This window comes from Agromyces sp. NBRC 114283, from assembly GCF_030268405.1.
In the GTDB taxonomy this organism is placed as follows: domain Bacteria; phylum Actinomycetota; class Actinomycetes; order Actinomycetales; family Microbacteriaceae; genus Agromyces; species Agromyces mediolanus.
Window position 1 is genome coordinate 3,575,944 of the sequence record NZ_BSQP01000001.1, and the last position, 54,883, is coordinate 3,630,826.

Here is a 54,883-nt window from a genome sequence, read left to right on the forward strand (position 1 = left end):
GGGCGAGCTCGGCGATCACCTGCAGCACCTCGCCGACGAGCTCGGGGTCGAGGGCGCTCGTCGGCTCGTCGAAGAGCAGCAGATCGGGCTTCAGCGCGAGCGCCCGCACGATGCCGACCCGCTGCTGCTGCCCGCCGGACAGCTCGAAGGGGTACGCGTCGCGCTTCTCGGCGAGGCCGACCCGTTCGAGCAGCGCCGTCGCCTCGGCGACCGCCCGGGCCTTCGGCACGCGCTGCACCTGCACCGGGCCCTCGATGACGTTCTCGAGCACCGTGAGGTGCGGGAACAGATTGTGGTGCTGGAACACCATCGCCGAACGGTCGCGCAGGGCGAGCCGCTGCTGCTTCGCCGCCTTCGCGGGGCGGAGCGCCTGCGCCGCGAAGTCGATCACGGGCCCGCCGTCGAAGTCGAGCACGCCCGCGTCGGGGGTTTCGAGCCCGTTCAGCGAGCGCAGCACGGTCGTCTTGCCGGAGCCGCTCGGGCCGATCAGCACGACGACCTCGCCGCGGCGCACCTCGAAGTCGATGCCGCGCAGCACCGCGTTCTCGCCGAAGGCCTTCCGGAGGCCCGTCGCCGTCAGCAGCGGGCGATCAGCGGGCGACGGCTCAGCGGGCACGGGGTCAGTGGGCGACATAGCGATCGAGCCTCCGCTCCAGGGCGCTCTGCCCGCTCGACAGCGCGAGGCAGATGAGCCAGTAGACGAGTGCGGCCTCGAGGTAGAGGAGCATGAACTCCTGGCTGAAGGCCGCGATCTGCTGCGACACCTTGAACAGCTCGGTCACGAGGATGAGCGAGGCGAGCGAGGTGTCCTTCACGAGCGAGATGAACGAGTTCGACAGCGGGGGGACCGAGACCCGGGCCGCCTGCGGCAGGATGATCCGCCGCAGGGTCTTCGCGTGCGACATGCCGATCGTGTAGCCGGCCTCCCACTGCCCCTTCGGCACCGAGAGGATGGCCGCCCGGATGATCTCCGCCGCGTAGCCGCCGACGTTCAGCGAGAACGCCGCGATCGCGCTCGGCCACGGGTCGATGACGACCCCGATCGCCGGCAGACCGTAGAAGATCACGAAGAGCTGCACGAGCAGCGGCGTGCCGCGGATGATCGAGATGTACACCCGGGCGATGCCCGAGACCACCCGGTTCCGCGAGAGCCGCATGAGCGCGACGCCCAGGGCGAGCACGAGTCCGATCGCGAAGGAGGCGAGGGCGAGCGGGATGGTCCCGCTCACCGCGCCCCAGACGATCGGCCAGAAGGAGTCGAGGAAGAGCTGCCAGCCGTCGGCCATAGTCAGGACGGTACTACTGGGAGACGTCCTGGCCGAAGTACTTCTCGCCGATCTTCGCGAGCGTGCCGTCGGCCTGCAGCTTGGCGAGGGCCTCGTCGACGGCCTTCACGAGCGCGGTCTTCTGCTTCGTGAACGCGAAGGCGCTCTCGGCGGGGTCGGTCTCGGCCGCGACCGCGAGCTTCGCGTCGGGGTGCTCCTTGACGTAGTCGAGGTAGGTCAGCTCGTCGTTGACGGTCGCGTCGACGCGGCCCTGCTCGAGCAGCGCGACGGCCTGCGCCCAGCCCTCGACGGACTGCACGTTCGCGCCCGCCTCCTGGGCGAGGGTGTAGAAGTTGCTCGTGAGCGACTGGGCGGTGGTCTTGCCCGCCAGATCGGCGAAGCTCGTGATCGAGGTGTCGCCGTCCTTCACGACCACGACGCTCGGCGAGACGGTGTAGGGGGTCGAGAGCAGGTACTTCTCCTCGCGCTCCGGGTTGATCGAGACCTGGTTCGCGATGACGTCGAAGCGTCCCGCCTCGAGGCCCGCGAAGATCGCGTCCCACTGGGTCTCCTGGAACTCGACCTTCAGGCCGAGCTCCTCGGCGACCGCCTCTGCGACCTCGACGTCGTAGCCGACGAGCTCGCCCGAGCCCTCCTCGTGGAACGTGAACGGCCGGTAGGTGCCCTCGGTCGCGACGGTCAGCGTGCCCGGCTTCAACAGCCCGTACTCGTCGTCCGCGGAGCCGGTCTGGGACGCCGATCCGGCACCGCCGCTCGAGCAGGCGGCGAGGGCGATCACGGCGACGACGGACGCGGCGGCGCCGATGGCGGCGCGGAGACGGCGGGGACTGGGCATCGGTGGTGCTCCGTTTCGGAAGGCCGCGGGTGTGCGGCGCTGGTGGGACGCCCCGTAGTCCAGCACAGGGCGCCGCCTTCCAAAAACCGCGTGACGCCCCGTTGCATTCCCGTCGCGGTCGGGCTAGACCTCGAGCACCCCGTCCACCCGGCGTGGCACGCCCGCCGGGTTGCCGTCGCGGAGTTCGACCGGCAGCACCTGCTGCGGCGCGTCCTGGTACGCGACGGGCGTGAGGAAGCGCCGGATCGCGCTCGCGCCGACCGAGGTGTGCACGGACGCGGTCGAGGCGGGCCATCCGCCGCCGTGGTGCTGCGCCCAGGCGATCGCGACGCCCGTCGGCCAGCCGTTGTAGAGCACGCGGCCGGCGATGCGGGCGAGCGCGGCGCTCGCCCGCGCGACGAGCTCGTCGTCGTCGGATGCCGCGTGCCGCACGGTGCCGGTGAGGCTGCCCTCGAGCGTGGCGAGCGCCCGGTCGAGCTCGCCGCCGGGCGCGGCGTCGTCGTAGCGCACGAGCAGGGTGAGCGGACCGAAGTGCTCCTCCTGGAACGCGGCCGGCTCGGCGAGGAACGCCGCGATGTCGGTGGCGACGACGGTCGGCCGGGACACGCCGGGCTCCGGCGAGGCGCCGCCGTCGACGAGCAGCTCGACGTCGTCGCGCGCGGCGATCCCGCTCGCCCCCTCGGCGAACGCGCTCGTCATGCCCTCGGTGAGGAGGCGCTGGCCCGGGGCCTCGGCGGCGGCCGTCGCGAGGGCGGCCTCGAAGCCGGTGCCGCGGGGCACGAACACGAGGCCCGGCTTCGTGCAGTACTGGCCGCCGTCGCGGGTGAACGAGCCCGCGAGGCCGGCGCCGAGCCCGGCCGCGTCCTCGGCGGCGGCCGCCGGGGTCACGACGACCGGGTTGATCGAGCCGAGCTCTCCGTAGAACGGGATCGGCTCCGCTCGGGAAGCGGCGAGGTCGAACAGGGCCCGCCCGCCGCGGGTCGAGCCGGTGAAGCCGACGGCCCGGACGAGTGGATGGCGCACGAGCTCGATGCCGGCATCCATCCCCTCGACGAGCACGAGCGCGTCGGCCGGGCCGCCGGCTGCGGCGAGCGCCTCGCGCGCGATCGCCGCGGTGCGGCGCGAGAGCTCGGGATGCCCCGGGTGCGCCTTCACGACGACGGGGTCGCCGGCGGCGAGCGCCGAGGCGGTGTCGTTGCCGAGCACCGAGAAGGCGAAGGGGAAGTTCGACGCCGCGAACACGGCGACGACCCCGAGCGGCCGCAGCATGCGCCGCAGATCGGGCCGCGGCGGCAGCAGGGAGGCGTCCGGCCGGTCGAGGGTGGCCTCGAGGTAGGAGCCCTCCTCGACGACGCCGGCGAAGAAGCGCAGCTGCGTCGCGGTGCGGGTGACCTCGCCGTCGAGGCGGGCCTCGGAGAGGTGGGTCTCCCGGTTCGCGATCCCGACGAGCTCGGCGCGGTGCGCCTCGAGCGCCTCGGCGATCGCGCGGAGCCAGCCGGCCCGCTCGCCGTGGTCGCTGCGCTCGAGCCCGCTGGCCGCCGCGGCGCGGACGGCCGAGTCGACTGTCGTCATCCCGTCGCCTCCGCTCAGAACGCGTTCAGGCCGGTGAGCGCCCGGCCGAGGATGAGCTGGTGGATCTCGTCGGTGCCCTCGTAGGTGCGCACCGACTCGAGGTTCGCCGCGTGCCGCATGACGGGGAACGCGTTGGTGATGCCGTCGCCGCCGAGGATGGTGCGCGCCTCGTGGGCGATGGCGAGCGCCTCGCGCACGCTGTTCAGCTTGCCGACCGAGATCTGCGCCGGGGTGAGCCGGCCGGCCTCCTTGCGACGGCCGAGGTGCAGGGCGAGCAGCATGCCCTTCTCCACCTCGAGCAGCATGTCGGCGAGCTTCGCCTGGGTGAGCTGGTTGGCGCCGATGGGCTTGCCGAAGACCTCGCGGGTGATCGAGCGGTCGAGGGCGACCTCGAGGCAGGAGCGGGCGGCGCCCATCGCGCCCCACACGATGCCGTAGCGCGCCTCGTTCAGGCAGCCGAAGGGGCCGGACAGTCCCTCGGCGCCCGGGAGGATCGCGTCGGCGGGCAGCCGCACGCCGTCGAGCTCGATGTCGCACTGCACGCTCGCCCGCATCGAGAGCTTGCCGTCGATCGGGGTCGCGGTGAAGCCCGGGGTCGTCGTCGGCACGAGGAAGCCGCGCACCGCCTTGCCGCCCTGGTTTCCCGAGCCCGTCGAGGGGAGCGAGTCGTCCTCCACCCGCGCCCAGACGACGGCGACGTCGGCGAGCGAGGCGAGCCCGATCCAGCGCTTCGCGCCGTCGAGCACCCAGCCGTCCCCGTCGCGGCGGGCGACGGTCGTCATCGCCGCGGGGTCACTGCCGCCCTGCGGCTCGGTGAGCGCGAAGCAGCCGATGAGCTCGCCCTTCGCCATGCCGGGCAGCCACTGCTGCTTCTGCTCCTCGGAGCCGTACTTGTGGATGGCGCTCATCGCGAGCGAGCCCTGCACGGAGACGAAGGTGCGCCAGCCCGAGTCGGCGGCCTCGAGCTCGAGGCAGACGAGGCCGTAGCTCACCGCGCCGGCGCCCGCGCAGCCGTAGCCGCTCAGGTGCATGCCGAGGAAGCCCGCCGCGCCGAGCTCGGGGATGAGCTCCTTGCGGAAGTGCTTCTGCTCGAAGTCGTCCTCGATGATCGGCAGGATGCGGTCCTGCGCGAATGCGCGGGCCCGCTGCTGCCACCCGCGCTCCTCCTCGCTCAGCAGCTCGTCGAAGTCGAAGACCTGGTCGATGCGGGGTGCGGTGGTCATCGGGATTCCTTTCCTTGGCCGGTCGAGGCGTCGTTCCAGTCGGCGCCCGCGTGCTGGTCGAGTGCGGGCGGCGGGGTGCGGTAGGCGGGGGCGGACTCGGAGAGCCCGATGGGGTTCGCGACGGTGCGGCTCTGCGCGATCTCGGCGACGGGCTCGAGCCCGAGGGACTCGGCGAAGGCGATGGCCTCGGCGACGTCGTTCACGAGGCCGGCCGGAACGCCGCGCGCGGCGAAGCGGGCGACCCACGCGGCCGCGGGCGCGGCGGCGAGGGCGGCCTCGAGTTCGGCGCGCAGGTGCTCGCGGTGGGCGACGCGCGCCTCGTTCGTCGCGTAGCGCTCGTCGTCGGCGAGGGCCGGGATGCCGAGCTCGGCCGTGAGCGCACGGAACTGCTTGTCGTTGCCGACGGCGATGACGAGGTCGCGGTCGGCGGCGGGGAACACGGCGTAGGGCGCGATCGAGGGGTGCTGGTTGCCGAGGCGCCGCGGAGCGCGACCCGTCACGAGCGTCGACGCGGCCTGGTTGGTGAGTGCGGCGAGCAGGCTCTGCAGCAGGTTCACCTCGACGAGCTGGCCGCGGCCGGTGCGCTCGCGCTCGCGGAGGGCGAGCAGGATGCCGGCGACCGCGTTCTGGCCGCAGAGCACGTCGACGAGCGCGACGCCCGCCTTCGCGGGCTCGCCCTCGGGCTCCCCCGTGATCGACATCAGACCGCCGACGGCCTGCACGAGGAGGTCGTAGCCGGCGAGCGCGGCGCCCTCGCCGGTGCCGAAGCCCGTGATGGAGCAGTAGACCGCGCGCGGGTTCAGCGCCCGGACCGCGTCGTAGTCGAGACCGAAGCGGGCCATCACGCCGGGGCGGAAGTTCTCGATCACGACGTCGGCGCTCGCGGCGAGGCGCCTGGCCTCGGCGAGGCCGGGCTCGCTCGTGAGGTCGAGCGCGACGGAGCGCTTGTTGCGGTTCACGCTGCCGAAGTAGGTGGCGTTGCCTGCGGCATCGACGGGCGGCTTCCAGTGCCGGGTGTCGTCGCCGGCGGGCGACTCGATCTTGATGACGTCGGCGCCGAAGTCGGCGAGCGTCATGGTCGCGTAGGGGCCGGCGAGCACGCGGGAGAAGTCGGCGACGCGGAGCCCCGCGAGCACGCCCGGCCGCTCGGTCTCACTCGTCATCGCTCGCCTCCATCACCGTCGATCTTCATTCATCCTATAGTGAATCTTTAACTCCTGTGAAAAGCTGTGCGCTATGGGATCGAGGGTGGGCCCGGGAGCGCGCGAGGCCGTGTTCGCGCAGCTGTCGGACGCCGGCCGCGCCGAGCAGGTGGCGCAGCGGCTCACCGACGGCATCGTGCTCGGGGTGCTGCACCCCGGGGAGCGGCTGCCGAGCGAGCCCGAACTCGCCCGCCGCTTCGGCGTCGCGCTCATCACCGTGCGCGAGGGCCTCGGCATCCTCCGCGACGCCGGCCTCGTCGAGACCCGCCGCGGCCGCGAGGGCGGGAGCTTCGTCGTGCACGACGACGCCGAGCACCGTGCGCTGCTCACCGCCCGGCTGCGGGCCCTCGCGCAGGTCGAGCTCAGCGACATGGCCGTCTACTTCGGCGCGATCCTCGCGGGCATCGCCGAGCGCGCCGCCGAGCGCGCCGCCGACGCGGAGGCCGTCCGCCTCGCCGAGTGGCTCGACGCCGCCGACTTCGGCACCGCGGCATCCGCCCGCACGAACCAGGGCGGCTTCTTCCTCGAGCTCGCCGTGCTCAGCCAGTCGGCGCGCCTCGTGCGCGAGCAGATCCGGCTGCAGGCCGACGCCGGGCCGCTGCTCCTGCTCGGCCTCGACGAGGCCGACGAGCGCGCGAACGCCGCCGAGATCGACCGTCGCATCGTCGCAGCCGTCGCCGCGCACCGGCCCGCCGAGGCGCGCGCAGCGGTCGGCGCGCTCGTCGCGAGCCTCGCCGAACGGCTGCTCGCCGCGAAGGCCCGGGTCGAACGAGGGGGTGGCATCGATGACTGAGCACGCGCTGCCCGCCGGCGCCGAGGCGGCCGCCGCGGCCGTGTCCCGACTGTTCACCGGCGTGTTCGAGCAGCTCGCCGCGTGGCGCGCGCCCATCGAGCAGGCGATCGCGCCCGGCGTGAAGCCGCTCGCCCTCGACCAGCTCGTCTCCGAGCTCGTGATCCCCCGGCTCGTCGAGCCCGACGCCCTGCTCGTCGGAGCCGGCTTCATCGCCGACGGCGAGATCGTGCACGGCCGCGACGTGCACTTCGCCTGGTGGCTCGGCCCGCTCGACGACAACCCCGTGCTCGGCTCGACCGACGGCCCGACCCGGCTCGACCTCTCCACCCGGGGGTATACGGAGTACCTCCGCGACTTCCGCGCCCTCGAGTGGTACCGCATCCCCGCGACGACGCGGCACGCGCACGTCACCGGGCCCTTCGTCGACCACCTCTGCACCTGCGACTACATCCTCACGCTGACGATGCCCGCGCACGCCGCCGACGGCGAGCGGATGGTCGGGGTCGTCGGCGCCGACGTCGCCGTGCGCCGGCTCGAGCGGGAGCTGCTCGCCGGCTTCCTCGCGGTCGACGCGCCGCTCGCCCTCGTCAACGCCGACGGTCGCGTCGTGCTCTCGACCGAGCCCTCGCTCCAGGTCGGGCAGCTCGCGAGCTCCTCCGCCGCCGCGCTCGACTGCGCCTCGACGCCGTTCCGCGTGCTCGTCGCCCCGGCCTGAGCGTGCGTGGCTCGGCGCCGCCGGATCAGCGCGGCACGAGCAGGGTGGACTCCGGCAGCGCCGCGTGCAGCGCCTCGTCGAGGGTCGCCAGCCGCCCCCGGTGGTGCCGAGCGAGCGCCGCGAGATAGGCGTCGGTCACCTGGCGATGCCCGATCACGTGCCCGAGCTCGACCTCGGTGTACGACAGCGACTCGGACCAGAGCTCGATGCGGGGATCTTCGTGCAGCGCCAGCAGCATGGCGCGGACAGAGCTCGGCGGCACCCCGAGCCGCACGAGGAACCGCAGCAGCGCGCCCTCGACGATCGGGCAGACCGCGGCCTGCTGGACTCCGGCGAACCAGGCGCTCGCGCGCTCGTGGTGCGCGTGCTCGGCGACGGTGAGCGCGATGAGCACGTTCGCGTCGAGCAGGAAGCGGGTCGTCATTCGTCGTCGAGCGCGTCGGCCACTTCGGCGTCGTCGACGGCTCGGCCGAGGCTCAGCACCGGCAGGCCGGACTGCGGATCGCGGCTGTACTCGACCTCGACCTGCAGGCCGGCGAGCCCCGTCATGGTCAGGTCGGCGATCACCCGGGACATCGACTGGTGCCGTGAGGCGGCGAGCTCGCGCACGCGGTGGTGCACGGCCGGCGGGAGATCGACGGTGGTACGCATGCGACCAGGGTACCGCATCACGAGTGATGCAAAGCTGATGCAGGCTGAATCGCGCCACTTCCAGCTGTGCATCCGCAGAGACCTGCCCAGATCAATCATCCGCTGCTATATCTTTGAAGGACGAGCGTATGCACCGCGGCAGACGGACTCTGGCGTGCGTGCACCCGAGAAGGAGAACCCCATGCCCTATGCCGTGACCAACCCCGCCACCGGCGAGGTCGTCAAGAGCTACGACACGATCACCGACGAGGCGCTGCAGGCCGCGATCGCGAAGGCCACCGAGGCGCACCGCAGCTGGTCGAAGAACTCCACCGTCGCCGAGCGCGCCGCCCTCGTCCGCCGCGTCGCCGAGCTGCACACCGAGCGCATCGACGAGCTCGCCGACATCATCGTCCGCGAGATGGGCAAGCCCCGCGAGCAGGCCGTCGGCGAGGTCGAGTTCTCGGCCGCGATCTACGAGTACTACGCCGACAACGCGGAGTCACTCCTCGCCGATGAGGAGATCGAGCTGCTCGCGGGCGAGGGCTCGGCGCTCATCCGCCGCTCCTCGCTCGGGCCGCTGCTCGGCATCATGCCGTGGAACTTCCCGTACTACCAGGTCGCCCGCTTCGCCGGCCCGAACCTCATCATCGGCAACACCATCCTGCTCAAGCACGCCGAGCAGTGCCCCGAGTCGGCCGCCGCGATCGAGCGCATCTTCCTCGACGCCGGCTTCCCCGAGGGCGCCTACGTCAACATCTACGCCTCGCACGAGCAGATCGAGCAGGTCATCGCCGACCCGCGCGTGCAGGGCGTCTCGCTCACCGGCTCGGAGCGCGCCGGCGCGAAGGTCGCCGAGATCGCCGGCCGCTACCTGAAGAAGGTCGTGCTCGAGCTCGGCGGCTCCGACCCCTTCATCCTGCTCTCGACCGACGACCTCGACGCGACCGTCGAGGCGGCCGTCATGGCCCGCGTCGACAACAACGGCCAGGCCTGCAACGCGGCCAAGCGCTTCATCGTTGCCGACGAGCTCTACGAGCCGTTCCTCGAGAAGTTCACCGCCGCGATGAACGCCGTCGAGGAGGGCGATCCCGCCAAGGACGGCACCGCCCTCGGCCCGCTGTCCTCCGCGAAGGCCGCCGACACGCTCCAGGAGCAGGTCGACCGCGCCGTCGCCCAGGGCGCCACCCTGCACTCGGGCGGCACCCGCAACGACAACTACTACTCGGCCACGATCCTCACCGACGTGAAGCCCGGCTCCGACGCCTTCCACGAGGAGTTCTTCGGCCCGGTCGCGCAGGTGTTCAAGGTCGCCGATGAGGACGCCGCCGTCGAGCTCGCGAACGACACCCCGTTCGGCCTCGGCTCCTACGTCTTCACCACCGACCGCGAGCAGGCCCTCCGCGTCGCCGACAAGATCGAGGCCGGCATGGTCTTCGTGAACGTCGTGGGCGCCGACGGCGCCGAGCTGCCCTTCGGCGGCATCAAGCGCTCGGGCTCGGGCCGCGAGCTCGGCCGCTTCGGCGCCGACGAGTTCGTCAACAAGAAGATGATCCGCATCGGCTGATCCAGCCGCTCGGACGCACGGATGCCGCAGGCGAACGCCTGCGGCTTCCGTCGTCTCCGCGTCTGGACCCGGCTCAGCTCCGGTCGAGCCGTGCGTCGATTTCGGCGATGCGGGCCCGCAGGATGCGGCGCAGCAGCTCGTCGGGCAGCTGGTGCTCGGCGCTGAACTGCACGGTGCCCTTCGACCAGCTGAAGCCCTCGAGCTCGTCGGCGAAGCCGGCGAGCACCGTGCCGCTGAACGGGTAGAAGCCGAGGTGCTGCTTCGCCTGCATCGCCGAGACGAAGCCCTTCCCGCGGTGGAGCAGGGCGGGCATCCCGTAGCTCTCCCCCTCGCTCGCGTCGGGCACGAGCTCGCGGGCGATGCGGATGACCCGTTCGAGCGCGGCCCGCTCGGATCCGCTGCGCTCGTCGAGGTAGTCGGTGACGGTTCCCATGGCGGCATCCTGCCAGCCCGGACCGGCGTTGTCAGCCCCGCCGCAGCAGCTCGGCGAGCCGGGGCAGCTGCGTCTCGTCCTCGAGCGCCGAGCCGACCGCCACCGAGCGCACCCCGGCGGCGAGGAAGTCCCCGGCGTTGCCGGCGTCGAGGCCGCCCGTCGCGACGAAGCGCACCTCGGGGAACGGGCCGCGCATCGCCCGGAACCAGCCCGGCCCGAGCGAGGCGGCGGGGAAAGCCTTGAGCCAGCTGAGCCCGAGCGCCGCGGCCCGCTGCACCTCGGTGGCCGTCGCGACGCCGGGCAGGGGCGGCAGCCCGGCCGCCGCCGAGGCCCGCACCACGGCCTCGTCGAGGCCGGGGCTCACGGTGAACGCGGCGCCCGCACGGGCGGCGACCCCGACCTGCTCGACCGTCACGACGGTGCCGGCGCCGACCACGCGGCCGCGCTCCCGGGCCGCCGCCGCGACGACGCTGAGCGCCTCCACGTCGTCGTCCGACTGGATCGGCAGCTCGACCGCGTCGATCCCGAGGCCCCAGGCCCGCTCAGCGAGCTCCAGGCTGCGTCGAGCGCCGAGCCCCCGGAAGATCGCCATGACCGGCGCACCTCCGAGCAGCTCGGCGAACTCGGCGTTCTCGATCCGGGTCATCCCTCATTCCCTTCCTCGCGGGGCACGTCGCTCGTGCCCGCGATGGTCAGCACGGCGCGCGCGTGGCCGGCGGAGAGCCGCGCCTCGGCGTCCGCGCCGTCGAGCCAGGCGGCGATCCAGCCCGCGGCGAACGCGTCGCCCGCGCCCACCACCTCGACGGCCGTCGTCGGCGTCGCCGGCACGTGGGCGGCGGGCGCGCCGTGGGAGAACTCCGTCGCGCCGACCGCGCCGTCCTTGACGATCAGCTGCGCCGGCTCCGGCAGCAGCTCGCGCACCGATTCGGCGGTGCTCGTGCCCCAGAGCCCCTCCGCCTCGTCGAGGCCGACGAAGACGACACGGGCGCGGCGGGCGAGTCCGAGCAGCCGTTCGGCCGCGGCCGCCCGCGACGGCCACAGCGCCGGCCGGTGGTTCACGTCGAAGCTCACCGGCACCGCCGCCGCAGCCGCGGCGTCGAAGAGCGCGTCGACGAGCTCCTCGCAGCTCGCCGAGAGGGCGGGGGTGATGCCGCTCAGGTGCAGGAGGCGCGCGCCGGCCACGGGCAGCCCGGCCACGGTGTCCGCGCCGAGCCTGGACGCCGCGGAGCCGGCGCGGTAGTAGTGCACCCCGTCGCCGGGGTTCTTGAAGTAGACGCCCGTCGGCGACCCGGGGTCGCGGCCGGCCCAGCTCGTGTCCACGCCGAGCGCGTCGAGCTGGGCGAGCAGTCGGCGGCCGAGGGGGTCGTCGCCGACCGCGCCGGCCCAGGCCGCGCGGCGCCCGAGCGCGGCGAGATGCGCCGCGACGTTGGACTCCGCCCCGCCCGGTTCGACGCGGAAGTCGACGGCGGACTCGAGTGGCTCGGCGCGGGCGGGCACGACGAGCGCCATCGTCTCGCCGACGGTCAGGACTTCAGGGAAGGGCGGCACGGCCCCTATGCTGACTTCTGTGCAGTTGCCGCGCAAGCGCGTTGCAGTATTTGCACACCGCCGCACGACCGATCACGCCGCACTGCGAGGAGACGCATGACGCTCGCGCTCGACCGACTGCACGACGAGCTGCTGACGCCCGCCGACACCGGGCTGCCGGCCCGCGCGGTCGGGCTCACCGCCCGGGCGTTCCTCGCCACCGAGCCGACGCTCGACGAGTTCTGGACCCCCCTCACGGTGCTCGATCGGGCGGCCCTCGAGCACAACGCCACCACCGTGCAGCGCTGGGCGAGCGAGGCCGGGCTCGAGCTCATGCCGCACGGCAAGACCACGATGGCCCCGCAGCTCTGGGCGCTGCAGCTCGACCGCGGCGCGAGCGGGCTCACCCTGGCGACCCCCGGCCAACTGCGCACCGCGCGCGCCTTCGGCGCCGACCGGCTCATGCTCGCGAACGCGCTCGTCGCCCCGGCGGCCCTCGCCTGGCTCGCGGGCGAGCTCGCCGACCCCGGCTTCCGCTTCCACTGCTGGGTCGACTCCATCGAGACCGTCGAGGCGATGGAACGCGGGCTGGCCCCGCTGCCGCCGCTCCCCCGCCCGATCGAGGTGCTCGTCGAGCTCGGCGGCGCCGGGGGCCGCACGGGCGCCCGATCCGTCGTCGACGCCCTCGCGCTCGCGCGCCGCGTGGCCGCCTCCCCCGTGCTGCGCCTCGCCGGGGTCGCCGGCTACGAGGGCGCGCTCGCCCACGACCGCAGCGCTGCCGGGCTCGACGCCGTGCGCGGCTACCTCGAGGCGATGCTCGAACTGCGCGACGGGCTCGCCGAACTCGTCGACGATGCGGCACCGCTCATCGTCACGGCGGGCGGCAGCGCCTACCCCGACCTCGTCGCCGAGGTCTTCGCCCCCGCGATCGCCGCGGCGACGGCGTCGGCCCGGCCCGGGCGCTGGGTCCTCCGCTCGGGCGCCTCCCTCGTGCACGACGACGGCTTCTACCACGGCATCTCCCCGCTCGACGCGGAGCTGCGGCCCGCGATGCGCGGCTACGCTCGCGTCGTCTCGCACCCCGAGCCCGGGCTCGCCCTGCTCGACGGCGGCCGGCGCGACTTCCCCTTCGACGAGGGCCTGCCGCGCCCGCTCGCCGTCTCCGCCGAGCTCGGCGACGCAGCGACCCGCCCGCTGCCCGGCGCCGAGATCACGGCGGTGAACGACCAGCACGCCTTCCTCAGCGGCGAGGCGCTGCCCGTGGGCGTCGGCGAGGTCGTCGCGCTCGGCCTCTCGCACCCCTGCACGGCGTTCGACAAGCGCCGCTGGCTGCCCGTCGTCGAGCACGCGGGCAGCACCCGCGTGGTCGAGCTCGTCCGGACCTTCTTCTGAGCGGAGCGCGAGCATGACCGACCCCCGAGCCGCCCAAGCGCGCACCGTCCTGCAGGACGTCCGGCTCGACCCCGCGGCCGAGCCCGTCGACCTCGTCGTCGACGGCGAGCACATCGCCGCGGTCCGACCCTGCAGCGACCGCGACGCATCCGGGGCGCGATCGGCCGAGCACTCCATCGCGGGCGAGGGCCGGCTCGTGCTCCCCGGCTTCGTCGACGTCCACTCGCACGCCGACGCCCGCGTCTTCGACCCCGAGGTGCAGCTCGCCCTGCTCCGCCAGGGCGTCACGAGCGTCATCGGCGGGCAGGACGGCGTCGGGTTCGCGCCGGGCGACGGGCGGTACGGCAGCGAGTACTTCGCCGCCATCAACGGTCGGCACCCGGGCGAGGCGGGCGGCGGCGTCGCGGGGCTCCTCGCGGGCTACGACGACAGCACCCCGCTCAACGTCGGCGTGCTCGTGCCGGCCGGCACCGTGCGCCACGAGGTGCTCGGCCGGTCCAGCGCGCCGGCGACCCCCGAGGCGCTCGCCGCGATGCGCGCGCTCGTCGACGCCGGCCTCGACGAGGGCGCGCTCGGGCTCTCCAGCGGCCTCGATTACGTGCCCGGGATCTTCGCCGACGTCGACGAGCTCGCCGGGCTCGCGGCGGCCCTCGGCGAGCGCGGCGGCGTCTACGTCTCGCACCTCCGCGGCGGCTACGAGGCGAACTCCGCGGCCGGGATCGCCGAACTCGCCGAGATCGGCCGCCGCGCCGGGGCGCCGGTGCACGTCTCGCACTTCCACGCCGAGCCGGCGATCGTGCACGGGCTCATGGCCGAGCTCGCCGAGGCCGGGCTCGAGGCGAGCTTCGACGCGTACCCCTACGGCCGCGGCTGCTCCCTGCTCGCGATGCCGCTGCTGCCGCCGGAGCTCGGCGTGCGGCCCGCCGACGAACTCGTGGCCGAGCTCCGCGACGAGCGGGTGCGCGCGGAGCTGCTGCGCGACTGGTTCCCCGGCATCGCCGACTACCCGAGCCTCGGCCCGGCCTGGCCCGAGATGCTGGTCTTCGGCCACCTCGCGGCACCCGAACTCGACTGGGCGCACGGGCTCACGCTCGCCGAGGCATCCGCGCGCGCCGGGCGGACGCCGGCCGAGTTCGCCCTCGACGCCCTCGCCGCCTGCCGGCTCGAGGTCAACGTCGTGATGGCCGTGCAGCGCGAGCGGACCGCGGCGGAGCTCGCCGGCATCCTCGCCCACCCGCGGGCCATGGGCGGCTCCGACGGCATCTTCGTGGGCCGGCATCCGCACCCGCGAGCGCGCGGCAGCTTCGCCCGCTACCCCCGCGAGCTCGTGCTCGAGCACGGCGTGCTCGACTGGTCCGACCTCGCGGCCTTCGCCTCGACGCGGGCGGTGGAGCGCTTCGGCCTGGGCCGGCGCGGCCGCGTCGAGGCCGGTGCGATCGCCGATCTCGTGCTGCTCGACCCCGCCACGGTGCGCGACACCGCCACCTACGCCGCGCCGCTCAGGCTCGCCGAGGGGATCGAGGACGTGCTCGTCGCGGGCGTCCCGGTGCTCGCGGGCGGCCGGCTCAGCGGCGCGACGCCCGGCCAGGGCCTGCGCCGCGCCGGCTCGCCCGCCGCCGCAGAGAGGAGCCGCTGATGTCGCAGAGCGTGGAGCGGGCCGCCCGCATCATCGACGCCGTCGCCGCATCGCCGCGCACCGTCGCCGAGCTCGCCGAGGCCTTCGAGCTGCACCGCTCGACCATGTTCCGCGAGCTGCAGTCGCTCGAGCAGGTCGGCTGGGTGCGCCGCCGCAGCTCCGGGCGCTACGCGCTCGGGCCGCGGCTCGCCGCGCTCTCCCGCGAGGCGCTGGAGTCCCTCGACCTGCGCGAGGCGGGTGCCGAGCACGTGCGCCGACTGCACCGGCGCACGGGCAACACGGTGCACCTCGCGGCGCTCCTCGACGGCTCGATCGTCTACGTCGACAAGGTCGAGGATGCCTCGGGCGTGCGCATGTACTCCCGGATCGGCAAGGCCGTGATCCCCTACTGCTCGGGCGTCGGCAAGGCCATCCTCGCCGAGCTGCCCGAGACCGAGCGGGACGCCGTGCTCGCCGACGTCGACTGGGCGCCGTTCACCGAGCGCACGATCACGAGCCGCGCCCGCTTCGACGCCGAGCTCGACCGGGTGGCCGCCGCCGGCTACGCCGCCGACGACCGCGAGTTCGAGCCCTTCGTCAACTGCCTCGCCGTGCCGGTGGTGTCGAGCATTGGCGTCGTCGGCGCCGTGTCCGTCACCGCCATCCGCATGGTCGCCGACCTCGACGCGCTGAAACAGCACCTTCCCGCCCTCCGGGCCACGGCGGCGGCGATCGCCGCCGAGCTCGGCTGAGCCCCCATCCGCCCAACCACCCAACCGAATCAGGAGCACCCCATGCCGAAGACCGCCGTCACCCTCTCGAACGCGCCGAAGCCCGCCGGGCCCTACAGCCACGGCGTCGTCGCGAACGGCTTCCTCTACACCGCCGGCTTCGGCCCCCAGGACCCGGCGACGGGCCTCGTCGTCGAGGGCGGCGTGCAGGAGCAGACCCGTCAGGTCCTGCGCAACATCGGCGCCGTGCTCGCCGAGTACGGCCTCGGCTTCGACGACGTCGTGAAGGTGACCGCGCACCTCGAGGACCTCGCCGACTTCGCCGAGTACAACGAGGCGTACGCGGAGTTCTTCCAGGAGCCCTACCCGGTGCGCACGACGGTCGGCTCGCGCCTCGCGAACATCCTCGTCGAGATCGATGTCGTGGCGGCCGTGCCGCAGGGCTGATCGAGCGGGGTCCCTTCGAATCATCCGGTTCTATAGCTTTACCGTCGGAGGTATGGCTATGCTGGCGCTCGACCCGCGCGACCGGCCCTCACGACCGGCCCTCGTGACGCGAGATCAACGACGATCGAAGGGACCCCCATGCCTGCAGAACCCGAGGTCACCCACCTCGACGACGCCGAGCACCTCCAGGTGCTCGGCTATGACGACTCGTTCAACCGCTCGATGAGCCTGTGGGCGAACTTCGCCCTCGGCTTCACGTACCTCTCGCCGCTCGTCGGCGTCTACTCCCTGTTCGCCGTCGCGCTCACGATCGGCGGCCCGCCGTCGATCTGGTGGATCGTGATCGTCGGCTGCGGGCAGCTGCTCGTCTCGCTCGTGTTCGGCGAGATCGTCTCGCAGTACCCGATCCACGGCGGCATCTACCCCTGGGCGCGTCGGCTCTGGGGCCGTCGCTACGCGTGGATGGCCGCCTGGGTCTACATCTGGGCGATGATCGTGACGATCACCGCGGTCGCCGAGTTCGGCTCCGGCTTCGTCGCGAGCCTCTTCGACCTCGAGCTCACCCCCGGGGTGAACCTCGCGATCACGCTCGGCCTGCTGCTGCTCGCCTTCGTGTTCAACTTCTCGGGCACGAAGACGCTCGCCCGGGTCGCCCAGATCGGCCTCGCCGCCGAACTCATCGGCGTCATCGGCCTCGGCCTCTACCTGCTGATCTTCCAGCGCAAGCACGACTTCGGCGTCTTCTTCGACACGATGGGCGTCGAGGGCGACGGCAGCTACGCGGTCGCCTTCCTCGGCGCCGCGCTCGCCGGGCTCTTCCTCTTCTACGGCTTCGAGGCCTGCGGCGACGTCGCCGAGGAGGTTTCGAACCCCGCGAAGCGCATCCCCCGGGCGATGATGATGACGATCCTCGTGGGCGGCGTCTCCGCGCTGTTCTCCTTCGGCGGCTACGTGCTCGCCGCGCCGAACCTCGAGGCGATCGTCTCCGGCGAGGACGCGGACCCCATCCCCGGCATCCTCGCCGACACGCTCGGCCCCGTCGGCGCGAAGGTCTTCCTCCTCGTCGCGATCACGGCGTTCATCTCCTGCGTGCTGAGCCTGCAGGCGGCGGCGAGCCGGCTGCTGTTCTCCTTCGCCCGCGACGGGATGATCCCCGGGCACACCTGGCTCGCCAAGGTCTCGCCGCGCAACAAGGTGCCCACGAACGCCCTCATCGTCGCCTGCACGGTGCCCGCGATCATCAGCGTGCTGATCTTCCTGAACGGCAACCTGCTCGTGCCGATCACCTCCTTCGCGGTGCTCGGCATCTACCTCGCGTTCCAGATGGTCGTGCTCGCCTCGCTCCGGCAGCGGCTGAAGGGCTGGCGGCCCGCCGGACCGTTCTCGCTCCGCGGCGCCGGCATCGTCGTGAACATCCTCGCCCTCGCCTACGGGATCTTCGCGATCGTGCTGATCGCCCGCCCCGGTGAATCGGGCGATGTGTTCGCCGACTGGGTCGTGCTCATCGGCCTCGGCATCGTCCTCGTCACCGGGCTCGCGTACCTCTTCATCGCCCGGCCGGACCGGAAGTCGAGCGCTCCCGAGGGCGACGCCATCGCGGTGGCCGAGGCGATCCGGACCCGCACCGGGGCGACGCCCGTCAGGCGGTAGCGTGGCGGGATGATCCGCCGCCACGTCCTCGTCTCCGGCCACGTGCAGGGGGTCGGCTACCGCTACCTCGCCCGCAAGCACGCCGAGCGGCTCGGCATCGCCGGCTGGGTGCGGAACCTCCCCGACGGGCGCGTCGAGGCCGAGATCGAGGGCGAGCCGGCGGCGGTCGAGACGATGCTGCGCCGGCTCGAGGCCGGTCCGCCCGGGTCCCGGGTGACCGGCCTCGAGGTCGCCGATCGGCCCCTCGCCGAGCCGGCCGAGGAGGCAGCTGCGTCGGGCGAGCGCATCCGGCGCTTCCAGATCCTGCGCTGAGGCGCAGCGCGCAGAACACGCAGAACGGCCCGCCGGATCACCGGCGGGCCGTTCTCTGGTCTGAGCTGGCTCAGATGGCGTTGACGTCCAGCGGGATGCCGGGACCGAAGGTGGTCGACACGGCGCCCTTCTGGATGTAGCGGCCCTTCGAGCTCGACGGCTTGAGGCGCAGGACCTCTTCGAGCGCAGCCTTGGCGTTCTCCTCGAGCTGCTCGGTCGAGAAGGAGGCCTTGCCGACGACGAAGTGCACGTTGGCGTGCTTGTCGACGCGGAACTCGATCTTGCCGCCCTTGATGTCGGAGACGGCCTGGCCGACGTTCGGGGTCACGGTGCCGGTCTTCGGGTTCGGCATGAGGCCGCGCGGACCGAGCACCTTGCCGAGACGGCCGACCTGGCCCATGAGCTCGGGCGTCGAGACGGCCGAGTCGAAGGCGGTGTAGCCCGCGGCGACCTTCTCGATGAGCTCGGCGCCGCCGACCTCGTCGGCGCCGGCCGCGATCGCAGCCTCGGCGGCGGGGCCGGTCGCGAACACGATGACGCGGGCGGTCTTGCCGGTGCCGTGCGGGAGGATGACGGTGCCGCGCACCATCTGGTCGGCCTTGCGGGGGTCGACGCCGAGCTTCAGCGCGACCTCGACGGTCGAGTCGAACTTCGCCGAGCCGGTCTCCTTGGCGAGGGCGACGGCCTCGCTCGGGGTGTAGTACTTGCCGGCCTCGATCTTCTCGGCCGCGGCCCGGTAGGCCTTGGACTTCTGTGCCATGTTGCTTCTCCTTGCGAGAATGTGGTCATCGCGCCTGGCGGGCGCTGCCACGAATGAGAGTTCTGAAGGCGGATGCCTCGAGGCATCCATCCGACGGGCTCAGCGAATGAGCCCGCGAGGCGATTATTCGACCGTGATGCCCATCGACCGGGCGGTGCCGGCGATGATCTTCGACGCGGCGTCGAGGTCGTTCGCGTTCAGGTCGGACATCTTCTGCTCGGCGATCGCACGGACCTGGTCGGGGCTGATCTTGCCGACCTTGGTGGTGTGCGGGACGCCGGAACCCTTGGCGACGCCGGCGGCCTTCTTGATGAGCTCCGCGGCGGGCGGGGTCTTCAGGATGAAGGTGAAGCTGCGGTCCTCGTAGACGGTGATCTCGACGGGGATCACGTTGCCGCGCTGCGACTCGGTGGCCGCGTTGTAGGCCTTGCAGAACTCCATGATGTTCACGCCGTGCTGACCCAGCGCCGGACCGATCGGCGGGGCGGGGTTGGCGGCGCCGGCGTTGATCTGAAGCTTGATCAGACCAGTGACCTTCTTCTTCGGTGCCATGATTTCTCTCTTTCTGTTCGAACGCCCCGGCGGGGCACTCTCCCGTCACTCCGGCGGTTCCGGGTGGCGGTGGATCGTGTGGTTCGGGCTGGCCCGAACGCAGCACAACCCTCCGAGTATACCGGAGGGTCGGCTGGACGCGCGGTGGGAAGCCTGCTAGAGCTTCGTGACCTGGTCGAAGCTGAGCTCGACCGGGGTCTCGCGCTCGAAGAGCGAGACGAGGACCGTGAGCTTGCCGCTCTCGGGCTTGATCTCGCTGATCGTGCCGGGCAGGCCGGCGAAGGAGCCGTCCTTGATGGTGATGGTCTCGCCGACCTCGAAGTCGACCTCGGCCTGCACCTGACGCGCGGCGCCGGAGGCCGCGGCGGCCTTCGAGCCCTTCGCGGCGGGCACGTCGGCGGGGGCGACGAGGCTCTTCAGCATGCCGAAGGCCTCTTCGAAGCGCAGCGGCGTCGGGTTGTGGGCGTTGCCCACGAAGCCGGTGACGCCCGGGGTGTGGCGGATGACCGACCACGAGTCCTCGTTGAGCTCCATGCGCACGAGCACGTAGCCGGGGATGCGCACGCGGGTGACCATCTTGCGCTGGCCGTTCTTGATCTCGACGACGTCTTCCATCGGCACTTCGACCTGGTAGATGTAGTCGGCCATCGCCATCGACTCGCGGCGCTGCTCGATGTTCGCCTTCACGCGGCGCTCGAAGCCCGCGTAGGAGTGGATGACGTACCACTTGCCCGGCAGGAAGCGCAGCTCGGCGCGGAACTCCTCGTACGGGTCGAACTCGTCTTCGGCCTCAGTCTCGGCCTCTTCTTCGACGGCCTCCGCGGCCGCCTCGGCCTCGTCGGCGGAGTCGATGTCGAGGGCGTCGTCGACGACCGCGTCGGCCTCGGGGTCGCTCGCCTCGGCGAGGGAGTCGAGGACGGCGTCGAGGTCGACCTCGTTGCCCTCGTCGTCCACCACGTGGACGGCGACGTGCTCGGCCGCCTCGGAGGAGTCCTCCTCGTGCTGGTTGACGTTGCCCGTCTGCGCCTCGTCGTCCTCGGCCGACTGCTCGGCAGCCGTGGCCCAGTCGACGTCGTCGCGCTCAGTCCTTGACACTTCTGATCCTTACTTCGTGAGTCCCGACCGCCACTCGGCGAGTCTCGGTCGACGCGGGCCCGAAGCCCCGATCAGACTCCCGGTTGCCCGAAGACGTACACCACCAGCAGACCGAACAGCTGGTCGAGGCCCCAGACGAGCGCCATCATGATGATGACGAAGACGAGCACGACGATCGTGAAATTGACGAGCTCCTTGCGGGTCGGGGTGACGACCTTCTTCAGTTCTGCGATGACCTGACGGATGAACAGGGCGATCCGGGCGAACGGATTCCGACGCGCAGCGCGGTCGCGCTTGGCGTTGGCGACGACATCCTCGCTGGGTTCGTCGATGATCTTCCGGGCCACCTGTACACCTTTCGTGGGCCGGCATTCACTGCCGGCTCGCAGGGCGGACAGGACTCGAACCTGCAACCTGCGGTTTTGGAGACCGCTGCTCTACCAATTGAGCCACCGCCCTAGGCCCCCGTTGCTGGGGCCGAGGAGGCTGCCAGTCTCGCCGCAGCCGACCGCGTCCGAAACGGATTTCGGGCGCAGTGAAGCATTGCCGGAACGAGCAACCTCATCCAGTCTATGCGACACGAGCGGCTGGCGCGAACCGACGCCTACATTGGGACCATGACCCCGGACCGCGCCGCCCGCCGCACGCCTGAACCGAGCTCGAGCGTCGAGGTCACCGGCGAGCACTCCCAGTTCCGGCTCGACCTCGAGCGGATCCGCTTCTCGCCCTACTTCTCGCGCCTCTCCGCCGTGACCCAGGTGATCGCGCAGCCCGGCGCGGGACCCCTCATCCACAACCGGCTCACGCACTCGATCAAGGTGACCGCCGTCGCCCGCGCGATCGCCGTCGGCTTCGCCGACCCCGCCTCGCCGGCCAACGCGCTCGCCCGCGAGCACGGCTGCGACGCCGTCGTCGTGCAGGCCGCCGCGAGCGCGCACGACCTCGGCCACCCGCCCTTCGGCCACCTCGGCGAACGCGTACTCGACCGGCTCGCCCGGGAGACGCTCGGCCTCGCCGACGGCTTCGAGGGCAACGCGCAGAGCTACCGCATCCTCGCGACCCTCGACGTGAGCGCCGCCGCCCCGCACGGGCTGAACCTCACCTCCGCGGTGCGCGCCGCCGTCGCGAAGTACCCGTGGACGCGATTCGCCCGGCCGGTGCCGTTCCCGGACGGCGGCCTCCCCCGCGGGCTCCGGCTCGTCGACGGCGCCGTCGAGGCCGGCAAGTTCTCGGCGTACGACCTCGACGCCGCCGACCTCGCCGCCGCGCGCACCGGGCTGCCGCCCATGGTGCAGTCGCTCGAGTGCTCGATCATGGACACCGCCGACGACATCGCCTACTCCATCCACGACGTCGACGACTTCTACCGGGCCGGCCTGCTCAGCCAGGGCGCCGTGGCCCGGGAGTTCCGCGGCTGGACGCAGGCCGCGACCGAGCTGCGCGAGCTCGCCGACGAGGAGCTCGCCGCCCGCACCGCGCCGCCCGGCTCCGCCCTCGAGGCGCTCCGCCGCAAGCTCCGCCGCTCCGACGGCTGGATCGCCGACGACGACGCCTTCGCCGCCGCGGTCGACGCCGTCGCCGACGACCTCGTCGACGGCCTGCTCGCCTCCCCCTTCGACGGCTCGATCGCGTCCGAGCGGGCGCTGTCCGCCTTCACGAACGGCTGGATCGGGCACCTGCAGACCTCGGTCGTGCCCGCGCCGCCCGGCGTCGCCCGCACCGGCCTCGTCACGCTCGATCGGGCGGCCTGGCACGAGGTCGAGATCCTGAAGTTCGTGCACCGTCACTTCATCCTCGACCGGGCCGACATCGCGATGTACCAGCGCGGGCTCAGCCGGGTGCTGACCCGCGCGGTGAAGGGGCTCACCGCCTGGGCGACCGACGAGTACGACCGGCACCGCGTGCCGCAGCGGCTGCGCGAGCTCATCGAGATCGCGACCGACGGCTACGCCCTGCTCCGGCGCACCCGCCCGGAGGGCGTGCCGGTGCCCGAGGTCGGCGAGCTCGCCCGGCTCGGCGTGGGCCGCGGCGTCGTCGACTACGTCGCCTCACTCTCGGACGACCAGGCGCTCGCGGTGTCCGAGGCGATCGACGGTCGGCCGGACCGGCTCTGGGACATCGGTCAGAACCTCTGATTCCACGGCGGATGCCGGTCGGATCGACGGTTCGGCCGCAGCATCCGCTCGGTAGACTCGCGGTGTGACCGAGAAGCCGCGCCTGTCCGCCCGCATCGCCGCCATCGCCGAGTCCGCGACCCTGAAGGTCGACGCGAAGGCGAAGGCCCTCCAGGCCGAGGGGCGCCCGGTCATCTCCTACGCGGCCGGCGAACCCGACTTCGCGACGCCCGAGCACATCGTCGAGGCGGCGCTCGCCGCCACGCACGACCCCAAGAACTACCGCTACACGCCGGCCGCCGGGCTGCCCGAGCTCCGCGAGGCGATCGCCGCCAAGACGCGGCGGGACTCCGGGCTCGACGTGCCCGCCTCGCAGGTCGTCGTCACGAACGGCGGCAAGCAGGCCGTCTACCAGGCGTTCCAGGTGCTCCTCGACGAGGGCGACGAGGTGCTCGTGCCGACGCCCTACTGGACCACCTACCCCGAGGCGATCAAGCTCGCCGGCGGGCGCCAGGTCGACGTCTTCGCGGGCAGCGAGCAGGGCTACCTCGTCACGGTCGAGCAGCTCGAGGCCGCGCGCACCGAGCGCACGAAGGTGCTGCTGTTCGTCTCGCCGTCGAACCCGACGGGTGCGGTCTACGCCCCCGAGCAGGTGCGGGCGATCGGCGAGTGGGCGCTCGAGCACGGCATCTGGGTCGTCGCCGACGAGATCTACCAGAACCTCACGTACGCCGGACTCGACACCGAGGTCGGCGCGCCCGCGCCGCGCGCCGTGTCGATCGTGGAGGCCGTGCCCGGGCTCGCCGAGCAGACGATCCTCGTGAACGGCGTCGCGAAGACGTACGCCATGACCGGCTGGCGCCTCGGCTGGATGGTCGGCCCCGCCGACGTCATGAAGGGCGCCGCGAACCTCCAGTCGCACCTCACCTCGAACGTGTCGAACATCTCCCAGCGGGCCGCGATCGCCGCCCTCACCGGCCCCCAGGAGCCGGTGGAGCAGATGCGCCGCGCCTTCGACCGCCGCCGCCGCACGATCGTCGCCGAGTTGTCGAAGATCGAGGGCATGCGGGTGCCGGTGCCCGAGGGCGCGTTCTACGTGTACCCCGACGTGACCGGCCTCCTCGGCCGCGAGTGGGGCGGCGTCACGCCGACCACCTCGCTCGAGCTCGCCGACCTCATCCTCGAGCGGGCCGAGGTCGCCGCGGTGCCCGGCGAGGCGTTCGGGCCGAGCGGCTTCCTGCGCTTCAGCTACGCGCTCGGCGACGAGCCGCTGCTCGAGGGCGTGCAGCGCCTGCAGCGCCTCTTCGGCTGAGCCTCCCTCGGCGCACCCCTCCCCCGGCGCGCCTCCCCCGGCGCGCCGCTCCCGGCTCGACGTCAGTACTTGCGGGTGCCGAGCGCCGCGCACCCGCAAATACTGACGTCACACCACGGAGGCCGGGGCCCAGCGTCAGGCGAACGCGCGGCGGGCCTCGGCCACCACGGCGTCGGCGATCGTGTCGAGCAGCGGCGAGCGCAGGTTCCACTGCTGCCAGTGCAGCGGCACGTCGATCGGCGGACCGCCGAGCGGCACGAGCCGCCCGTCGGCGAGCTCCTCCTCGCTCTGGAAGCCGGGCAGCATGCCCCAGCCGAGCCCGAGCTTCACGGCGACGGCGAAGTCGTTCGACGCCGGCACGTAGTGCCTGGGCGGCCCGGCGGCGTCGGCCCCGACGAAGCGCAGGAAGCCGGTCTGCAGGTCGTCGCGCCGGTCGAAGTCCACGAGCGGCGCGCCCGACAGCGCCGCGGGCGTCATGCCCCCGGGCAGCCAGCGCGCCATGTACTCGGGCGTCGCCACGGCCCGGTAGCGCATCACGCCGAGCGGCCGGGCGACGCAGCCGGCGACCGGCGTCGCCTGCGAGGTGATCGCGGCCATCACGGTGCCGGACTCGAGCAGCTCGGCGGTGAAGTCCTGGTCGTCGCGGTGCAGGTCGAAGACGACCGGATGCCTCGCCGCGAGCCCGGCGAGGGTGGGCAGGATCCAGGTGCCGAGCGTGTCGGCGTTCACCGCGAGCGGCACCGCGATGGGGCGGCGGTCGGCCTCGCCCTCCGCCCGCCCGAGCGCGAAGCCCGCGAGCGCGTCGTGCTCGAGCAGCGCGAGCTGCCGTGCGTAGCGCACCACCGCCTGGCCCGCCTCGGTCGCACGTACCGGCTTCTGCCGCACGAGGAGGACCCGGCCGAGGTGCTGCTCGAGCGCCTTGATGCGCTGCGAGACAGCCGAGGGCGTGATCTGCAGCACCCGGGAGGCGGCGTCGAAGGTGCCCTCGGCGACGACGGTCGCGAGGGTGCGGGCGAGTTCGGCGGGGATCTCCATCTGTAGCCATGCTAATGCTGATGAAGAATCCTGAACTGTACTTCAGACATCCGGGGTCCTAGCGTCGAGGCGTGGATCTCAGCTCGACCCTCGCCGGCCTCGGCCTCGGCCTCTCGCTCATCGTCGCCATCGGCGCGCAGAACGTGTTCGTGCTGCGCCAGGGCATCCGCCGCGAGCACGTCTTCGCCGTCGCGGCGGTCTGCGCGATGTCGGACGCCGTGCTCATCCTCGCCGGGGTGTCGGGCATCGGGGCCGTGCTCACCGCGGTGCCGTGGCTCGTCGACGTCGTCCGCTGGGCGGGCGCCGCCTTCCTCGCGGGCTACGCCGTGCTCGCCGCGAAGCGCGCGATCCGCCCGAGCGGCGCGACGCTCGGCGCCGGTGCATCGACCGCGGCGCCGTCCGACGGGACACCGGACGGCGCCGCACCCTCCGCTGCCGGCCCGGCCGCCACGACCTCCGCGGCCGGCACGCTCACGGCCGCGCCCGCCCGGCCGACGCACGAGACCGACACCGCCGCCCGCACGACCCTCCTCGCGACGCTCGGCACCTGCCTCGCGCTCACCTGGCTGAACCCGCACGTCTACCTCGACACGGTGTTCCTGCTCGGCTCGGTCGCGAACGGGCACGGCGAGGGCCGCTGGTGGTTCGCGCTCGGGGCCGCGCTCGGCTCGGTGCTCTGGTTCTTCGGCCTCGCGTACGGGGCCCGGCTGCTCGGCCGGGTGCTCTCGACCCCGCGGGCCTGGCGGATCCTCGACGGCGTCATCGCGGTCGTGATGCTCGCCCTCGCGGTGTCGCTCGTGCTGCCGCGCTGAGCCGGAGGCGCCCGCTCGGGTCCTCGCGGCATCCACCGATCGGGGGATGCCGGAATCGCCAGTTCGGGGGTGCCCACGACCGCCCCGGGCGCGGGAGCATCGCAGTATGGACCAGATTCAGAGCCCCGCCGTCCGCGTGCGCGGCCTCCGCAAGGCGTACGGCGGGGTGACCGCCGTCGACGGCATCGATCTCGACATCGCCCGCGGCGAGACGTTCGCACTGCTCGGCCCGAACGGCGCCGGCAAGTCGACCACGATCGAGATCCTCGAGGGCTACCGCCGGCGCAGCTCGGGCGAGGTGTCGGTGCTCGGCGCCGACCCGGCGAGTGGCGGCCGCGCGTGGCGCTCCCGCCTCGGCATCGTGCTGCAGTCCGCACCCGAGGCCGGGCTGTACACGGTCCGCGAGCAGCTGCGCCAGTTCGCCGGGTACTACCCGAACCCGCGCGACGTCGACGAGGTCATCGCCGCCGTCGGACTCGAGCAGAAGGCCGGCACCCGCATCTCGAAGCTCTCCGGCGGGCAGCGCCGCCGCGTCGACGTGGCGCTCGGCATCGTCGGCCGCCCGCAGCTGCTGTTCCTCGACGAACCGACGACGGGCTTCGACCCCGAGGCCCGCCGCGAGTTCTGGGGCCTCATCGAACGGCTGAAGGCCGAGGGCACCACGATCCTGCTGACCACCCACTACCTCGACGAAGCCGCGCAGCTCGGCGACCGCGCCGCGGTGATCCTCGGCGGCCGGATCGTCGCCGAGGGCGCCATCGCCGAACTCGGCGGCCCGGCCGCCAGGGTCCCGATCGTGCGCTGGCGGGATGCCTCGGGCATCCGCCGCGAGCAGCGCACCGAACGGCCCGCCGAGCTCGTCGCGGCCCTCGCGGCCGAGGCCGGGGCGTCGGCCGACGGGCGCGGCGGCGAGCCCGCCGAGCTCGAGGTCATCCGCCCGAGCCTCGAGGACGTGTACCTCGAGCTCGTGGGCGCCGCCGAGGCATCCGCCGTCTCCCCCACCGTCGCGATCCCCGAGGAGGCCCGCGCATGAGCGCCGTCACCACCCCGTCCACCGCCGGCCGCACCGGCGCAGCCCGCCTGCCGGGCGTCATCGCCGCGGGCCTCAGCCGCATCGGCTACGAGGTGCGCGGCTACTTCCGCAGCCCGGACACGGTGTTCTTCACCTTCCTGTTCCCGCTCATCATGCTCGGCATCTTCACCGCCGCGTTCAGCTCGTCCGGGGACATCGCGCCCGGGCCGGGCACCGCGGGCGTCAGCGTCGGCGCGTACTACCTGCCCGGCATGCTGGCGGCGGGCGTGCTGCTCTCCGGCGTGCAGAATCTCGCGGTCGACATCGCCGGTGAGAAGGGCGACGGCACGCTGAAGCGACTCGGCGGCACCCCGCTGTCGCCGGTGTCGTACTTCATCGGCAAGCTCGGCCAGGTGTTCACTACCGGTCTGCTGCAGGCGGCGCTGCTGCTGCTCGTCGCGGCCACCGTCTTCGGCGTCGAGCTGCCCACGAGCGGCGAGGCCTGGCTGACCTTCGCCTGGGTGTTCGTGCTGGGCACGGTCGCCTCGGCACTGCTCGGCATCGCCCTCTCCGCGGTGCCGCGCAGCGCCCGCTCGGCGACCGCCGTCGTCGTGCCGATCGTGCTCGTGCTGCAGTTCATCTCGGGCGTGTACCTGCAGTTCTCCGCCCTGCCGGAGTGGATGCAGAACCTCGCGAGCCTGTTCCCGCTGAAGTGGATGGCGCAGGGCATGCGCGCCGCGTTCCTGCCGGAGGACTTCGCCGTCATGGAGCAGCACGGCACCTGGGACCTCGGCTGGGTCGCACTGTGGCTCCTGGTCTGGCTCGTGATCGGGCTCGTCGCGAGCCGGCTCACGTTCCGCTGGATCCGACGCGACGCCTGAGGCCCGTGAGAGCATGACGGAATGCTGAACCGCCGCTGGTGGGACCTCGCCGCCGTCGCGGTGTCGGCCGTCGTCGTCACCTTCGGCCTCGTCTTCCCGCCCTACGGGCCGCGGGACTGGGGCAGCTGGTCGGTCGTCGCGGCGTTCCTGCTCGTGTACGTCGGCTACCTCAGGTGGCGCGTCGGCTCGGAGGACCCGCGGCACCACGTCGCGATCACCGCCATCCTCGTCGCCGTGGTGTTCGCCGGCACGGCGTTCGACTCCGGCGCCGCGACACTGCAGGCCTTCGCCTATCCGTTCCTCTGGATCACCGCGCCGTCGACGAAGCGCGCGATCATCGCCAACGTGCTGCTCGCGCTCGCCGTCGGTGCCGGCTACGCGGTCGGGCTCGGGCCGACGGGTGTGCTCCCCGGCCTCGGCGTCGGCGCCCTCTCGCTCGCGTTCAGCCTCGCCCTCGGCCTGTGGATCACCCGCATCGCCGAGGTCGGCGAGGAACGGGCGCGGCTGCTCGACGAGCTGCAGGCCGCCCAGGGGCAGCTCGCGACGATGCACCGGGAGACGGGCGTCACCGAGGAGCGGGCCCGGCTCGCGCGGGAGATCCACGACACGATCGCGCAGAGCCTCACCGGGCTCGTCATGCTCGCCCAGCGCGCGGAGCGGCGCCTCGACGCCCCGTCGCCCGACGTGCCGGCCGCGCGGGGCGACCTCGGCCTCATCGAGGAGATGGCGCGCGAGGCGTTGACCGAGGCGCGCGGGCTCGTCGCCGCGGTCTCCCCCATCGCGCTCGACACGAGCCTCGCCGACGCGCTCGGCCGGCTCGCCGCCGGCTTCGAGCGGGAGACCGGCGTCGCCGTCGCGCTCGACGTGCGCGCGCCGGGCCTCGACCGGGAGCTCGAGGTCGTGCTGCTGCGCGCCTCCCAGGAGGGGCTCGCGAACGTGCGGAAGCACGCGCGGGCGGCGCACGCCGCGCTCAGCGTCGAAGCGGCGGACGGGATGGCCCGGCTCACGGTGCGCGACGACGGCGTCGGGCCCGGCCCGGACGATCCGCCCGGCTTCGGACTCGCCGGGCTCCGCGACCGGGTGGCCCTCGCCGGCGGGCGGGTGACGTTCGGCCCGGCCCCCGGCGGCGGGGCCGAGCTCCGCGTCGAACTGCCCGTCGAGGCATCCGACCGCGTTCCGAACGAAGGGAGCACCGCGTGACCGCGCCGATCCGCGTCGTCGTCGCCGACGACCACCCCATCGTGCGCGCCGGCATCGTCGGCCTGCTCGAGAGCGCCGAGGGGATCGAGGTCATCGGCGTCGCCGCCGACGGGCTCGAGGCCGTCGCGCTCGCGGCCGAGCTGTCCCCCGCGCTCGTGCTGATGGACCTGCGCATGCCCGGCCTCGACGGCGCCCGGGCGACCGCGCGCATCCTCGCCGAGGGCGGCGGCGTGCGGGTGCTCGTGCTCACCACCTACGACACCGACGAGCACATCGTCGAGGCGATCGAGGCGGGCGCCGCCGGGTACCTGCTGAAGGCGGCGCCGCAGGACGAGATCCTCGCCGGCATCCGCGCCGTCGTCGCGGGCGAGACGGTGCTCGCACCCTCGGTCGCGGCCCAGCTCGTGCGGCGGATGCGGGCGGACGCCGGTGGCGCGACGGCCCTGCCGCAGGCCCTCTCGCCGCGGGAGCTCGAGGTGCTACGGCTCGTCGCGGCCGGCAGTTCGAACCCCGAGATCGCCCGCACGCTCGTGATCGGCGAGGCGACGGTGAAGACGCATCTCGCGCACGTGTTCGAGAAGCTCGGCGTGAACGACCGCACCCGCGCCGTGACCCGCGCGATGGAGCTCGGGCTGCTCTGAGCCCGAGCTCCCGCGGGCGCCGGCTCAGCCCGTGTTCTGCAGGCCGGCGGCGATCCCGTTCACGGCGAGCAGCAGCAGCCGCAGCTCGTGCTCGTCGGGCGTCGCGCCGGCGGTCTGCTCCTCGCGGACCGCACGGAGCGCCCGGAGCTGCAGAAGCGACAGCGCGTCCACGTAGGGGCTCCGCAGCCGCACCGCTCGCTGCAGCACCGGCTGTTCGGCGAGCAGCTCGTCGTGCCCGCTCGCCCGCAGCACCCACTCGCGGGTGAGGGCGAGTTCGTCGAGCACGAGGGCGGCGAGCTCGTCCCGGTCGCCGAGGGCGAGATAGCGCTCGGCGAGCCGGTCGTCGGCCTTCGCGAGCGACATCTCGACGTTGTCGATCATCGAGGCGAACAGCGGCCACTCCCGGTACGCCCGGCGCAGCAGCTCCTCGTCGCCGACCGCGGCGAGCGCGGTGCCGAGCCCGAACCAGCCGGTGAGGTTGATCCGCGCCTGCGTCCAGGCGAACACCCACGGGATGGCCCGCAGGTCCTCGAGCGAGGACACCGAGAGCCCGCGCCGCGCGGGTCGGGAGCCGAGGGCGAGCAGCCCGACCTCCTCCATCGGTGTGACCCGGGCGAACCAGGGCGCGAAGCCCTCCGCCTTGACGAGGGCGAAGAAGCGGGCGCGGGAGGCCTCGTCGAGCCGCGCCGCGAGCCCGGCGAAGCGGGCGGCGGCCTCGCGGTTGCGCTGCTCGTTCTCGGGGCTGCCGGCGAGCAGCGTGGCCGCGGCCATCTGCTCGAGGTGGCGGGCGGCGATGTCGGGGTCGCCGTAGCGGGCGAAGATGACCTCGCCCTGCTCGGTGACCTTGAAGCGGCCGTCGACGGAGCCCGGCGGCTGCGCGAGGACGGCCTCGTTCGTGCGCCCGCCGCCGCGGCCGAGCGCGCCGCCGCGACCGTGGAAGAGGGTGAGCTCGATGCCGTTGCGCTCCGCCCAGGCCGCGATGCGCGCCTGCGCGGCGTCGAGGGCGAGCGTCGCGGCGACTGGCCCGACGTCCTTCGAGGAGTCGGAGTAGCCGAGCATGACCTCCACCGCCCGGCCCGTCTCGGCGAGGCGGCGCTGCACCTCGGGCAGCTGCAGCATGCCGTCGAGGATGTCGGTGGACGCCTCGAGATCGGCGAAGGTCTCGAAGAGCGGGATGACGTCGAGCACCGGGGCCTCGTCGCCGAGCGCGGCCTCGGCGAGCCGGAAGACGTTCGCGAGGTCGTCGGCGCTCTGCGTGAAGGACACGATGTAGCGGCGGGCGGCGCGCAGCCCGCCCCGGCGCTGCAGTTCGGCGATCGTGCGGAACACGGCGAGCACCTCGGTGGCGAGCTCGCTGCGCGCCGCTCCGGGCTCCGCCTCGGCGAGCTCGGCGAGCACGCGCCGGTGCACCTCGGAGTGCTGACGCACCTCGAGCTCGGCGAGGTGGAAGCCGAAGGTCTCCACCTGCCAGACGAGCCCCTGCAGCTCGCCGTTCGCGCTGCGGTGGGCGCCCGCCGCGGCGAGCGAGGCCTGTACGAGGCGGAGCTCGGCGAGCAGCTCCTCGGGCGAGCCGTAGGCGAGCGTCGCGTCGCCCTCTCGGGTGGCGCGCAGCCGGGCGGCGATGACGAGGAGCACCCGGCGGTGCGGCTCGTCGGGCGCGCGCGTGCCGATGCCGGCCGTCACCTCGGGGGCGAGCCGCTGCTGGGCGGCCCAGAGTTCCCGCACCTCGGGCGAGGCGGGCGTGCCGTCCTCGGCGAGGGTGAGGCTGCGGCCGACCCGGGTGGCGGCGCGCTCGAGCCCGAGCAGCACGTGCTCCGCCGCGATCCCGGCGGCGGCGGCCGTCGTCTCGGCGGTGACGAAGGGGTTGCCGTCGCGGTCTCCCGCGATCCAGCTGCCGAGGCGCACGAAGGCGGGGGCGACGGCGGGGGCGAGCCCGGCCTCGCGGCCCTGCAGGCGGTCGTCGAGCTGCCGGTACACCCGCGGCACGACCTCGAAGAGCGTCTGGTCGAAGACGTTCATCGCGCTGCGCACCTCGTCGAGCGGGGTGGGCCGGGTGGTGCGGATCGGCGAGGTGCGCCAGAGCACGTCGATCTGCTCGGCGAGGCGGCGGTCGAGCTCGGCGGGGTCGGCGGCCGGGGCGAGCCGGAGCAGCTCCTCGCGCTCGGCGAGCAGCTCGCCGACGCGGCGGATCGCGGAGGCGACGGCGCGGCGCCGGGCCTCGGTGGGGTGGGCCGTGAGCACGGGGTGGAAGCGCAGCCGGCGCAGACGCTCGGCCGCGGCATCCTCGCCGATCTCGGCGACGAGGTGGTCGTAGGCCGCGCCGAGCGACTCGGCCGGGGCGTCGCGGTCGCCGCCGTCGCGGGCGCGGAGCACGCGCACGCGGTGGTGCTCCTCGGCGAGGTTCGCGAGGTGGAAGTACACCGTGAACGCGCGCGCCACCTCCTCGGCGCGCGCGGGCGTGAAGGCGGCGACGAGGGCTTCGGCGTCCTCGAGGGAGGCGCCCTCGCCCTCGTACGCGGCGATCGTGAGCGCCCGGAGGCGTTCGACGTCGTCGAGGAGGGCGGGACCGCCGGCCTCGGCGAGCACCGTGCCGAGGAGGCTGCCGAGCAGGCGCACCTCGGCGCGCAACTCGTGGTCGATGCGGTCGCTGACGGCCTCGCGGGCGCTGGGGTCGTGGTGGGCTGCGGCGGGCTCTGAGGGGAAGGCGGAGCTGGTCACCCTGCGACCGTACCCGGATTCGCGTGACGGTCACATTTCGTCACGTCACATTCCGCGACCCGCGGCCGCGATCCCGAGTTGCCCGACTTTCATGAAAGTCGGGCAAGTCGGCGTGGGGGCTGGTCAGAGCAGGCGGCGGGCGGTCGCCCAGGCGGTGAGCTCGTGGCGGCTGGAGAGCTGCAGCTTGCGGAGCACCGCCGAGACGTGCGTCTCCACCGTCTTCACCGAGATGAAGAGCTCGGCCGCGACCTCCTTGTACGCGTAGCCGCGGGCGATCAGCCGCATCACCTCCTGCTCGCGCGCCGAGAGCCGGTCGAGCTCGTCGCCCGCGACCGCCGTCTCGCCGACCGCCGCGCCGAAGGCGTCGAGCACGAAGCCCGCGAGCTTCGGCGAGAAGACCGCGTCGCCGGTGGCCACGGCGTGCACCGCCCGGCTCACCTCGCCGCCGGAGGAGCCCTTCGTGATGTAGCCGCGGGCGCCGGCGCGGATGACCCCGACGACGTCCTCCGCCTTGTCCGAGACGCTGAGCGCGAGGAAGCGCGTCGCGGGCAGCTCGGGCGCCGCCCGCCGGATCACCTCGGCGCCGCCGGTGCTGCCGGCGGGCACGGCGAGCCCGGGCAGGTGCACGTCGAGCAGCACGACGTCGGGCGCGGTCTCGACGACGACGGCGAGCGCGGACTCCACGTCGTGCGCCTCGCCGACGACGTCGATCGAGGCGTCGAGGTCGGCTTTCAGCCCGGAGCGGAAGATCGAGTGGTCGTCGACGACGACGACCCGGACGGATGCCTCAGCCACGCGTTCCCCCTTCGCCCGGCGCCGCCGCCGGCATCCGCAGCCGCACCTGGGTGCCGACGCCGCCGACCCCGGGGCCGACCTCGGCCTCGCCGCCCGCGCGGCGCATCCGGCCGACGATCGACTGCCGCACACCGAGCCGGTCGGCCGGCACGTCCTCGAGCGAGAAGCCCTCGCCGCGGTCGCGGACGAAGACCTCGACGGCGTCCGGACGGCCCTCCACGTAGACGGAGACCTCGCCACCCGCGTGCCGCGCGGCGTTCAGCATCGCCTCCCGGCTCGCGGCGGCGAGCTCGCCCGAGGCGCGTTCGCGCTGCTCGCCCACGACGACCACGTCGACGCTCACCGGGTACTCGATCTCGAGCACGGCGGCGACCTCGCGCAGCTCGGCGCCGAGATCTCGGTCGGGCACGGCGTCGCCGGCGAAGAGCCATTCGCGCAGCTCCCGCTCCTGCGCCCTGGCGATGCGGGCGACCTCGCTCGTCGCCCCGGCCCGGTTCTGGATGAGGGCGAGCGTCTGCAGCACCGAGTCGTGCAGGTGGGCGGCAATCTCGCTGCGCTGCTCCTCGCGGATGCGGCGGGTGCGCTCCTCGCTCAGCTCCCGGAACCGGGTCACGAGCGTCGGCGCGTAGACGAGCGCGATGCCCGCCACCGCGGCGAGGGCGACGGCGAAGGCGGGACGCGGCGCTTCGCTCGCGGCCGGTCCGAACACGATCACGACGGCGACGAGGGCGAGGGCGACCGTCGCGACGATCCGCACGGCGAACTCGTGCCGCGGGCCGCGGTCGGCGTCGGGCCGATCGAGGAAGCCCGCCCAGGCGGACGCCGCCACGATGAGCCCGACGCCCGCGAGCGCGGGCCAGAACCAGGCGGGCCCGCCCGTGGGTGGTCCGCCGGAGACGGCGGCGAGGCCGAGCGGCACGGCGGCGGCCGCGAGGAGGATCCAGGCGACGGGGGCGCGACGCTTCGGCGCCTGCTCGCCCGGCTGCAATGGCGTGAGCGCCCAGAGCCAGAGGTAGAGCAGCAGGCCCGCTCCGCCGAGGAGGCTCGTCAGCACGAAGCCGAGCCGCACGAGCGCGACGGGCCAGCCGAGGTGCTCGGCGAGGCCTGCGGCGACGCCCGTCGCCACGCAGTCGCGCGGGCGGGCGAGGCGGGGCACGACGCGGTCGTCGCCCGTCGCGGGGGCGGTGCTCATGCCTGCCATCCAAGCAGACCGGGCCGTCGCCCCGACCGCCCCTGGACCCCGTTCAGGGTCGAATCAGGGGTTCACCCCATCGCGGGCGGGAGCCCGGGTGCGCCAGCATCGAGGCATGGAGACGAATCGCACCGCTCCCCACGACGCCGAGGCGCCGCGGGACGAGCAGGGGGAACGCAGGACCGACGGCCGGGGCACCGGTGGCGGAGCGGGCGGTTCGGCTCCGAACGGCGGCCCGGGCAGCGGCTTCTTCGCCGATCTGCGCCGGGCCGGGGTTCCGCGCCGCGAGGGCTGGATCGGCGGCGTCTGCGCCGGCGTGGCCGCGCGGATCGGCCTCGACCCGATCCTCGTGCGCGGCATCGTCGTCGTGCTGGCCGTGCTCGGTGCGCCGTTCCTGCTGATCTACGCGGCCGCCTGGCTGCTGCTGCCCGACCTCGAGGGGCGCATTCACCTCGAACAGCTCTTCCGCGGGGTCGTCGACCCGGCCCTCGCCGGCATCGCCGTGCTGACGGTCGTCGGGATCATCCCGCTCGTGCAGGGCGGCTGGCTCGGCTGGCGCTGGTGGCCCGATCTGCCGTCGCTGCCCGACCCGCTGTTCGGCTTCGACCTCTCGGTTCCGCTCCGGCTGTTCTGGGTGCTGCTCCTGCTCGGCGGGCTCGCCGCACTCGTGGTGTGGCTCGTCCGGCGCGCGAGCGCCACCGGCGGCGTGGATGCCTCGGCCCGGCCCGCCCCGGCGCAGGCCGCCCCGGCGCAGTCGACTCCCGCCGAGGCCGGAGCCGGGTCCGGGTCCGCGCCGGCTGCGCCCGAGGCATCCGCCGGCCTCGACGCATCCGCCGCCGCGACCACCGCGACGACGGCCGCGTTCGCCGGGGAGGCGCCGCCCGCGCCCGCCCCGCCGCCCCCGCCGCCGCTCGAGCCGGGCCCGGACGCCTCGGGCGAAGAGCTCGGCGCCTGGCGCCAGAGCCACGACGCGTGGCGCGCGGAGCACGCCGAGTGGCGCGCCGGTCAGGCCGAGGCCGACCGCCGGGCCCGCGCCGCCGCCGCCGAGGAGAACCGCGCGCAGGCCCGCGAGCTCATGGCGCGGGCCGACGCCGCCCGCGCCGCCCGCCGGGCGAGCCGTCCTCGTGCGAGCGCCGCGTTCGTGTTCACCGCGCTCGGCCTCGCGATCGTCGGCGGCGCGGTCGCTGCCATCGCCGCGATGTCGAGCGCGAGCACCGACGGCTTCGCCGTCCCGCTCGCGCTCGCGACCGCCGTCTGCGTGTTCGCCGTGGCGATGGTGATCGCCGCGCTGCGCCGGCGCCGCAGCGGCTGGCTCGCCTTCTTCGCCTCGGCCACGACCCTCGTGATGCTCGCGGCGACCGCGATCGCGGCGGTGCTGCCCGAGGGCCGGCTGATCGGGCCGAATGCCTCGATCTCGCTCTCGACGCCGCAGCGCCTCGTGCAGCCGCTCGGCGACGCCTACCTGAGCCTGTACACGACGCCCGGCTCGGCGGCGGAGGGACCGGCGACGGTCGAGCTCTCGCAGGGCATCGGGCAGGCCTGGGTCACGATCGACGACGGCGACCGGCTGCAGCTGGACGCCTCGGACGCCGGCGGCGTCACGATCTGGGTCACCGACGAGAACGGCGGGATGTCGGCCATCGGGCCGGACACCCGGCGGCCGTTCGTCGTCGGCGGCCCGGACGGCCTCGCGAGCGACGAGGGCCCGGTGGACGCCCGCCTCGTGCTGCGGCAGTGGACGGGGTCCGTGTACGTCGAGATCCGATCGGAGATGCAGGGATGACGAAGCCCACCCCGGACCGCGAGGCCGAGACGAACGCCGAGCCCGAGGAGACCGCCGTGACCGAGGTGCTCGCGCCCGCCGAGACCGCGGAGACGCTGGTGCTCGCACCCGAGGCACCCGCAGCGCCCGCACCGGGCGTCGCCGAGCCGGCCGACGCCGCGCCCGCGCCCGCGCCCGCGCCCATCGAGAGTCCGACGATCCGCTGGGGCGCGCTCGTCTGGGCGCTGCTCTTCCTGGCGATCGCCGGCACGACGATGTGGCTGCTCATCTCGCCGGAGCGGCGCGACGCCGTGGGCGACTGGCTCGGCTCGGTGCATCCGCTCGTGCTCGTGCTCTCGGGCGTGATCGCCGTCGGCGTCGTGATCGCCCTCTTCGGCATCGTCGGGCTCATCCGCCGCGGCGAACGAGCCCGGCGCGGTCACCAAGCGGCAGGCAGCTCCCGGTCGCCGAGCGGCGTCAGCTCCGGCGGCATCGGCCAGGCGAGCTCGTAGCGCACGAGCGGCGCGTCGATCGCCCCGAAGTCGTCCTTCTTCACGACGATGCCGCGGGTGCTCACCTCGGTGATCCGCACGCGCAGCTCGGTGCCGTTCTCGAGGCGCAGCGCGTAGGGGTCGGCGAGGTAGCGGATGCCGAGCTCCTCCAGCAGCGTCTCGCCGTCGAGCCAATCGACGGGGCCGCCGTGCTCTCGCCCGAGCAGATCGACGGGCACGAAGCCCTCGCCCTCGGGGCGCAACCAGCCGACGAGCTCGCCGTCCGGGCGGCGGTGTTCGATGAAGTCGCTGCGGTCCACCCGCCGAGCCTAGCCCGCCTGCTCCTCCCCACTGCCGTCTGTGACGGAACGCTCCACAGCTTCAGGCCCGAACCCGACGGCGCCCGACGGATCGCATAGGGTCGAAACACCGGGGGCCGAGACAGGAGGAGGGTGCGATGACCGAGGTGCAGAGCTGGGTGCTCATCGGGGTGTTCACGAGCGTCGTCATCGGCATGATGAGCTGGCAGACCGTGCACCTGAGTTCGCTGTTCCGCGCCGAGATCGGGCGGGCCACCGCCGAACTCCGCACGGAGCTCGCGACGATCGACCGCGACGTGCAGGCGCTCACCCGCCGCGCCTTCGGCGGCGAGACCGGCTGAGTCGCGAGCCGTCGTCGAGCGCCGCGATCGAGACGGCTAGATCTCGACGCCGACGAGCACGGGCTCCGGGTGCAGCACGATGCCGAACTCGGCCTGCACGCGGTGGCGCACGTAGCGCGCGAGCTCGGCGAGCTCGGCGGCCGTGGCCCCGCCCCGGTTCGTGAGCGCGAGGGTGTGCTTCGAGGAGACCGCGGCGCGCGAGCCGGGCAGCGCGAAGCCGCGGCGGATGCCGGACTGCTCGATGAGCCACGCGGCCGAGAGCTTCACGAGCGGCTCGGCCGGCGCCGCGTCGGCGGCCGGCTCCTCGTCGGCGGCGGCGAGCTCGGCCTGCAGCTCGAGGAAGGCGTCGAGCGGCGAGTGGGAGGCGAGCCGCGAGAGCGGCACCACCTCGTCGGGCTGCTCGGGCTCGAGGTACCAGCGCGGGGCGTCGGCGGGCAGCGTGCGCGCCACCTTCTCGGTGACGATCGGGTTCGTGAAGAAGGAGCCGGCGCTCACCGAGTCGGGGTCGTCGGGATCGAGCACCATGCCCTTCGAGCCGCGCAGGGCGAGCACGGTCTCGCGCACCTTCGCGACCGGCGCGCGGTCGCCCGGCTGCACGCCGAGTGCGGCGGCGAGCTGAGCGTAGGCGATGGGCCGGCCGATCGCCTCGCCGAGCACAGCGCGCTCCGCGGCCGTGTCGTGCAGCTGCACCTCGACGGCGACGACGACGCCGGCGAGTCCCTGCTTCAGCACCGAGGTGCGGTAGCCGAGCTCGAGCTCGTCGGCCGGCATCCAGCGCGGGGCGTCCGCCCCCTCGTCGAGGAACCAGACGCCGAGCAGCGCCTCCGACAGCTCCTGGCCGTAGGCGCCGATGTTCTGCACCGGGGCGGCGCCGACGGAGCCGGGGATGCCCGAGAGCGCCTCGAGCCCCGAATAGCCGTGCGCGACGGTCCAGGCGATGAAGCCGTCCCAGTTCTCGCCGGCCTGCACGCGCAGCCGCACCGAGCCCTCCGGGGCGTCGGGCAGCACCTCGATGCCGTTCGTCGCGATGCGGACGACCGTGCCGTCGAAGCCCTCGTCGCCCGCGAAGAGGTTCGAGCCGCCGCCGAGCACGAGCCAGGGCTCGCCCGAGCCCCAGACGCCGTGCAGCAGGTCGACGAGGTCGCGCTGCGTGGTCGCCGTCACGAGCCGGGCGATCGGGCCGCCGAGGCGGAGCGTCGTGAGCTCGGCGAAGCTCGCGCCCGTCATCGGCCGCCGCGGTCGCCGAGCTCGACGCGCACCTGCGCCTTGCCGAGCACGGTCTCGTCGCCCACCTTCACGGTGAGGTCGATGCGGGCGACGGCGGCCTCGGCATCCAGCTGCCCGACCTTCGCGACCACCTGCACGACGGCGCCGAGCTCCGGGTCGACGACCACGGGCCGGGTGAAGCGCACCTGGTAGTCGACGACGCGGCCGGGGTCGACGGCCCAGTCGACGACGGGCTGCACCGCGAAGCCCATGGTGAGCATGCCGTGGGCGAGCACGCCCGGCAGGCCGACCGCCTTGGCGACGTCGTCGCGGTAGTGGATCGGGTTGAAGTCGCCCGAGGCGCCGGCGTAGCGCACGAGCGTGTCGCGGGTGAGCGCGAAGCTCTGCTCGGCGACGACGTCGCCCACGGCGAGCGAGGCGAAGTCCGGGGTCTGCAGCGCGGCCATCAGTCCTCCCCTCGCACGACGAGCGTCGAGATCGCCGTGACGACGTGCGCGCCCTCGGCATCCGTGATCGTGGACTCGGCGGTGACCATCGCGTGCGCGCCGAGCGACTTCACGCTCGTGACCGCGAGCGTCGCGGTGAGCAGGTCGCCGGCGACGATCGGGCGGCTCTGCACGAAGCGCTGGTCGCCGTGCACGACGCGCGTGAAGTCGATGCCCGCGTCGGGCTCGGCGAGGAGCTGCGCGAGCGTCTGCTCCTGGATGACGACGGCGAAGGTCGGCGGGGCGACGACGTCGGCGTAGCCGGCCGCCCGAGCGGCCTCGGGGTCGAGCGAGATCGGCGTGGAGGCGAGCACGGCGCGGGCGAACTCGCGCACCTTCTCGCGGCCGACGAGGTACGGCGCGGTCGGCGGGAACTCCCGGCCGACGAGTTCGGGATTCACGGACACCCCGCCAGTCTAGACGGGCGGGGTGTCCGCAGGATCAGCGCTTGCCGCCGCCGAGGAGTCCGCCGAGGCCGCCGAGCAGATCGCCGAGCCCGCCGCCCTGCGCCTGCGAGCCGCCGCCGGAACCGCCGCCGAACAGGCCGCCGAGGAGGCCCCCGAGGTCGACGCCGCCGGCCGAACCGCCGGAGCCGGATCCGCCGCCGAGCAGGCCGCCGAGCAGATCGCCGATGCCGCCGCCCTGCGCCTCGCCGCCCGCGGACTTCTTGGTGAACTGCTGGGCGAGGAAGCTCAGCACGATCGGGGCGAGGATCGGCAGCAGCTTGCCGATGAGGTCACCGGCGCCGCCGCCCTGCTTCTGGTCGAGGGCCTGCACGACCTGGTCGGTGTTCTGGCCGAAGACGTTCTTCACGATCTTCTTGCCGTCCTCCTCGTCGACGTCGGCGAGGTTCACGCCGCCCTCGACGAGCGAGGGGTCGTGCTTCGAGACGGCCTTCTGCAGCGAGGCGGCGCCCGCCTCGTCCTGCGCGTTGGCGCCCATGCCGGCGAGGAGGGCGGGGAGCGCCTGCTCGACCGCCTGGCTCGCGGTCGCCTCGTCGACGCCGAGCTTCTTCGCGATGTCGCCGATGGGAAGGCTGCTCATGAGCTCGTCGAGTGCTGCCATTGGTGCGTCTCCTTCTGGCGCCCGCGTGCGGGGCGTCCCGCGTTCACGCTAGCTGGACGGATGCCGCGGGCGGAAGGGGCCAAACCGCGGCGACGCGCCCGGTCAGCGGCCGGCGATGCGGGCGAGCCGGACGTGCAGCGAGTCCATCAGGAGCTCGAGCCCGACCTCGAAGACGCGGTCGCTGCGCGCGGCGCCGGTCGGCCCGCTCTCGACCAGCCGACCGAGGGTGCGCGTGGGCTGCTGCGGCAGCCAGACCACCTCGGGCCCGGCGAGGTCGAGGCCGAAGCCGAGCGCGAAGCCGTCGAGCACGGCGACGATCGTGAGCACCTCGTCCTCGGGGAAGCCCGCCTCGAGCAGCGCGGTCGCCACCCGGTCGTAGGAGGCGATCACCCGGTCGGAGGTGATCGTCTTGCCGACGAGCAACGGCACGATGAGCGGGTGCGCCGCGTACATGCGGCGCTGGGCGCGCATGACCGAGACGACGACGTCCTCCCAGTCGCCCTCCGGAGGTTCGGCGAGGTAGCGCACGGTGAGCCGGTCCCGGACGAGTTCGACGATCGCGTCCTTGCCGTCGACGTGGTTGTAGAGCGACGAGGGGGTCACCCCGAGCCGGCGGGCGAGCGCGTTCACGCCGAACCCGTCGCCGGAGTCGATGAGCTCGATCGCGGCGTCGGCGATGCGGTCCTCTGACAGCAACGGCACTCTGGGGCGCGGCATCCGCCCCTCCTCTCGGCGTCGCGGGCGATCCGAACGAGGCTACACGCTCGGATCGACGGCTCCCTCTTCCCATCCAGGGCGTCCATCTGCATAATAAACGAACGCCATTCATTTATGGTCGCGGCCGAGCCGCTCCCCCGCCCTGCACGCCGCCGTGCCAGACTCCCCCGGAGACCCAATGTCGAACTCCGATCTCGCCTCGCGAGTCCCGCTCCGCCTGCCCAGCGCCAGCGCGACCTTCGCCATCGCCATCGCCGGGTACCTCGGCGTGAACCTCTCGCCGTACATGATCGGCGCGCTGCAGTCCGCGCTCGGCGCCGACGTGCTCACCGCGAGCTGGATCGTCACGGGCGCCCTGCTCGCCACCGCCATCGTCGGCCTCGCCATCGCCCCGCTCTGCGCGGGACCGCGGCGGCGGCTCCTCGCGCGGGCCGGACTCGCGCTCGGGGTCGTCGGATTCGGCGCCGCCGCGCTGCTCCCCCTCCCGGGCGTCGTCGTCGGCGGGCTCCTGCTCGGCGGCGCCGGCGCCGGCGGGGCGGTCGCCGCGGCCGGCGCCGCCCTCGCCGCCTTCCGCAACCCCGACCGGGTCGCCGGCTTCAACGGACTCGCGAACCGCGGCATCATCACCGTCGTGCTGGCCGTGCTGCCGGTGATCGGACTCGCCCCGCTCGAGGTGTTCGGCGCGCTGGCCCTGTTCTCGCTCATCGGCCTCCTGCTCAGCGCCTGGCTCCCCGCCGCACCGGTGCACGGGCCGCAGGCCGGGGCCGCCGTCGCCGAGGCCGTGCCGGTGGAGATCCCGCCGACCGGGCACGTCCGTCAGATCCCGGTGCGCAGCGCCGCGACCACCCGCGCGGTCACCATCGCGGGCTTCACCCTGCTCGTCACCTTCGCGCTCTGGGCCGCGAGCGAGGACTCGCTCTGGGCGATGGCCGGCGTCATGGGCACCGAGCAGGCCGGCCTCACCCCCGAGGGCCTCGGCATCGCCCTGAGCGGCGCGACCGCCGGCGGCCTGCTCGGCTCGCTCGTGCTCACGATCGTCGGCGAGCGGCTCGGCCGCGCGGCGCCCCTCGGCATCCTGCTCGTCGCCGGCGGCGCGCTGAAGATCGTCGAGGGCTTCGCCGCCGACCCGACGACGTTCATCGTGATCTTCGTCGCCTGGAACACGATCTACGCGCTCGCCTTCATGTACTTCGTCTCGACCTCCGCCGCGCTCGACGCCGACGGCCGCTGGTCGGGCCCGCTGCTGGCCGTCTACCTCGTCGGCTCGAGCCTCACCCCCGTGATCGGCGCCGCGCTCGTCGAGGTGCTCGGCTTCCAGGGCTTCGCGATCGCGCTCGGCGTCGCGAGCTTCGTGCTCGCCGTGCCGACCGTCGCCGTCGCCCGCCTGTCCACCCGGCTGCAGCGCGAGGAGCGCGCCGCCACGTCCACCACCACCGAGGAGGTCCCCGCGTGACCCGCACGCTCTACACCAACGGCCGCATCTTCACCGCCGCGGAGGGCGGCCCGGCCTGGGCCGAGGCCATCGTCGTCGACGGCGACACCCTCGCCTACGTCGGCGACGCCGAGACGGCGCACGAAACGGCCGGTGATTCGGCCGAGCGGGTCGACCTCGGCGGCGGCCTGGTCGTGCCCGGCTTCGTCGACGCGCACACCCACCTCGTCATGATGGGCGACGCGCTCGGCCGGGTCGGCCTCACCGACGCCCGGAGCGTCGCGAGCATCCAGGAGCGGCTGCGCGCCGCCCGCGCCGCGGCCCCCGACGCGCCGCGCCTGCTCGGCCGCGGCTGGCTCTTCGACTCCGTGCCCGACGGCAAGCCGACCGCCGCGATGATCGATGCGGCCGTCGCCGACGTGCCCGTGTACCTCGACGCGAACGACTACCACTCCTGCTGGGTGAACACCGCGGCCCTCGCCGAGCTCGGCATCACCCGGGACACCCCCGACCCGATCGGCGGGCGCATCGGCCGCGACGCCGACGGGGAACCGAACGGCATGCTCTACGAGACGGCCGCGCAGCAGCACGTCTGGTCCTTCCTCGCCGCGGCCACGACGGACGCCGACCGCGACGCCGCCGTCGAGCGCACGATCGCCGCCTACCTCGCCGCCGGCGTCACCGCCGTCGTCGACATGGCCTTCGACGAGCTCGGCCTCGCCGCGTTCGAGCGCGCGGCCGCCCGGCGCGGCGGCACCCTCCCGCTCACGGTCATCGGGCACTGGTTCATCGAGAACACCGGCGACGACGAGCAGAACCTCGCCCAGGTGGCGCGCGCCGCCGAACTCGCCGCGCGGGCCGGGAACCCGACGCTGCGGGTGGGCGGCATCAAGCTCGTGCTCGACGGCGTCATCGACGCGTGCACGGCGGCGCTGCGCCTCCCCTATGCCGACGGCTCGAACGCCGAGCCGATCTGGCCGCTCGAGCGGGCGAAGCCGGTCGTCGCCGCCGCGGACGCCGCCGGCCTGCAGATCGCGCTGCACGCGATCGGGGATGCCGCGAGCGACCTCGCCCTCGACGCGATCGAGCACGCCGTCGCCGTGAACGGCGAGCGCCCCCGGCGGCACCGCATCGAGCACCTGGAGTACGCCGCACCCGAGACGCCCGCGCGGATGGCGCGACTCGGCGTGACCGCCTCGATGCAGCCGGTGCACACCGACCCGGCGATCTGGGACAACTGGGCGGCGATGCTCGGCGACGAGCGCGCCGACCGCGGCTGCGCCTGGCCCGAGTACACCGAGGCCGGCGTGCGCCTGGCGTTCTCGACCGACGCGCCGACGGCCCCCTACGAGGCGCTGCCGAACATGTTCATCGCGGCGACCCGTCGCTCGGCGCTCGACGACTCGTTCCCGCCGAACCATCCGGAGTTCGCGGTGCCGCTCGACGAGGCGATCGTGCACGCCACCCGCGACGCCGCGGCCTCCTGCCTCGAGGAGCACCGCCGGGGCAGTCTCGCGGCGGGCCTCGCCGCCGACTTCGCCGTCGTCGACCGCGACCCCTTCGCGCTCGGCGAGGACTCGCTGCTCGAGGCCCGCGTCCTGCGCACGGTCGTCGCCGGCCGCACCGAGTTCGAGGCCTGAGCGCCGGGCGTTCCCGAGCCGGCACGAACGGAGCCGCCCCGCCGAGTGTCGTCGGCGGGGCGGCTCCAGTCTGTGCGGCCTAGCTGTCGCGGTCGGCGACGCCGCGGGCGAGGTGCTCGCTGCGGAAGAACTCCGGCCGCTTCACCCGCTGCCAGATCATCACGACGACGCCGGCGAGCAGGATCACGACGCCGAGGATGAACACGAGGCCCACGCCGCCGATGTTCGAGCCCGAGCCGTACGCCGGGTCCATGCTGTCGATGAGCGTGGTGAAGAACAGCACCGCGAGGATGAGACCGCCGACGAGCGGCGCGACGAGCCGGAAGAACACGTTCCGGCCGCTGCGGAACCACGTCTTGCGGAAGTACCAGACGCACGCAAACGCGGTCAGCCCGTAGTAGAAGCAGATCATCATGCCGAGCGTCGTGATCGTGTCCCAGAGCACGTCCTCGCTGACGAAGCGCATCACGGTGTAGAACACCGCGGCGACGATCGCCGAGACGACGGTGGCGTAGCCGGGCGTGAAGAAGCGCGGGCTCACCTTCGAGAACTGCTTCGGCAGCGCGCCGTAATGGCCCATCGCGAGCAGCGTGCGCGCGGGCGAGACGAAGGTCGACTGCAGTGAGGCCGCCGAGCTCGACAGCACCGCGATCGACATGAGGATCGCGAGCGGCCCGAGGATGGGCCCCGCGAGGTAGAAGAACGCGTTCTCCTGGATCGCCGGGTTGCCGAGGCCGACGCCCGACTCGCCCGTCCCGGCGAACGCGAGCGCGCCCATCGCGACGAAGAGGTAGATCGCGACGACGATCGTGACCGTGAGCGTCGCCGCCCGGCCCGGCGTCGAGTTCGAGCCCTTCGTCTCCTCGTTCATGGTGAGGGTCACATCCCAGCCCCAGAACACGAAGAGCGACACCGAGAGCCCGGCGACGATCGCCGAGAACGAGCCGACCTCGAGCGGGTTGAACCAGCTCAGCTCGATCTGCGTCGGGTCGAAGGCGGTGCCGTTCGCGACGTGCCAGAACGCGGCGACGCCGAAGCCGATCATCACGAGCAGCTGGAAGCCGACGAGCCAGTACTGCAGCTTCTGCGTCGTCTGCATGTCGCGGTACGAGATGAACGTCGCGCCGAGGATGAACACCAGGCACGTCGCGACGTTCACGAAGGGGTTGCCGACGAGGTTCGCGATGTCGGGGTTGTTGAAGGCCTGCGCGAGCGCGAGGTAGAAGAACTCCACCGCGATGCCCGCGAGATTCGACAGCACCACGACGGTCGCGGCGATGAGCCCCCAGCCGGCCATCCAGCCGACCCACGGGCCGAAGGCCCGCGTCGCCCAGGTGAAGGAGGTGCCCGAGTCCGGCATCGCGCTGTTCAGCTCGCGGTAGCCGAAGGCGACGAGCAGCATCGGGATGAAGCCGAGCAGGAAGATCGCCGGCAGCTGCGTGCCGACCTCCGCGACGGTCGGGCCGAGCGCGCCCGTGAGCGTGTACGCCGGGGCGATGCAGGAGATGCCGATGACGATCGCGCCGATGAGCCCGACCGATCCGGCCGAGAGGCCCTTCTTGGAGAGGCCGGGGTCGCCGCCGTCGACCGTCGCGCTCGCGGTGGTGAGCGGGGCGTGCGGCATGGAGTGGGCCTCGTGGGCCAGGTGCTGGTTCGCGGGGTCGTGCGTCATTGCAGAAGGTCTTTCGGGTGGGGTCAGGAGGTCTGGGCGGCGCGGGGCACCACGATCAGGGGCACCGGCAGCTCGCGGAGCATCTTGGTCGCGGTGCCGCCGAGGAACAGGCGCGACGGCGCCGCGAGCCGGCTGGAGCCGACGAGCACGAGCTCGCCCGGCTCCCAGTCGAGCGCGCCGACGGACTCCTCGATCGTCTGGCCGGTGGCGACGACGGCGCTCGCCTCGACGCCGGCGGGCAGCTCGCGGCGGGCGCCCTCGAGCGCCTGCTCGGCGGCGACCGTGCTCGTGAGGTTCACGAGCCCGGTGTCGACGCCCGCGGGCAGGTCGATGGGCACGAGGGAGAGCAGCCGCAGCGGCGCGTGCGCCCGGCGGGCGAGCGCGACGGATGCCTCGAGCACGACGCCGGGCGTGCCGCCGACGGCCGCGGTGACCCGGGTGAGCCCCGCCGCGACCGGCAGTTTGCGGGCGCCGACGGGCGCGAGCGCGACGGGCACGTCGGCCGAGTGCAGCAGCTCGGATGCGACCGAGCCGATGCGGGTGCGGCCGAACAGCCCGCCGCGGGCGGGCCCGACGACGACGAGGCGCGCGCCGAACTCGTGCGCCGCGGCCACGAGGCCCTCGGCGAAGGAGTCGGCGTAGCGGATGTGCAGCGCCTGGTCGACGGCGCCGCCGAGGCCGGCGGAGGCCTCGGCGAGCCACGCCTGGGCCTGCTCCTTGACCCGGCGCTCGTGCCCCGGGTCGCGGGGCACGACGCCGCCGCGCGCCTCGATCGGCAGCACCATGACGACCTCGAGCGAGGCCTCCGTGGCGCCGGCGATCCGGGCGCCGAGCGCGAGCGCGTCGGCTCCCGAGTCATCCGCGGTGTAGCCGACGACGATCCGGTAGCCCGGCTCGGTGTTCGCAGTCATCGGCGGCGCTCAGCCCTGGAGGATGTTGGCCGCGGCGAGGCGGCCCATGCGGATCGCGCCGTCGACGTGCTGGTACCCCTTGCCGGCCATGTCGGAGCAGGCGAAGGAGATCGGGCCCACCGGCTCGCGGAGGTCGGCGCCGTAGCGGGCGAGACCGCCCATGTCGAAGCTCGCGGCGTAGGCGCCGCGCGTCCACTCCTCGCTGCCCCAGTCGCTCTCGTAGTAGAGCACCGGGTTCTTCGCCTGCTCGCCGTAGTAGTGCGAGAGCGACTCCAGGATCTTCGCCTGGCGCTCCTCGGCGGAGAGCGAGAAGACGCCGTCGGCCTCCTCGTCGGAGACGAAGCCGACGAGGGTGCCGCGGGTGTCGCCGTGGTTCGTGTTGTCGTACGCCTCGTGGCAGAGCTCGTACGGGCTGAACGCGGTGCCCGACAGCCCCTGCTCGCGCCAGAACGGCGTCTCGTAGACCGCGTGCACCTTGATCACGAAGCCCATGGAGAGGTGCTGGTGCAGCTGGTGCTGGCGGCGCGGCAGCGGCGGGTCGTAGCTGATCCGCGAGTACAGGATCGGCGCGAGCGCGAGGATGACGCGGTCGGCGGCGACCTCGAGCGAGTCGGTGACGACGGTGACGCCCGCCGCCGGGTCCTCCGGCGACCAGCGGATGGTGCGCACGGGCTGCTCGAGCTTCACGACGTCGTCGCCGAGGCGCTCGGCGAGGCGGAGCGGCACCTGCTGCAGTCCGCCGACGACGCGCTGGTCGAGGATGAAGTCCGCGTCGACCAGGTGCGAGAACGAGCCGGCCGAGGCGGCCATCAGCAGCGCCTGCAGGGCCGAGAAGGCGTGCGTCGGCTTCGTCAGCATCGCGCCGGCGATGAACATGCCGATGTTGAGCTTCGCCTCCTCGTCGTCGGTCTGGGTGCCGAGCCACTCGGCGAAGGAGATCTCGTCGAGCTCCTTGGCGCGCGGGTGCGCCCACGGGGCCTCGGGGTCGATCTCGGCGACGAGCTCGTCGAGCTTCTCGATGAGGCCGAGGATCTCGCCCTCGGTCTTGGCGGGGACCGGGAAGATCTCGCCCTCGAAGAGGCGGCGCTCGCCGTCCTCCGCGATGTAGACGTTCTCGCCCTCGCGGTAGCGCGAGTAGGTCTCGAGGCCGAGCTCGGCGAGGGTCTCGATCAGGGCATCCTGGTCGGGCGAGACCCACTGGCCGCCGATCTCGAGCAGGTGCCCGTCGAAGTCGCCGTTCCAGAGGCGGCCGCCGACGCGGTCGCGCGCCTCGAGCACGACGACGCGCTTGCCCGCGGCCTTCAGCTCGGTCGCGGCGGTGAGGCCGGCGGCGCCGGCTCCGATCACGACGACGTCGGTTTCGATGCGTTCCATGGTTCCTGGTTCCTGCTTCTGTTCGTTCGGAGAAACACGAAGGCGGATGCCGCAGGCGTGCGCCCGCGGCATCCGCCCGCGCGCTCAGCTCACCGGGATGAGCGTGTACTTGGTGTCGAGGTACTCGTGGATGCCCTCTGCGCCGCCCTCGCGGCCGATGCCGGACTGCTTGATACCGCCGAAGGGCGCCGCCGCGTTCGAGACGAGGCCGGTGTTCAGGCCCATCATGCCCGTGGCGAGGCGCTCGATCATGCGGTGGCCGCGCGCCAGGTCCTCGGTGAAGACGTACGAGACGAGCCCGTACTCGGTGTCGTTGGCGAGGCGCACGGCCTCGTCCTCGTCGGCGAAGGTGGTGATGCCGAGCACAGGCCCGAAGATCTCCTCGCGGAGCAGGCGCGCGTCGGCCGACACGTCGCCGAGCACGGTCGGCGCGTAGAACGAGCCGGCGCCGTCGATGACGGTGCCGCCGGTGAGCACCTTCGCGCCCTTCGACACGGCGTCCTGCACGAGCTCGTCGGTCGAGGCCACGGCCTTGGCGTCGATGAGCGGCCCGATGTTCACGTCGTCCGCGGTGCCGCGGCCGACCTTGAACGAGGCGACGCGCTCGGCGACGCGCTTCGAGAACTCGGCGGCGACCTTCTCGTGCACGATGAAGCGGTTCGCCGCCGTGCAAGCCTGGCCGATGTTCCGGAACTTCGCGAGCATCGCGCCGTCGACCGCCTTGTCGAGGTCGGCGTCCTCGAACACGACGAAGGGGGCGTTGCCGCCGAGTTCCATCGAGGTGCGCAGAATGCCGGTGGCGGCCTGCTTCATGAGGGCGCGGCCGACCTCGGTCGAGCCCGTGAAGCTGAGCTTGCGCAGGCGCGGGTCCTCGATGATCGGGCCGGAGACCTTCGACGAGGTCGAGGTCGGGATGACGTTCACGACGCCCTTGGGCAGGCCGACCTCCTCGAGCAGCTGCACGAACGCGATGGTCGTGAGCGGCGTGAGGGCCGGGGGCTTGATGACGACCGTGCAGCCGGCGGCGAGCGCCGGAGCGATCTTGCGGGTCGCCATCGCGAGCGGGAAGTTCCACGGCGTGATGAAGAACGACGGGCCGACCGGGCGCTGCGAGACGACCATGTGGCCGGTGCCCTCGGGGTTCAGGCCGTAGCGGCCGGAGATGCGCACGGCCTCCTCGCTGAACCAGCGGAGGAACTCGCCGCCGTAGACGACTTCGCCGCGGGCCTCGGCGATCGGCTTGCCCATCTCGAGCGTCATGAGGAGCGCGAACTCCTCCTTGCGCTCGGTGAGCAGGTCGAAGGCGCGGCGCAGCAGCTCGCCGCGCTGGCGCGGGGCGACCTTGGCCCATTCGTCCTGCGCGGCCACGGCCGCGTCGAGGGCCTTGATGCCGTCGGCCGGCGAGGCGTCGGCGATGACCTTGATGGTCTCGCCCGTCGAGGGGTCGGCGACCTCCAGGGTCTTGCCGCCCTCGGCGTCGACCCAGGCTCCCCCGATGAACAGCCGGCCCTCGACCTTGTCGAGCACCGAGGATTCAAGCGTTGCGTTCGTCATGTGTGACTTCCGTTTCGATGGATGTTCGTGCCGTGCACCCCCGGCTCGCCCGATTCCGACGGAAGTCGGGCGAGCCGGGAGGGAGCGGGGCCTGATCAGGGGTACAGGCCGCGCAGTTTGTGCGCCTCGGCGACGCGTTCGACCGCGAGCGCCGTGGCGGCGGTGCGGAGCGAGAGGTCGCGCGACCGGGCATAGCCCAGCACGTGCTCCCAGGCGCTCAGCATCCGCTCCTCCAGTCTGGACTCCACCTCGTCGGCGCGCCACCAGTAGGCCTGGTTCGCCTGCACCCACTCGAAGTAGGAGACGATCACGCCGCCGGCGTTCGCGAGGATGTCGGGCACGACGAGGATGCCGCGTTCGCGGAGGATCCGGTCGGCGTCGGGCGTCGTCGGGCCGTTCGCGCCCTCGACGATGACCTTCGCGCCGACCCGGCCGGCGTTGCCCTCGTGCAGCACGCCCTCGACGGCGGCCGGCACGAGCAGGTCGACGTCGAGTTCGAGCAGAGCGGCGCCGTCGAGCGCCTCGCCGCCGGCGAAGCCGACGACCGCGCCGGTGCGCTGCACGTGGTCGCCGAGCGCCTCGATGTCGAGGCCCGCGGCGTTGAACACGGCGCCGTACTGGTCGCTGACGGCCTGCACGGTGACGCCGGCCTCGGCGAGGAAGCGGGCCGCGTCGGCGCCGACCTTGCCGAAGCCCTGCACGGCCGCGGTGGCCTGCGTCTGGGTGATGCCGGCGTGACGGAGGGCGGCGAGCGCGATGTGCGTGACGCCGCGCGAGGTGGCGCTCGCGCGCCCCTGCGAGCCGCCGAGCGCGATCGGCTTGCCGGTCACGATGCCGGGCACGGTGTACCCGGAGTTCACCGAGTAGGTGTCCATGATCCAGGCCATGGTGCGCTCGTCGGTGCCGATGTCGGGCGCGGGGATGTCGCGCTCCGGCCCGATGATCGGCAGGATCTCGCTCGTGTAGCGACGGGTGACGCGCTCGAGCTCGGCCTGCGAGTGCTCGCGCGGGTCGATCGCGATGCCGCCCTTCGCGCCGCCGTACGGCACGTCGAGCAGGGCGCACTTCCAGGTCATCCACATCGCGAGCGCGCGGACCTCGTCGAGGTTCACGTTCGGGGCGTAGCGGAGGCCGCCCTTGGCCGGGCCGCGGCTGAAGTTGTGCTGCACCCGGTAGCCGGTGAACAGGCGGGTCTCGCCGGCGTCGGTGCGGAGCGGCACGGCGACGGTGAGCTCGCGGCGCGGGGTCGCGAGCATCTGCCGGGTGCCGTCGCTGTAGCCGAGCAGTGCGATGGCCTCGGCGAGCTGGGCGCGGGCGTCCTCGAGGGGCGTCGCGACGGGGGCGGCGAGGGTCGCCGCCCCGTCGATCACGGTGCTCATGCCTGCTTGAGCCCCTCGGCCACGACGCCGAGGCCCTCGATGAGGAGCTCGTCGGAGATCGTGAGCGGCGGGAGGAAGCGGATGACGTTGCCGTAGGTGCCGCAGGTGAGCAGGATGACGCCCTGCTCGTGGGCGTACTTCGCGACCTTGCCGGTGAGGGCGGCGTCGGGGGCGCCGGTCTCGGGGTCGACGAGCTCGATCGCGACCATGGCGCCGCGGCCGCGGACGTCGCCGATGCGGGCGTCGGCGGTGCGCAGGGCGTTCAGGCGGCCGATGAGCACCGAGCCGATCTCCTTCGCGCGCTCGACGAGGCCGTCCTCGGCGTAGGTCTCGATGGTCGCGAGCGCCGCGGCGCAGGCGAGCGGGCTGCCCGTGTAGGTGCCGCCGAGGCCGCCGACCTGGGCGGCGTCCATGATCTCAGCGCGGCCGGTGACCGCCGAGAGCGGGAGGCCGCCGGCGATGCCCTTCGCGGTGACGATGAGGTCGGGCACGATGCCCTCGTGCTCGCTCGCGAACCAGGCGCCGGTGCGGGCGAAGCCGGTCTGCACCTCGTCGGCGATGAAGACGACGTCGTTCGCGGTCGCCCACTCGACGAGTGCGGCGAGGAAGCCGGGCGCCGGGACGATGAAGCCGCCCTCGCCCTGGATCGGCTCGATGATGATCGCGGCCAGGTTCTCGGCGCCGATCTGCTTCTCGATGCCGAGGATGGCGCGGGCCGCCGCCTCACGGCCGTCGAGGCCGCCGTCGCGGAAGGGGTAGCTGAGCGGGGCGCGGTAGATCTCGGGGGCGAAGGGGCCGAAGCCGTTCTTGTACGGCTGGTTCTTCGCCGTGAGGCCCATCGTGAGGTTGGTGCGGCCGTGATAGGCGTGGTCGAAGGCGACGACGGCCTGCTTCTTCGTGTAGTGGCGCGCGATCTTCACGGCGTTCTCGACGGCCTCGGCGCCCGAGTTGAACAGGGCGGTGCGCTTGACGTGGTCGCCGGGGGTGAGCTCGTTGAGCTTCTCGGCGACGGCGACGTAGCCCTCGTAGGGCGAGACGGTGAAGCAGGTGTGCGTGAAGGCGTTCAGCTGGGCCGTGACGGCCTCGACGACGCGGGGGGCCGAGTTGCCGACGCCGGTGACCGCGATGCCGGAGCCGAGGTCGATGAGCGAGTTGCCGTCGGCGTCGACGACGACGCCGCCGCCGGCCGCGACGACCGAGATCGGCAGGGTGTGGCCGACGCCCGCGGCGACGGCGCTCGCCTTGCGGGCCAGGAGCTCCTGCGAGCGGGGGCCGGGGATGGCGGTGACGAGGCGGCGCTCCTGTGCGAGCGCGGGGCCTCCGGTGGCGGTGGCCGGGGTGTCGACGAGGGTCATTGGTTGCTCCGATGCAAGTGACGACGGGGGAGGATGACCGCAATGCTAGGTCGGCTCCCCCGCGCCCCGCGACGCCCTGATGTACATCGGATGCCACCGCACTGGACGCGGTGTACAGCGCCGGGGCGGCCGGCATCCCACCGCCCGCCGCCCCGGCGCCGCCCGGTCAGCTGCGACTGACCGAGCGCTCGCTGCCGGCTGCGTCCGGCGTGCGGAGCTTCGTGCGCGCGCGGTGCTCCTGGTGCTCCTGCGCGGCGATGGAGATCGTGTCGGGCGCGGGCGCGACCGGGGGCTTGCCGCTCCGCGAGCCGAGGCCGGGCAGGCCCGGCCGGCGCTTGGCCCGGCCGATCGCCCGGAGCGACACGGCCCACTGCAGCCCGTAGCCGATGAGGAACACGAGCAGCGTGAAGACGAGCGCCATCGCCGCGCCCTGGTCGGGCGCGTAGAGCTGCGCCGAGCGCGGGTTGATCATCGCGTAGACGTACATCGACAGCGGCCGCGACTCGGGCGTCGCGAGGAACGCGGGGAGCGTGAACTCGTTCGTGCCGAGGATGAACACCTGGATCCACACCGCGAGCACCGTCGGCAGCAGCAGCGGGGCGATCACCCGGCGGAACGTCGCGAGCCGGCTCGCGCCGCTCGTGAGCGCCGCCTCCTCGAGCTCGGTGCGGATCTGCAGCGTCGCGCTGTACGAGGCCCGGTACGCGATCGACACCCGGTACGAGTACGCGATGACGAGCGCGAGCACGGTGCCCGCGATCGGGATGACCGGGTTGATGACCATGAACAGCAGGAACATCGCGAAGCCCGCGATCGTCGCCGGGATCGCCACCGAGGAGGAGGTGAAGAGGTCGACCGCGCGCGTCCACCACGTCGAGGTGCTGCGGGCGATGCCGTAGGCGAGCACGGTCGCCGCGACGCAGGCGATCGTGGCGCTGCCGCCCGCGATGACGAGCGTGCGGCCGAGCGAGGCCCAGAACTCGCCGTCGGCGAGCACCGCGGCGAAGGAGCCGAACTGGGTCTGCTCGACGAGCGCGGTGAAGCTGAACGCGATCGGGTACGGCGTGATCGCCGCCCAGAACAGGGCGAAGAGCGGCAGCACCGCGGTCAGCAGGATGAAGATCGCGACGCCGATCGCGACGGGGATGCGCCACGCGCCGAGCTTCATCGTCGTGGGGCGGAAGCCCTTGCCCGAGACCGAGGCCCCCCGCTCGGCGTTCCTCGTCGCCCGCAGGTACACCGCGAAGGCGATCGTCGTGATGACGAGGAAGACGAGGCCCCAGGCCGCGGCCAGGCCGTACTGCGGCAGCTCGCCCGCGTTCGAGCTGATCAGCGTCCAGAGTTTCAGCGCGAAGATCGAGCGACCGGACTCCTGGCCGAACAGCAGCGGCACCTCGAGGCTGCCGAGGCCGAGGATGAAGGTGAGCACGGCGACGCCGAGGAGGCCCGGCCAGAGCATCGGCAGGGTGACCCGGCGGAGCGTCTCGCCCCAGCTCGCGCCCGAGGCGCGGGCGGACTCCTCGAGCGAGCCGTCCATGTTCGTGAGGATCGGCACGATCATCAGGTACGGGAACGTCACGTTCGTGAGGGCCTGGATCAGGATGAGGGTGCCGAAGGCGTAGGGGTCGATCGGCACGTCGCCCGTCCACGGCAGGAGCCGCAGCAGTTGGTTCAGCACGCCCGTCTCGGGCGAGACCATGAGCAGGTACGCCTGCGCCTTCACGATCGGCGGGATGATGTACGGCACGATCACGAGCACGCCGATCACCCGCCGGAACGGGAAGTCGGTGCGCACCGTCACCCAGGCCAGGCCGAACGCCATGAGCAGCGACAGCAGCGTCGAGCCGCCGACGAAGGCGCCCGTGGCGCCGAGCACCGACCAGAAGTCCTCGCGGAGCTCCCAGAGGGTGACGAAGTTCGAGACGCCCCACTGCGCGGAGGCGACGCCGAACGGCAGGAACGGGCCGCGGAACGCCGTGATCACCTGAACGATCAGGGGCACCGCGAGGAGGAGGAAGATCACGACCCCCGCGACGATCATCGCCGCGGTCATGGTCGTGGGGCGCTGCCGCCCCGGCCTCGCTCCGCCCGGCCGCCGGGCCCGTCCTGCCGTCGACATCGATCAGCCGTTCAGTGCGGCGTCGGCGGCGTTGATGAGGGCGTTCCACTCATCGCGGGTGTCCTGCGTCTCCGTCTCCGCGCCGGACTCGAGGCCCGTGAGCAGCGCGTCGGCGTTCGTCTTCATGAGGCCGGTGGCCTCGTCGAAGAGCGAGGAGGGGAGCCCTGCGTACGGCACCTGCGTGGTGGCGAAGCGCTCGTCCGTCATCCGGAGCTTCAGCCAGTCCGGGTCGTACGCGTTCCAGAGCACCCAGAGCATGGCGCCGGGCTTGTTCTTCGCGTCGGTGTTCACGCCGGAGAACTGCGCCCAGACACCCGAGTGCTCGAACGGCTGCGCCGCGAGGCTCGGGTTCGGGTTGAACAGCGTCTGGTTGAGCGCGATCGGCACGTCACCGCTCGACAGCGGGGTGTTCTGGTCCTCGAGCAGCGACAGCGTGCCGCTCGACTTGAGCTCGCCGATGAGGTCGACCATCGCGTCCTCGCCGAGCGCCTTGCCGTAGCCGGCGAAGACGACGGCGTTGTACGCGGCGACCGAGACCTTGCCCGTGTACTCCGGGGCGAGGAGACCGTCGAGCGAGTCGGGCGCCTCGATCTTGTCGGTGTTCACCTGCATGAGCGAACCGTTGATGCTGTCGGGCAGCAGCTCGGGGGCGCCGAGCTCGAGGTACTCCTTCGGCACGCCGAACGAGGACCAGTCGACCTTCTCCCAGAACCCCTCGTCGTACATCGCGGCCATCGAGGTGATCGAGCCCGAGACGACGTCGGTGTTCCGCGAGCCGGTGGCCTTCGCCGAGATGATCGCGGACGACAGGTTGTAGGTGAGGCCGCGGGTCTCGATCGTGAGGTCGGGGAAGCGCTCGTTGAACGCCGCGATGACCTCGGGGCCGAGCTCGTACCAGTCCCAGATGACGAGGCGGCCGCCGTCGGTCTCCTTCGCCTGCTCGTAGAGCGCGTCGAGCTGCCGGTCGATCTCGGGCCAGTTGTCCTCGTA

54 protein-coding genes and 1 tRNA gene (2 of these 55 running past the window's edge) are annotated in these 54,883 nt (G+C 73.2%); 21 read left to right on the plus strand and 34 right to left on the minus strand.

The window, feature by feature from the left end; all coding sequences use genetic code 11:
• From QSJ60_RS17125 to QSJ60_RS17150, 6 genes are all read right to left on the minus strand, one after another.
• Nucleotides 1-634, minus strand: partial view of an amino acid ABC transporter ATP-binding protein gene (locus QSJ60_RS17125; RefSeq protein ID WP_285464777.1) — the 5' portion only. Its footprint begins 185 nt before the window's first position; 634 of the gene's 819 nt are visible here — the first part of the coding sequence; its start codon is at nt 632-634; the stop codon falls past the left edge of the window.
• On the minus strand, nt 621-1,286 hold the full coding sequence (locus tag QSJ60_RS17130) for an amino acid ABC transporter permease (RefSeq protein ID WP_230768080.1): 666 nt from the start codon (nt 1,284-1,286) through the stop codon (nt 621-623). Before QSJ60_RS17130 ends, QSJ60_RS17125 begins: the two co-directional genes overlap by 14 nt.
• A gap of 13 nt (nt 1,287-1,299) precedes the next feature.
• Nucleotides 1,300-2,121, minus strand: coding sequence for an amino acid ABC transporter substrate-binding protein (locus tag QSJ60_RS17135; protein ID WP_189085648.1), 822 nt, complete (start codon nt 2,119-2,121; stop codon nt 1,300-1,302).
• Between the two features lie 123 nt (nt 2,122-2,244).
• Nucleotides 2,245-3,693, minus strand: a complete 1,449-nt coding sequence (locus QSJ60_RS17140; protein WP_285464780.1) for an aldehyde dehydrogenase (NADP(+)) — start codon at nt 3,691-3,693, stop codon at nt 2,245-2,247.
• Between the two features lie 14 nt (nt 3,694-3,707).
• The gene (locus tag QSJ60_RS17145) at nt 3,708-4,916 is read right to left on the minus strand and encodes an acyl-CoA dehydrogenase family protein (protein WP_285464782.1); all 1,209 of its coding nucleotides are present in this window, start codon (nt 4,914-4,916) and stop codon (nt 3,708-3,710) included.
• Nucleotides 4,913-6,079: a CaiB/BaiF CoA transferase family protein gene (locus QSJ60_RS17150; RefSeq protein ID WP_285464784.1), complete on the minus strand. Its 1,167-nt coding sequence runs from the start codon at nt 6,077-6,079 to the stop codon at nt 4,913-4,915. Before QSJ60_RS17150 ends, QSJ60_RS17145 begins: the two co-directional genes overlap by 4 nt.
• An 85-nt stretch (nt 6,080-6,164) precedes the next feature.
• Here QSJ60_RS17150 and QSJ60_RS17155 point away from each other — a divergent pair, with 85 nt between their 5' ends.
• Together QSJ60_RS17155 and QSJ60_RS17160 are read left to right on the plus strand one after the other, a co-directional pair.
• On the plus strand, nt 6,165-6,911 hold the full coding sequence (locus QSJ60_RS17155; protein ID WP_229781721.1) for a FadR/GntR family transcriptional regulator: 747 nt from the start codon (nt 6,165-6,167) through the stop codon (nt 6,909-6,911).
• Nucleotides 6,904-7,626 (plus strand): PDC sensor domain-containing protein, encoded by a 723-nt coding sequence (locus QSJ60_RS17160; protein ID WP_285464787.1) that lies wholly within the window; start codon nt 6,904-6,906, stop codon nt 7,624-7,626. Before QSJ60_RS17155 ends, QSJ60_RS17160 begins: the two co-directional genes overlap by 8 nt.
• A 25-nt stretch (nt 7,627-7,651) precedes the next feature.
• Here the strand turns inward: QSJ60_RS17160 and QSJ60_RS17165 are convergent, their stop codons facing one another.
• A complete protein-coding gene (locus tag QSJ60_RS17165; RefSeq protein WP_230768091.1) occupies nt 7,652-8,050 on the minus strand; it encodes a TA system VapC family ribonuclease toxin in 399 nt (132 codons plus the stop codon).
• Nucleotides 8,047-8,277: a hypothetical protein gene (locus QSJ60_RS17170; RefSeq protein WP_230768092.1), complete on the minus strand. Its 231-nt coding sequence runs from the start codon at nt 8,275-8,277 to the stop codon at nt 8,047-8,049. The genes QSJ60_RS17165 and QSJ60_RS17170 overlap by 4 nt, the downstream gene beginning before the upstream one ends.
• A gap of 181 nt (nt 8,278-8,458) precedes the next feature.
• Between QSJ60_RS17170 and QSJ60_RS17175 the strand changes: the two genes are divergently transcribed.
• Nucleotides 8,459-9,823, plus strand: a complete 1,365-nt coding sequence (locus QSJ60_RS17175; protein WP_230768093.1) for an NAD-dependent succinate-semialdehyde dehydrogenase — start codon at nt 8,459-8,461, stop codon at nt 9,821-9,823.
• Nucleotides 9,824-9,896: 73 nt separating this feature from the next.
• Here QSJ60_RS17175 and QSJ60_RS17180 read toward each other — a convergent pair whose 3' ends face one another.
• Genes QSJ60_RS17180 through QSJ60_RS17190 form a run of 3 tightly spaced genes read right to left on the minus strand, consistent with a single transcriptional unit; the run spans nt 9,897 to nt 11,804 of the window.
• Nucleotides 9,897-10,256 carry an iron chaperone gene (locus tag QSJ60_RS17180; RefSeq protein ID WP_285464789.1) on the minus strand — a complete coding sequence of 120 codons (360 nt, stop codon included), beginning with the start codon at nt 10,254-10,256 and terminating at the stop codon, nt 9,897-9,899.
• 31 nt (nt 10,257-10,287) lie between these two features.
• Complete coding sequence (locus QSJ60_RS17185) at nt 10,288-10,902, minus strand: bifunctional 4-hydroxy-2-oxoglutarate aldolase/2-dehydro-3-deoxy-phosphogluconate aldolase (protein WP_230768095.1); 615 nt, start codon at nt 10,900-10,902, stop codon at nt 10,288-10,290.
• On the minus strand, nt 10,899-11,804 hold the full coding sequence (locus QSJ60_RS17190; RefSeq protein WP_285464790.1) for a sugar kinase: 906 nt from the start codon (nt 11,802-11,804) through the stop codon (nt 10,899-10,901). Before QSJ60_RS17190 ends, QSJ60_RS17185 begins: the two co-directional genes overlap by 4 nt.
• Before the next feature lie 96 nt (nt 11,805-11,900).
• Between QSJ60_RS17190 and QSJ60_RS17195 the strand changes: the two genes are divergently transcribed.
• The 6 genes from QSJ60_RS17195 (at nt 11,901) to QSJ60_RS17220 (ending at nt 17,930) form a co-directional block, all read left to right on the plus strand.
• Nucleotides 11,901-13,175, plus strand: coding sequence for an alanine racemase (locus QSJ60_RS17195; protein WP_285464791.1), 1,275 nt, complete (start codon nt 11,901-11,903; stop codon nt 13,173-13,175).
• A gap of 13 nt (nt 13,176-13,188) precedes the next feature.
• Nucleotides 13,189-14,811, plus strand: coding sequence for an N-acyl-D-amino-acid deacylase family protein (locus QSJ60_RS17200; protein ID WP_285464793.1), 1,623 nt, complete (start codon nt 13,189-13,191; stop codon nt 14,809-14,811).
• Entirely contained in the window at nt 14,811-15,542 is a 732-nt protein-coding gene (locus QSJ60_RS17205) for an IclR family transcriptional regulator (protein WP_285464794.1), read from the plus strand. Before QSJ60_RS17200 ends, QSJ60_RS17205 begins: the two co-directional genes overlap by 1 nt.
• Nucleotides 15,543-15,584: 42 nt before the next feature.
• On the plus strand, nt 15,585-15,968 hold the full coding sequence (locus QSJ60_RS17210) for a RidA family protein (protein ID WP_189085633.1): 384 nt from the start codon (nt 15,585-15,587) through the stop codon (nt 15,966-15,968).
• A gap of 138 nt (nt 15,969-16,106) precedes the next feature.
• Nucleotides 16,107-17,618 carry an APC family permease gene (locus tag QSJ60_RS17215; protein ID WP_285464795.1) on the plus strand — a complete coding sequence of 504 codons (1,512 nt, stop codon included), beginning with the start codon at nt 16,107-16,109 and terminating at the stop codon, nt 17,616-17,618.
• 9 nt (nt 17,619-17,627) lie between these two features.
• A complete protein-coding gene (locus QSJ60_RS17220) occupies nt 17,628-17,930 on the plus strand; it encodes an acylphosphatase (RefSeq protein WP_285464796.1) in 303 nt (100 codons plus the stop codon).
• Between the two features lie 70 nt (nt 17,931-18,000).
• On the opposite strand, the gene rplA is transcribed toward QSJ60_RS17220, so the two are convergent.
• From rplA to QSJ60_RS17245, 5 genes are all read right to left on the minus strand, one after another.
• Nucleotides 18,001-18,690 (minus strand): 50S ribosomal protein L1, encoded by a 690-nt coding sequence (gene rplA, locus QSJ60_RS17225; protein WP_189085630.1) that lies wholly within the window; start codon nt 18,688-18,690, stop codon nt 18,001-18,003.
• Between the two features lie 123 nt (nt 18,691-18,813).
• Nucleotides 18,814-19,242: a 50S ribosomal protein L11 gene (gene rplK, locus QSJ60_RS17230; RefSeq protein ID WP_189085629.1), complete on the minus strand. Its 429-nt coding sequence runs from the start codon at nt 19,240-19,242 to the stop codon at nt 18,814-18,816.
• Between the two features lie 156 nt (nt 19,243-19,398).
• Complete coding sequence (nusG, locus tag QSJ60_RS17235; protein ID WP_189085628.1) at nt 19,399-20,337, minus strand: transcription termination/antitermination protein NusG; 939 nt, start codon at nt 20,335-20,337, stop codon at nt 19,399-19,401.
• A gap of 71 nt (nt 20,338-20,408) precedes the next feature.
• A complete protein-coding gene (secE, locus tag QSJ60_RS17240; RefSeq protein ID WP_230768106.1) occupies nt 20,409-20,684 on the minus strand; it encodes a preprotein translocase subunit SecE in 276 nt (91 codons plus the stop codon).
• 39 nt (nt 20,685-20,723) lie between these two features.
• Nucleotides 20,724-20,796 (minus strand) — tRNA-Trp (locus QSJ60_RS17245).
• Between the two features lie 158 nt (nt 20,797-20,954).
• Here QSJ60_RS17245 and dgt point away from each other — a divergent pair.
• Nucleotides 20,955-22,472, plus strand: coding sequence for a dGTP triphosphohydrolase (dgt, locus tag QSJ60_RS17250; protein ID WP_230768108.1), 1,518 nt, complete (start codon nt 20,955-20,957; stop codon nt 22,470-22,472).
• 64 nt (nt 22,473-22,536) lie between these two features.
• Complete coding sequence (locus tag QSJ60_RS17255; RefSeq protein ID WP_285464801.1) at nt 22,537-23,763, plus strand: pyridoxal phosphate-dependent aminotransferase; 1,227 nt, start codon at nt 22,537-22,539, stop codon at nt 23,761-23,763.
• Nucleotides 23,764-23,898: 135 nt separating this feature from the next.
• Here the strand turns inward: QSJ60_RS17255 and QSJ60_RS17260 are convergent, their stop codons facing one another.
• A complete protein-coding gene (locus tag QSJ60_RS17260) occupies nt 23,899-24,798 on the minus strand; it encodes a LysR family transcriptional regulator ArgP (protein ID WP_285464802.1) in 900 nt (299 codons plus the stop codon).
• Nucleotides 24,799-24,869: 71 nt separating this feature from the next.
• On the opposite strand from QSJ60_RS17260, the gene QSJ60_RS17265 reads away from it, so the two are divergent.
• The 5 genes from QSJ60_RS17265 (at nt 24,870) to QSJ60_RS17285 (ending at nt 29,344) form a co-directional block, all read left to right on the plus strand.
• Complete coding sequence (locus tag QSJ60_RS17265; RefSeq protein WP_285464803.1) at nt 24,870-25,610, plus strand: LysE/ArgO family amino acid transporter; 741 nt, start codon at nt 24,870-24,872, stop codon at nt 25,608-25,610.
• Between the two features lie 106 nt (nt 25,611-25,716).
• Nucleotides 25,717-26,643 (plus strand): ABC transporter ATP-binding protein, encoded by a 927-nt coding sequence (locus QSJ60_RS17270; RefSeq protein WP_285464805.1) that lies wholly within the window; start codon nt 25,717-25,719, stop codon nt 26,641-26,643.
• Nucleotides 26,640-27,503 carry an ABC transporter permease gene (locus QSJ60_RS17275; RefSeq protein WP_285464806.1) on the plus strand — a complete coding sequence of 288 codons (864 nt, stop codon included), beginning with the start codon at nt 26,640-26,642 and terminating at the stop codon, nt 27,501-27,503. Before QSJ60_RS17270 ends, QSJ60_RS17275 begins: the two co-directional genes overlap by 4 nt.
• 21 nt (nt 27,504-27,524) lie before the next feature.
• Complete coding sequence (locus QSJ60_RS17280; protein ID WP_285464808.1) at nt 27,525-28,703, plus strand: sensor histidine kinase; 1,179 nt, start codon at nt 27,525-27,527, stop codon at nt 28,701-28,703.
• A complete protein-coding gene (locus QSJ60_RS17285; protein WP_285464810.1) occupies nt 28,700-29,344 on the plus strand; it encodes a response regulator in 645 nt (214 codons plus the stop codon). Before QSJ60_RS17280 ends, QSJ60_RS17285 begins: the two co-directional genes overlap by 4 nt.
• A gap of 24 nt (nt 29,345-29,368) precedes the next feature.
• Here QSJ60_RS17285 and QSJ60_RS17290 read toward each other — a convergent pair whose 3' ends face one another.
• From QSJ60_RS17290 to QSJ60_RS17300, 3 genes are all read right to left on the minus strand, one after another.
• Nucleotides 29,369-32,062 carry a phosphoenolpyruvate carboxylase gene (locus QSJ60_RS17290; RefSeq protein WP_372458705.1) on the minus strand — a complete coding sequence of 898 codons (2,694 nt, stop codon included), beginning with the start codon at nt 32,060-32,062 and terminating at the stop codon, nt 29,369-29,371.
• A gap of 123 nt (nt 32,063-32,185) precedes the next feature.
• The gene (locus tag QSJ60_RS17295) at nt 32,186-32,857 is read right to left on the minus strand and encodes a LuxR C-terminal-related transcriptional regulator (RefSeq protein ID WP_189085617.1); all 672 of its coding nucleotides are present in this window, start codon (nt 32,855-32,857) and stop codon (nt 32,186-32,188) included.
• Nucleotides 32,850-34,049, minus strand: coding sequence for an ATP-binding protein (locus QSJ60_RS17300; protein ID WP_285464811.1), 1,200 nt, complete (start codon nt 34,047-34,049; stop codon nt 32,850-32,852). The genes QSJ60_RS17295 and QSJ60_RS17300 overlap by 8 nt, the downstream gene beginning before the upstream one ends.
• A 115-nt stretch (nt 34,050-34,164) precedes the next feature.
• Here QSJ60_RS17300 and QSJ60_RS17305 point away from each other — a divergent pair, with 115 nt between their 5' ends.
• Together QSJ60_RS17305 and QSJ60_RS17310 are read left to right on the plus strand one after the other, a co-directional pair.
• Nucleotides 34,165-35,832 (plus strand): PspC domain-containing protein, encoded by a 1,668-nt coding sequence (locus QSJ60_RS17305; protein ID WP_285464812.1) that lies wholly within the window; start codon nt 34,165-34,167, stop codon nt 35,830-35,832.
• Nucleotides 35,829-36,323 carry a hypothetical protein gene (locus QSJ60_RS17310; RefSeq protein ID WP_285464814.1) on the plus strand — a complete coding sequence of 165 codons (495 nt, stop codon included), beginning with the start codon at nt 35,829-35,831 and terminating at the stop codon, nt 36,321-36,323. The genes QSJ60_RS17305 and QSJ60_RS17310 overlap by 4 nt, the downstream gene beginning before the upstream one ends.
• On the opposite strand, the gene QSJ60_RS17315 is transcribed toward QSJ60_RS17310, so the two are convergent.
• The gene (locus QSJ60_RS17315) at nt 36,251-36,622 is read right to left on the minus strand and encodes a hypothetical protein (protein ID WP_230768128.1); all 372 of its coding nucleotides are present in this window, start codon (nt 36,620-36,622) and stop codon (nt 36,251-36,253) included. The genes QSJ60_RS17310 and QSJ60_RS17315 overlap by 73 nt on opposite strands.
• Before the next feature lie 137 nt (nt 36,623-36,759).
• Here QSJ60_RS17315 and QSJ60_RS17320 point away from each other — a divergent pair, with 137 nt between their 5' ends.
• Nucleotides 36,760-36,963 (plus strand): hypothetical protein, encoded by a 204-nt coding sequence (locus QSJ60_RS17320; protein WP_285464816.1) that lies wholly within the window; start codon nt 36,760-36,762, stop codon nt 36,961-36,963.
• Between the two features lie 36 nt (nt 36,964-36,999).
• Here the strand turns inward: QSJ60_RS17320 and QSJ60_RS17325 are convergent, their stop codons facing one another.
• From QSJ60_RS17325 to QSJ60_RS17345, 5 genes are all read right to left on the minus strand, one after another.
• Entirely contained in the window at nt 37,000-38,190 is a 1,191-nt protein-coding gene (locus QSJ60_RS17325; RefSeq protein WP_285464817.1) for a UDP-N-acetylmuramate dehydrogenase, read from the minus strand.
• Nucleotides 38,187-38,636 (minus strand): MaoC family dehydratase, encoded by a 450-nt coding sequence (locus tag QSJ60_RS17330; RefSeq protein WP_285464818.1) that lies wholly within the window; start codon nt 38,634-38,636, stop codon nt 38,187-38,189. The genes QSJ60_RS17325 and QSJ60_RS17330 overlap by 4 nt, the downstream gene beginning before the upstream one ends.
• Nucleotides 38,636-39,082, minus strand: coding sequence for an FAS1-like dehydratase domain-containing protein (locus QSJ60_RS17335; RefSeq protein WP_285464819.1), 447 nt, complete (start codon nt 39,080-39,082; stop codon nt 38,636-38,638). The genes QSJ60_RS17330 and QSJ60_RS17335 overlap by 1 nt, the downstream gene beginning before the upstream one ends.
• Before the next feature lie 34 nt (nt 39,083-39,116).
• A complete protein-coding gene (locus QSJ60_RS17340; RefSeq protein ID WP_285464821.1) occupies nt 39,117-39,740 on the minus strand; it encodes a DUF937 domain-containing protein in 624 nt (207 codons plus the stop codon).
• Nucleotides 39,741-39,842: 102 nt separating this feature from the next.
• The gene (locus QSJ60_RS17345; protein ID WP_285464822.1) at nt 39,843-40,457 is read right to left on the minus strand and encodes a TetR/AcrR family transcriptional regulator; all 615 of its coding nucleotides are present in this window, start codon (nt 40,455-40,457) and stop codon (nt 39,843-39,845) included.
• Nucleotides 40,458-40,635: 178 nt separating this feature from the next.
• Between QSJ60_RS17345 and QSJ60_RS17350 the strand changes: the two genes are divergently transcribed.
• Nucleotides 40,636-41,910 carry an MFS transporter gene (locus QSJ60_RS17350; RefSeq protein WP_285464824.1) on the plus strand — a complete coding sequence of 425 codons (1,275 nt, stop codon included), beginning with the start codon at nt 40,636-40,638 and terminating at the stop codon, nt 41,908-41,910.
• Nucleotides 41,907-43,529 carry an amidohydrolase gene (locus QSJ60_RS17355; protein WP_285464826.1) on the plus strand — a complete coding sequence of 541 codons (1,623 nt, stop codon included), beginning with the start codon at nt 41,907-41,909 and terminating at the stop codon, nt 43,527-43,529. The genes QSJ60_RS17350 and QSJ60_RS17355 overlap by 4 nt, the downstream gene beginning before the upstream one ends.
• Before the next feature lie 79 nt (nt 43,530-43,608).
• Here the strand turns inward: QSJ60_RS17355 and QSJ60_RS17360 are convergent, their stop codons facing one another.
• From QSJ60_RS17360 to QSJ60_RS17395, 8 genes are all read right to left on the minus strand, one after another.
• Nucleotides 43,609-45,153 (minus strand): APC family permease, encoded by a 1,545-nt coding sequence (locus tag QSJ60_RS17360; protein ID WP_285465370.1) that lies wholly within the window; start codon nt 45,151-45,153, stop codon nt 43,609-43,611.
• A gap of 71 nt (nt 45,154-45,224) precedes the next feature.
• Nucleotides 45,225-46,112, minus strand: coding sequence for a universal stress protein (locus QSJ60_RS17365; RefSeq protein WP_230768140.1), 888 nt, complete (start codon nt 46,110-46,112; stop codon nt 45,225-45,227).
• 9 nt (nt 46,113-46,121) lie between these two features.
• A complete protein-coding gene (locus QSJ60_RS17370; protein ID WP_285464828.1) occupies nt 46,122-47,486 on the minus strand; it encodes a flavin monoamine oxidase family protein in 1,365 nt (454 codons plus the stop codon).
• A gap of 84 nt (nt 47,487-47,570) precedes the next feature.
• Nucleotides 47,571-49,040, minus strand: coding sequence for an NAD-dependent succinate-semialdehyde dehydrogenase (locus tag QSJ60_RS17375; protein ID WP_285464829.1), 1,470 nt, complete (start codon nt 49,038-49,040; stop codon nt 47,571-47,573).
• A 95-nt stretch (nt 49,041-49,135) separates the two neighbouring features.
• Nucleotides 49,136-50,419, minus strand: coding sequence for a Glu/Leu/Phe/Val family dehydrogenase (locus QSJ60_RS17380; RefSeq protein WP_285464831.1), 1,284 nt, complete (start codon nt 50,417-50,419; stop codon nt 49,136-49,138).
• Complete coding sequence (gabT, locus tag QSJ60_RS17385) at nt 50,416-51,774, minus strand: 4-aminobutyrate--2-oxoglutarate transaminase (protein WP_189085599.1); 1,359 nt, start codon at nt 51,772-51,774, stop codon at nt 50,416-50,418. The genes QSJ60_RS17380 and gabT overlap by 4 nt, the downstream gene beginning before the upstream one ends.
• Before the next feature lie 166 nt (nt 51,775-51,940).
• The gene (locus QSJ60_RS17390; protein WP_285464833.1) at nt 51,941-53,827 is read right to left on the minus strand and encodes an ABC transporter permease; all 1,887 of its coding nucleotides are present in this window, start codon (nt 53,825-53,827) and stop codon (nt 51,941-51,943) included.
• A 69-nt stretch (nt 53,828-53,896) separates the two neighbouring features.
• A protein-coding gene (locus QSJ60_RS17395) for a hypothetical protein (protein ID WP_230768147.1) crosses the window boundary here: on the minus strand, nt 53,897-54,883 show its 3' portion. It continues 159 nt past the right edge of the window; 987 of the gene's 1,146 nt are visible here — the last part of the coding sequence; its start codon lies beyond the right edge, outside the window; it ends in the stop codon at nt 53,897-53,899.

Bases quoted from the DNA above. Each gene is read 5' to 3' on its own strand.
- QSJ60_RS17130 (WP_230768080.1), bottom strand. From the start codon at position 1,286: ATGGCCGACGGCTGGCAGCTCTTCCTCGACTCCTTCTGGCCGATCGTC.
- QSJ60_RS17135 (WP_189085648.1), bottom strand. From the start codon at position 2,121: ATGCCCAGTCCCCGCCGTCTCCGCGCCGCCATCGGCGCCGCCGCGTCC.
- QSJ60_RS17140 (WP_285464780.1), bottom strand. From the start codon at position 3,693: ATGACGACAGTCGACTCGGCCGTCCGCGCCGCGGCGGCCAGCGGGCTC.
- QSJ60_RS17145 (WP_285464782.1), bottom strand. From the start codon at position 4,916: ATGACCACCGCACCCCGCATCGACCAGGTCTTCGACTTCGACGAGCTG.
- QSJ60_RS17150 (WP_285464784.1), bottom strand. From the start codon at position 6,079: ATGACGAGTGAGACCGAGCGGCCGGGCGTGCTCGCGGGGCTCCGCGTC.
- QSJ60_RS17160 (WP_285464787.1), top strand. From the start codon at position 6,904: ATGACTGAGCACGCGCTGCCCGCCGGCGCCGAGGCGGCCGCCGCGGCC.
- QSJ60_RS17165 (WP_230768091.1), bottom strand. From the start codon at position 8,050: ATGACGACCCGCTTCCTGCTCGACGCGAACGTGCTCATCGCGCTCACC.
- QSJ60_RS17170 (WP_230768092.1), bottom strand. From the start codon at position 8,277: ATGCGTACCACCGTCGATCTCCCGCCGGCCGTGCACCACCGCGTGCGC.
- QSJ60_RS17175 (WP_230768093.1), top strand. From the start codon at position 8,459: ATGCCCTATGCCGTGACCAACCCCGCCACCGGCGAGGTCGTCAAGAGC.
- QSJ60_RS17180 (WP_285464789.1), bottom strand. From the start codon at position 10,256: ATGGGAACCGTCACCGACTACCTCGACGAGCGCAGCGGATCCGAGCGG.
- QSJ60_RS17185 (WP_230768095.1), bottom strand. From the start codon at position 10,902: ATGACCCGGATCGAGAACGCCGAGTTCGCCGAGCTGCTCGGAGGTGCG.
- QSJ60_RS17195 (WP_285464791.1), top strand. From the start codon at position 11,901: ATGACGCTCGCGCTCGACCGACTGCACGACGAGCTGCTGACGCCCGCC.
- QSJ60_RS17200 (WP_285464793.1), top strand. From the start codon at position 13,189: ATGACCGACCCCCGAGCCGCCCAAGCGCGCACCGTCCTGCAGGACGTC.
- QSJ60_RS17205 (WP_285464794.1), top strand. From the start codon at position 14,811: ATGTCGCAGAGCGTGGAGCGGGCCGCCCGCATCATCGACGCCGTCGCC.
- QSJ60_RS17210 (WP_189085633.1), top strand. From the start codon at position 15,585: ATGCCGAAGACCGCCGTCACCCTCTCGAACGCGCCGAAGCCCGCCGGG.
- QSJ60_RS17215 (WP_285464795.1), top strand. From the start codon at position 16,107: ATGCCTGCAGAACCCGAGGTCACCCACCTCGACGACGCCGAGCACCTC.
- QSJ60_RS17220 (WP_285464796.1), top strand. From the start codon at position 17,628: ATGATCCGCCGCCACGTCCTCGTCTCCGGCCACGTGCAGGGGGTCGGC.
- rplA (WP_189085630.1), bottom strand. From the start codon at position 18,690: ATGGCACAGAAGTCCAAGGCCTACCGGGCCGCGGCCGAGAAGATCGAG.
- rplK (WP_189085629.1), bottom strand. From the start codon at position 19,242: ATGGCACCGAAGAAGAAGGTCACTGGTCTGATCAAGCTTCAGATCAAC.
- dgt (WP_230768108.1), top strand. From the start codon at position 20,955: ATGACCCCGGACCGCGCCGCCCGCCGCACGCCTGAACCGAGCTCGAGC.
- QSJ60_RS17260 (WP_285464802.1), bottom strand. From the start codon at position 24,798: ATGGAGATCCCCGCCGAACTCGCCCGCACCCTCGCGACCGTCGTCGCC.
- QSJ60_RS17270 (WP_285464805.1), top strand. From the start codon at position 25,717: ATGGACCAGATTCAGAGCCCCGCCGTCCGCGTGCGCGGCCTCCGCAAG.
- QSJ60_RS17275 (WP_285464806.1), top strand. From the start codon at position 26,640: ATGAGCGCCGTCACCACCCCGTCCACCGCCGGCCGCACCGGCGCAGCC.
- QSJ60_RS17280 (WP_285464808.1), top strand. From the start codon at position 27,525: ATGCTGAACCGCCGCTGGTGGGACCTCGCCGCCGTCGCGGTGTCGGCC.
- QSJ60_RS17300 (WP_285464811.1), bottom strand. From the start codon at position 34,049: ATGAGCACCGCCCCCGCGACGGGCGACGACCGCGTCGTGCCCCGCCTC.
- QSJ60_RS17305 (WP_285464812.1), top strand. From the start codon at position 34,165: ATGGAGACGAATCGCACCGCTCCCCACGACGCCGAGGCGCCGCGGGAC.
- QSJ60_RS17310 (WP_285464814.1), top strand. From the start codon at position 35,829: ATGACGAAGCCCACCCCGGACCGCGAGGCCGAGACGAACGCCGAGCCC.
- QSJ60_RS17320 (WP_285464816.1), top strand. From the start codon at position 36,760: ATGACCGAGGTGCAGAGCTGGGTGCTCATCGGGGTGTTCACGAGCGTC.
- QSJ60_RS17325 (WP_285464817.1), bottom strand. From the start codon at position 38,190: ATGACGGGCGCGAGCTTCGCCGAGCTCACGACGCTCCGCCTCGGCGGC.
- QSJ60_RS17330 (WP_285464818.1), bottom strand. From the start codon at position 38,636: ATGGCCGCGCTGCAGACCCCGGACTTCGCCTCGCTCGCCGTGGGCGAC.
- QSJ60_RS17340 (WP_285464821.1), bottom strand. From the start codon at position 39,740: ATGGCAGCACTCGACGAGCTCATGAGCAGCCTTCCCATCGGCGACATC.
- QSJ60_RS17345 (WP_285464822.1), bottom strand. From the start codon at position 40,457: ATGCCGCGCCCCAGAGTGCCGTTGCTGTCAGAGGACCGCATCGCCGAC.
- QSJ60_RS17350 (WP_285464824.1), top strand. From the start codon at position 40,636: ATGTCGAACTCCGATCTCGCCTCGCGAGTCCCGCTCCGCCTGCCCAGC.
- QSJ60_RS17360 (WP_285465370.1), bottom strand. From the start codon at position 45,153: ATGCCGCACGCCCCGCTCACCACCGCGAGCGCGACGGTCGACGGCGGC.
- QSJ60_RS17365 (WP_230768140.1), bottom strand. From the start codon at position 46,112: ATGACTGCGAACACCGAGCCGGGCTACCGGATCGTCGTCGGCTACACC.
- QSJ60_RS17370 (WP_285464828.1), bottom strand. From the start codon at position 47,486: ATGGAACGCATCGAAACCGACGTCGTCGTGATCGGAGCCGGCGCCGCC.
- QSJ60_RS17375 (WP_285464829.1), bottom strand. From the start codon at position 49,040: ATGACGAACGCAACGCTTGAATCCTCGGTGCTCGACAAGGTCGAGGGC.
- QSJ60_RS17380 (WP_285464831.1), bottom strand. From the start codon at position 50,419: ATGAGCACCGTGATCGACGGGGCGGCGACCCTCGCCGCCCCCGTCGCG.
- gabT (WP_189085599.1), bottom strand. From the start codon at position 51,774: ATGACCCTCGTCGACACCCCGGCCACCGCCACCGGAGGCCCCGCGCTC.
- QSJ60_RS17390 (WP_285464833.1), bottom strand. From the start codon at position 53,827: ATGACCGCGGCGATGATCGTCGCGGGGGTCGTGATCTTCCTCCTCCTC.